Below are 57,671 nucleotides of genomic sequence, written 5' to 3' on the forward strand. Positions count from 1 at the left end.
TTTATCTCAGTGCTTTGTAATTTTGATTATATAATATGCCACCTGATCGGTTAACATTGTAAAACTAATTTACACAGGATTTGGGACTTGACTGGTCCGGCGTTCAGGACAGGAGGTTCAGCGTTCGTGACAGGTGGTCCAGCGTCCGGGACAAGAGGTTCAGCGCTCGAGGCGGGAGGTCCGGCGTTCAGGACAGATGGTCCGGCGCTTGGGGCAGGTGGTTCAGCGCTCGCCGCATACGTGATTATAAAAAAGTAGGAAGCCACTAAAAAAATCGTGGCTTCCTACTTTTTTATTGTTTTCCAATATCCTTGCGGTAAAAAAAGTCTTCTGTATGTGATAGGACTTCCAATCCAGCATAGGCACTTTCAGCTGCTGCTTGCAGTGAAACATTTTTAGCGCCGACGAGTAATACACGTCCACCATCTGACACTAGCTTCTCCCCGACGAGCTTTGTTCCTGCATGTATCGTGAAGCAACTTTTTGTCGTCGCCATTTCTGGTAGCAACATTCCTTTTTGATATGCAGCCGGATAGCCTTTGGATGCGACAACGACGCCAACACAAGCATTCTTTTCCCATTTCAGCTGCGGGTCTTTGCCATCCATCACGTCCATCAGCACTTGGACAAGATCGTTCTCCAACAATGGCAGGACAACCTGGGTTTCCGGGTCCCCAAAGCGCGTGTTAAATTCAATCACTTTTGGCCCTTTCGTAGTCATAATAAGTCCGGCATATAAAATTCCAGTAAATGAGCGACCATCTTCCACTAGACCATCTGCCGTCTTTTGCAAAATTTCGTTCACTGCAAAGGTTAAATCTGCATCAGAAACATCTTCAACCGGGGCAAATGCGCCCATTCCGCCAGTGTTTGGCCCTTGATCATTGTCAAATGCCCGTTTATGATCTCTTGCTGTAACCATTGGATAGACGTTATTTTTGTGCACGAAAGCCATTAATGAAAATTCTTTTCCGTCTAAGAATTCCTCTACAACGACCTTTGCACCAGCATCAGCAAAAGCTTTGGAAACAAGCATATCGTCAACTGCAGCTAAGGCTTGTGCTTTTGTCTCTGCCACAACAACACCTTTCCCAGCTGCAAGCCCGTCCGCTTTAATAACGATCGGCGCCCCTTTTTCTTCGATATAATGCTTGGCATCATCTGCGTTAGTAAAGGTTTTATGGTCAGCAGTTGGAATTTCATGTTTGTTCATAAATGCTTTGGCAAAGCTCTTACTTCCTTCCAGAAGTGCTGCAGCTTTTGTTGGTGCAAAGACCGCGAGACCTTTCTGTTGAAAGCGATCAGCTATCCCAGCATTTAATGGATTTTCCGGTCCAACTATCGTTAGGTCAATCGCCTCTTTCTCCGCGAATGCGACAAGACCATCCAAATCCATTTCATCAATTGGAACGCATGTTGCATGCTTCCCGATCCCGCCATTCCCAGGGGCCACGTAAATATTATTCACTTGCTTACTATCCGCTAGTTTCATTACAATGCTATGCTCGCGACCACCGCGACCAACAACTAAAACGTTCATATGAAACCTCTCCTGTCTTTCATATTATTACGTGTTCAAAAGGAGGATAAAAAGGACCGAGAAGTTCGAGGCAGCGTAGCTTTGAGTACCAGAACGTATGTATTTAATACGTGAGGAACGGAATAGCAAGCTAACGAAGAAATTCGATGTGTCATTTTTACCGGACTTTTTGAACAACCTATATTAATGTTTAAAATGACGCATACCTGTATAGACCATTGCAATGCCATGCTGATCACAAGCATCAACAGAGTCTTGGTCACGCTTAGAACCGCCCGGCTGGATAATTGCTGTTACACCAGATTTTGCTGCTGCTTCAACAGTATCCGGCATTGGGAAAAATGCATCAGATGCCATGACAGATCCGGATGCTTTGTCGCCAGCTTGTTCGATTGCAATGTTTGCTGCTCCAATCCGGTTCATTTGTCCTGCGCCAACGCCAAGTGTTTGATTCGACTTTGCGAGTACAATCGCATTTGATTTCACATGCTTAACAGCTTTCCAAGCAAACAATAAATCGGTTATTTCTTCTGCTGTTGGTTGGCGTTTTGTTGCTACTTGCAAATCTGCTGCGGTCGTTTTACCATCGTCACTACTTTGAATCAGTGCGCCACCTTTTACTGTTGTTAGTTTGTGATTTGCAGCTTCGCCCTCTTGCATCTCTAATTCTAGCAAACGAATGTTTTTCTTTTTCGTTAAAATTTCAAGCGCATCAGGAGCAAAAGCAGGAGCAATGACAATCTCTAAAAATATGTTACTTAATTGTTCTGCTGTTGCCTGATCTATTTCACGGTTACATGCGACAATCCCACCAAAGATAGAGATCGGATCCGCGTCAAATGCCGTTTTAAACGCGTCATTCATATTATCTGCAACACCGATACCACATGGATTCATATGTTTGACCGCTACAGCTGCCGGGTCTTCATATTCAGCTAAGATGTCGAGTGCTGCATTCGCATCCTGAATATTATTATAAGATAGTTCTTTTCCATGTAATTGCTTGGCGGTTGCTAGACTATTACGGACAGGCAGTGGTGTTCTATAAAATGCTGCTTGCTGATGTGGGTTTTCCCCGTAACGTAATGTCTGCACCTTTTCATATGTAACAGTATACGTTTCTGGATAGGCTTCTTCAGTTTGGACAGAAAAATAGTTCGCAATCATGGCATCATAATGTGCGGTATGGCGGAAAACTTTTGCTGCCAGCTGCTGACGCTTTTTCCAGTCTAACTGATCGTTACGCAATGCTTCTAATATCGCTTCATAATCAGCTGGATCCACTGCAATTGCAACGTCAGCGAAGTTTTTCGCTGCTGCACGTAGCATGGATGGGCCACCTATATCAATATTTTCGATAATTTCTTCGTCAGAAACACCTTCCCGCGCCAGTGTTTCTTTAAATGGATACAGATTAACCACGACCATATCAATCGGTGTGATTTCATTTGCTTTCAATTGATCCAGATGTGCTTGGTTATCTCTTTTTGCGAGTAAGCCACCATGAATGAATGGATGTAATGTTTTCACACGGCCGTCTAATATTTCTGGAAAGCCTGTCACTTCATCTACTGCTTTAGCAGGGATACCTGCTTCTTGAATCACACGCAATGTGCCGCCGGTAGAAATAATTTCATAATCCAGATCATGAAGACCCTGGGCAAATGCCGTTATATTATCTTTATTAGAAACACTGATTAACGCTCGTTTTTTCATAGAAAAGCTCCTCACGATTAAAAGTTAGACGATGATTGTAACAATTGATTAACGACCCTTGGATATAATGCATGTTCAACCTGTTGAATACGCTGCTTTAATGTTGCTTCCGTATCTCCTGATAAAATAGCTACCGATTCTTGGGCAATGATTGGTCCTGTATCAATACCCTCGTCAATAAAATGAACCGTCACACCTGTAGTTTCGACACCTGACTGAAAGGCTTGACCAATCGCATCCTTTCCTGGAAATGCCGGGAGTAATGATGGATGAATATTAACAATTTTTCTTTCAAATGCCTGTAACAATGTTGGTCCGACAATACGCATATAACCAGCTAGAAAAACCCACGATACGTTCACTTCTTGTAGTTTTTGAACGAGCTGCTTTTCATAAGCTTCCTTGGATGGATATGCTTTTGCATTAAAAATAAATGTAGGAATTTTCGATTTAGCAGCCTTTTCGATGACACTGGCATCCGATTGATCACAAACGAGTAGTACAATTTCACAAGCCAGATGTTCCGTATCCATCAACGCTTGAAAGTTACTACCTGTTCCGGACGCAAATACCGCTGCCTTTGCTTTTGTCATGACTGGAAATGCACTCCTTCTTCCGCTACTACACTTCCGATGACAGAAGCTACTTCACCATTTTCACGTAATCTATTGATGACTGCATTTTTTTCCGTCTCCGCCACAACAAGCACCATCCCGATTCCCATATTAAATACGCCGTACATATCTTTGTCCGGAATATTCCCTTTTTCTTGTAAAAATGGGAAAACTTCAGGTACGTCCCAGCTTGATTTGTTTAATGTAACCCCAAGTCCTTCCGGAAGCATGCGTGGGAAGTTTTCATAAAACCCGCCACCAGTAATATGGGAAATCCCTTTGACATCATGGTTATCCAGTACTAGCTTAATTGCTTTTGCATAAATTTTGGTTGGTGTTAGCAATGTTTCGCCAAGCGTTTTTGACAACCCATCATAGGTCTTATTTAAATCCATATCTGCAACAATTTTACGGACCAGTGAATAGCCATTAGAGTGAACCCCGCTGGAAGCCAGACCGATAATTGCGTCGCCTGCCTGAATAGACGCTCCTGTAACAAGCTTCGACTTTTCTGCAATTCCAACAACAAATCCTGCCAAATCGTACTCATTACCTTGATACATCCCAGGCATTTCTGCCGTTTCCCCGCCAATTAGTGCTGCTCCTGCATCGACGCAACCAGCAGAAACACCAGCGACAATTTGCTCAATGATCTCTGGCTCATTTTTACCACAGCCAATGTAATCAAGGAAAAACAGTGGCTGGGCGCCTTGGGCAACTACATCGTTCGCACACATCGCAACCAAATCAATCCCAACGGAATCGTGCTTATCCATTTGAAATGCGAGTTTTAGCTTTGTACCAACACCATCTGTTCCGGAAACCATCACTGGTTCCTTATAATTAAATGAAGTCAGTTCGAATAAACCAGCGAACGATCCAATCCCACCCAATACTTCCGGGCGTGATGTTTTCGCAATATGCTTTTTCATTCGTTCTACCGCTTCATAGCCTTTCTCCACATCTACACCAGCTTGTTTATACACATCTGACATGTCTGACACATCCTTAAGCATTTTTTTACTTCTTGTTGGTTGTCCTTGCTTAGCTATAATATACAGGGCTTGGCGCTATCATCGACCAGCCTTTTACTTTTCTGTAACAGGGTATTTCCCTGTCATGCACGCATTGCAGATCCCTTGATTGATTGTTTTATCTTTTACGATTGCTTTTTCCAAACCATCTGCAGATAAATAAGCAACACTATCTGCTCCGATTATTTCGCCTATTTCTTCAATGGAATGATTGGCGCCGATTAATTCTTTTCTTGTTGACATATCAATCCCGTAATAACATGGATGTTGAATGGCTGGTGAAGCGATCCTGACGTGTACTTCTTTCGCACCAGCTGCTTTTAACATACGAACGATTCGTCTACTTGTTGTACCGCGGACAATGGAGTCATCAATCATCACAACCCGTTTCCCTTCAACAACCCCACGAACCGGGGACAATTTCATTTTCACACCTTGTTCCCGCATTTCCTGGGAAGGCTGGATAAATGTACGACCAACATAACGATTTTTGATGATGCCCATTTCATAAGGAAGACCTATCTCTTCCGCATAACCGATTGCAGCTGAAATACTTGAATCTGGAACCCCTGTTACAACATCGGCTTCAACGGGAGATTCCTTTGCTAATTCAACGCCCATCTTTTTTCGGGAGCTATGCACGTTTACACGGTTTAAATCACTATCCGGCCTGGATAAATAGACATATTCCATTGCACACATTTGTCTTTGTTCGCGCATTTGAAACCGTGTTGATTCCAGCCCCTTATCACTGATAGTAATTAATTCTCCTGGCAAAACTTCCCGTTCGAAGGTTGCACCAATCTGATCAAATGCACATGTTTCTGCTGCTACGACGTACGCATTATCCAATCTACCTATCGATAATGGGCGAATACCATGTGGATCCAATGCAACATGCATCCTATCTTCTCTTAAAATCAGATAAGCATATGCGCCAGTTAGCTTTTGCAGTGCGTTACTAATTGAGTCCTCTGTTACATGTTTGCCATGACGTTTAATGAGATGGGCAAGCACTTCTGTATCTGAAGCTGTTTGCAGGATGCTCCCTTCATCCTCCAGTTCACCACGCAATTGATGAGCGTTCATGATGTTACCGTTGTGCGCAATTGCCATACTTCCTGTCTGCGATCGGAATAACAGTGGTTGGACATGTTCGATTTCTTTATAGGCTTGAGAGGAATAACGAACATGGCCAATCGCGGCATTCCCTCCCAGTTCGGAGAAATTCGCTCGCTTAAATACATCATTAACTAAACCTAAATCCCGATGCTGTTTTAACGTTTCTCCATCACTAACAACAATTCCAGCACCTTCTTGCCCACGGTGTTGTTGGGCGTGTAAGCCATAATACGTTATTTCAGCTGCTTTTTCATGACCCCATATTCCAAACATTATGCATTCCTCATTTAGTATTTGATTTCAACAAGCTGGGAATCGATTCTGTCCACAAGCTGTTGAGCCCTTCAACATCTTCCTGAATAACGTTTTGGTCGTTCACATTTATATTGAATGTATGATCTGACGTAACAACACCGATTTGCTCAGCGTCTCTCATCATTGCTTCAAAACGTGCTTGATTTTCCGGTTTAACCGTAACGATGAATCTTGATTGTGACTCACTAAACAGTGTGACTGTAGCGTCCCCTTTAAGATCTGCGTTGACACCTAAGCCCTGATTGTTAAAGACACTTTCTGCTAATGCAACAGCTAAGCCGCCTTCCGCCAAATCATGTGCAGATGCTACGACACCTTCATGTATCGCTTCTAGCAGGTTTTGCTGACGTTTAGCTTCTACTTCCAGATCAATGACAGGCGCTTTTCCAGTATATTTTCCGTCAACGATGTTTTGCAGTTCACTACCACCAAACTCCGCGTTTGTGTCACCGATTAGATAAATCAAGTCGTCCGCTGCCTGGAAATGGCTTGGTGTGATATGATCAAGCGATTCATGCAAACCAACCATGCCAATAATCGGTGTCGGCTGAATTGCCTGCCCTTTGGATTGATTGTACATGGAAACATTTCCGCTAATCACAGGCGTTGCTAAAGCATCACAAGCCGCGCTAATTCCATCGATACTTTTTTCCATTTGCCAAAATACTTCAGGATTTGTCGGGTTACCATAGTTCAGCCCATCCGTTAGCGCCAATGGTCTTGCACCTGAAGCAACAATATTTCTTGCCGCTTCTGCAACAGCTATTTTCCCGCCTGTTTCCGGATCCAAATAGATATAGCGCGAATTACAATCGGTCGTAATCGCAATTGCTTTATCCGTGCCTTCAATACGCACAACCGCTGCATCAGAACCAGGGCCTGCAATCGTATTTTTTTGAGCTTCTGTATCATATTGCTTGTACGCCCATTCTTTACTAGCGATCGTTGGCTGTTGTAATAATTGTTTTAGCATTTTGCCGTGATTTTCTACGTGTGGAATCGTATTTTCCATTGCTTGAAATGCTTTGAAATAAGCCGCTTCTTTTGATGGGAGGTGATATACTGGTGCGTCCTCTGCTAAAGCATCAACAGGCACGTCCGCTACAACTTCACCATGCTGTTTAATCCGGAATGTTTTCTCTTCAATCACTTCACCGACTGCTACTGCCTCGACATCATGCTTCTTGAAAATGTCAATAATTTCCTGCTCCTGTCCTTTTTTGACAACGAGCAACATCCGCTCTTGTGATTCAGACAGCATTAATTCATAAGCGTTCATATTTTCTTCCCGCTGTGGTATCAGATCCATATCCATTTCTATACCAGTACCGGCTTTACTTGCCATCTCACTTGCTGACGACGTTAGACCTGCAGCACCCATGTCCTGAATACCAACCAGCGCATCGGAGTGAATCACTTCCAAACAAGCGTCAATCAGCTTTTTCCCCATATGTGGATCACCAATGGCTACCGCGGATTTATTATCATCCTCTTCTTCCACTTCTTCGGAAGAGAATGTTGCACCGTGAATACCGTCTCTCCCGGTAGAACCGCCCGCATAGATAACGGTATTACCTACACCCGCCGCAATACCGGACTGGATATCTTTATGATCAATCAGACCAACGACCATTGCGTTGACGAGTGGATTTTCTTCGTAGCTATCATCAAACTGCACTTCACCACCAACAGTAGGGACACCAATCACATTTCCGTAGCTCGCAATACCACGAACCACTTCGGAAAATAGTTCCTTGGTGCGATCCGTTGTCAAGTTACCAAAACGCAGGGAATTCATTGCCGCAATCGGTTTGGCACCCATGGAAAATACATCACGGGCAATGCCGCCAACGCCTGTTGCTGCACCTTCAAATGGCGCTACAAACGATGGACTGTTATGACTTTCTATTTTAAAAGCAACCGCCTGGTTATCACCGATATCAATAATGCCGGCACCTTCCCCTGGCCCTTGGAGAACATGGGATCCTTTCGTCGGGAATTTCTTCAATAATGGCTTGGATGTTTTATAACTGCAATGTTCTGACCACATGACTGAAAATAAGCCTGTTTCCGTGTAATTTGGCAGGCGTTTTAAAATATCCTTGGCCATATTGTATTCCTGATCAGATAATCCCATTTCTTCGTAAATCTTGTCACGCTCAATTTGTTCGGCTTGCACGTTATTATTGATTGACAATTCCGGTTCCCCCTCATTTTGGCTGGTTAAACTTACATTTTTTTCATGATTGCTTCTTTCATTTAGCCCGCGGCACGAATACACTTCGCTTTCCGCGGGTGACCCGTGAGCCTCCTCGAACTCCGTTCTGTGGGGTCTCACTCTGGCCACTAGTCTCGCAGAAGTCTACGTGTATTCGTGCCGCTCAGAACGTTTAAACGAATGCTCACCAGCAATGGAAATATCCGAGACTCCTAGGAAATAGACTAAATAGAAAGCGTCTTTTATAAAACAGTTTTTTGCAAAAATTGATCGACTTGGTCTGTTCGTTTTGCTTCTGTTTCGGCAATAAATGTCACATGACCCATTTTTCGTTTCGTTTTGGCTTCATCTTTCCCATATAAATGGACAAACCCATTTGGGGTGCTTGACATTGCTTGTAACACACCAGCCAGATCTTCTCCCAACACATTGATCATGGTGGCAGGCTGCAACAGCTGTATTTCTGTTAGCGGCAAGCCACAAATGGCACGAACATGCTGCGTAAATTGCGATACATTACATGCTTCTATCGTATAATGCCCGGAATTATGCGGACGAGGAGCCATTTCATTTAAATAGATATCATCGCCCTGTACGAACATTTCAATTGCAAATGTACCAACAATGTTCATTTTGTCCGCAAGAATTTTCGTTGCGTCATATGCTTTTCGCTCAATTGTTTCATTAATCCCGGCTGGAACCGTTGTTTGATAAAGAATATGATCTTTGTGATCATTTTCAGCTATTGGGAAGAACGTGATGGCTCCCGATGCGGCTCTGGTGAACACAACAGAAATTTCTTTATCAAAAGTTACCCAATGTTCGATAATACAGTGCTGGTTCTTTTCAGCAAAGTCGATTGCCTGCTGCTGATCCGCTGATGAGGTCAACTTAATTTGTCCCTTACCGTCATAGCCACCGCTGCACGTTTTAATGACAGCCGGGTAAGTAAAGTCTGCGAGTGCAGCTTCACATTCCTTCCCGTTTGTAACAATTGAAAATTTCGGAACAGGTAAGTTCGCGTCCTTCATCAATTGTTTTTCCTTCTCACGGTTTTGTGTAATTTCTAATGCATAAGCACCTTGTGGTAATTTACCTCGCTGCTCAATATAAGTTGCTGCCTTCAAATCCACATTTTCAAATTCATAGGTGACGACATCACTGATTTCTGTTAGTTCTTTGATCGCGTCCATGTCGTCATAAGCGGCAACAATTTGTTTGTCTGCCACTTGCGCTGTTGGACAACCCGGTGTCGGATCAAGTACTGCAACCCGGTAACCCATATATTTCGCGGACAATGTCATCATTCGTCCTAGCTGTCCACCACCAATGATCCCGATCATCTGCGGTGGTAAAATTGTTTTATTTTTTTGCAAGGTCGTCCCTCATTTCTGTTACTTTATCTTTCAAACCTTCACGATTGGTTTCGAGATTTGCAGCAACATGCTTATCGAATGCGCCGACTATTTGTCCAGCAAAAATGCCCGCATTGGTTGCCCCTGCTTTACCAATCGCCATCGTAGCTGTTGGGACACCACCAGGCATCTGTGCAATCGATAGTAAGGAATCCATGCCACTTAATGCCTTACTTTGAACAGGCACGCCAATGACAGGCAGTGTTGTTTGTGATGCGATCATTCCTGGTAAATGTGCGGCGCCGCCAGCCCCTGCAATGATTACTTTTAAACCACGTTCTCTAGCTGACTTCGCATAGGTGAACATGTCGTCCGGCGTACGGTGTGCCGAAATAACACCCTTCTCATACGTGATGCCAAGTTCATCCAGTGCACTGCACGTATGTTGCATCGTTTCCCAATCTGAAATACTTCCCATGATTACACCGACCACTGCCATGCTATCCCTCTTTCTCACATTTCATTTATTAAAAAGCAAAAAAGTCTATTCGTCTCCCTCATAATATGAGAGAAGATGAACAGACTTAGGTTCAAACACACATAAAAAACGGATCATTGCTACTTCACAACGATTCATCCTCCCTCATAGTCCAGCATTTACGGTGCTGGGTAGAAACTTCTGAGCCATATTCTCAGCAAATATATGAGGTTACGTATTCAGTTTTTATGGGTTAAGCATAACAAAACAATTATACAACTGTCAATATAACTTCAGACGATTTTCGACAAACTTCGGGATCTGTTCATATGAGGTAATTTCGATTTAGGAACTGACCATTGCCCCACCATTAACATGCATCACCTGCCCCGTAACATATGATGCATCATTAGAGGCAAGATAAACATAGGCAGGGGCTAATTCAAACGGCTGCCCTGCCCGTTTCATCGGCACATCTTTTCCAAATTTGGTAGCAATTCTCTCAGCTGAAAAACTTGCAGGAATCAATGGCGTCCAGATGGGACCGGGAGCGACAGCATTTACACGGATGCCTTTATCGACAATGTTTTGCGACAAGGAACGTGTGAACGCAACGATAGCACCTTTTGTTGCTGAGTAGTCCATTAATTCAGTTTCCCCTTCGTATGCCGTAATCGACGTTGTATTTATGATTGCACTTCCCTTACCAAGATTTGGTAATGCAGCTTTTGTCATGTAAAAGAATGCATATATATTCGTTTCGAAAGTAGCATCCCACTGAGCATCTGTAATATCGGTTAATTGATGCTGCACAAATTGTACGCCATGGTTATTTACCAAAATATCTAGTTTACCAAAATGATCGATAGTTTGCCTAATCACTTCTTTACAATGCTTGGGATCTCGTAAATCTCCAATGAGCAACAGACACTTCCTTCCCATTTCTTCGATGCGACGTTTCGTCCGGTCAGCATCACCATCTTCATAAGCATAATAATAAGGAATTACAATGTCTGCTCCCTCTTTTGCAAAAGCAATTGCTGTAGCGGCCCCAATCCCGCTGTCTCCTCCAGTGATCACTGCAACCTTATTTTCTAATTTCCCTGCCGCTTTGTAGTTTGGGTTTTCAATAATCGGTTTAGGGACCATTAGGGATTCAATTCCGGGCTGTTGGTCCTGATGTTGTGGTGGAAACTGGGTCGGTACTTGAGGCAGTTCACGTTCCATTCCTTCGTTACCATCGTGACTCATACGCGTTCCTCCTAAATTGTCCAATATTCATAGGCGCTATAACCGTAATCTATTCAAATGATGGGCGTATGGTTCATAGGATTTACCTCTTTCTTGGAAAGAGATGCTTGCAGACTCGGAAGTTCACAATTTCTGTCTATCACCAGTTCATTAGCTGATGTGTTCAACCATTATTGGGTCGAACAAAAAAACAAGCAGACTGTTTCAGCCTGCTTGCTCTTTATCTATCGGTTACTCAGTTTTTTCATCCTCAACTATTGGTATCTCTGGCGTAACATCTGCTTCTTTCGGTTGTTGATTTGGCTTTTTTTGATTAAACAATTTACCTCTGCGAACTTGCTTGACCCAAAATCCGCCATGGATTTGTTTCGGTTCATAGGCGATAATAAAGGCTTTCGGATCAATCGTTTTTATTGTTTCATAAAGCCTGAGTTCATCTTTTCTTGGTGTTAAGATTTGCATGGACAACCGGTCGCCTTCCATTCCATATGCAAACCAGCTCGTAACACCATATCCTTTATCGCGTAGTTTACGCGTGAATTCAATATCAGGGTTAGAAGAAATAACATTTACCGTAATGTAGCCGAGTGCCAGTTTTTCTTCAATTTTACTTCCTACAATGACACCTATTCCGAAACCGACTGCGTACGCTATAATATTTTGAACCTGATTTAAATTATCTAGTACGAGTCCAAGACCTAAAACATACATGACAATCTCAAACATACTTACAAACGCAGCGATATACCTGCGTCCTTTCAATGTTAGAATCATACGGATTGTTGAAAATGATACATATATGATATTGATCACAAGTATAATGGCAACCATTACGTATGCATTACTTAACAACTTAAAAACCCCCTATACTACCTATTCTTAAAGGATACCTTATTTTTCATTCATATGAAAACATGTCTATAGATAGAATGGTTATTTTTTTATTATAAAAGCCGTTGAGGAACAGTATACTTAACGCGTAGTGACACACTCACGCCTCAATCACTTATTCGGTCCAAAGACCCGTTTCTCAATCCCTGATTCCCGTCCATATAAGCGCTTGTTTAATCGCTTCTTCCAACTATCTGCTAATAACGTACATGATGCAAGGTCATCAGCCATTCTGAGATCCTCTTTATACACATGCATGACTTCATTACAAGCGGCAATTGACCACTGGGGATATGGACGATCAATTAATTCCAAATCGGTGCCCGGCTCAACTTCTCCTTCTTGTAGCACGCGGAAATACCAGCCAGTAAAACCGGTCTTCTGAATTTGCAATGCAAAATCAAGTATTCCAAAACGTCGCGCAGGCTTCCAGCATGGTTGTCTTGGCTGCGACACCTGTATAATCGCATCTCCCATCTTAAAGGTATCTCCAATACAAACTGTAAATTCATCCATTTCCAGTACAGCAAAGTTTTCTCCCATTGCTCCCATGTCGATAGTCTCCAGTTCTAATTCTTCCTTCCAATAAGTATAATGCTTAATTGGGTAGGAAAACACCGCCTTCTCTGGACCACCATGGTTTTTTTTATCAGCAACTTCATCCCCAGTGAAACCGGTTTTGCTCAACCAGATTTTACCGCTGTGCTCTTGTTTAAATATGCCCGTTTCCCACGGCTTGTCCATCACCTGATCCGCATTCGCGTCACCCAATTGCTTTACCTTTCCAATAAATATTTTATGTACATATGGCTCATCCTGTTCATTTCGATCCATCGTATCTACCACCCGCTCAACTTATATGATATAGTGTCCTTATTCTACTTGAAAAAACACAGAAATGAAAACAATCCATGTTAACTGGGAGGAATGTAAAATGACAGACAATACCAAGAAGGCTACATTTGCAGGCGGCTGCTTTTGGTGTATGGTAAAACCATTTGACCAGTGGGATGGCGTCCATCGTGTTGTCTCCGGGTATACCGGTGGGTCGCTTGAAAATCCATCCTATGAAGATGTCAAAGCAGGAAATACAGGGCATCATGAAGCAGTGGAAATTACATTCGATCCAAATATGATTGCATATGAAGACATTGTAGAAATATATTGGCAGCAAATTGATCCAACCGATGATGATGGTCAATTCCAAGATCGCGGGGAATCTTATAGAGCCGTGATTTTTTACCATGATCAGGAACAAAAGGTGATCGCCGAAAGGTCTAAACAAGCACTTGCATCCAGTAAAAAATTCACAAAACCGATTGTAACACCCATTTTGCCTGCTGTTCCTTTTTATCCAGCAGAGGATTATCATCAGGATTTTTATAAAAAGAACAAACAGGAATATCAAAACGACCGGGCTAAATCGGGCCGAGATGAATTTATCGAGAAATATTATGAGTCCTAAACAAGTTAGGAGCTGACATTTTTGTCAAATAGTAATTCCTTAACACCTTTGAAAATGCTGTTATTCAGCTTTCATGCTACAAATACAATTATACTGAGTTATTTGCCATTATATTTAAAATACAAGGGACTGGAAGGGACCGAAATCGGCTGGGTATTGGCTGTAGGACCACTGGCTTCGATATTTGCCCAACCTTTCTGGGGATATATGAGCGATAAATTTAAAACGGTCAAACGTGTCATCCAAATCTGTATTGTTGGACTTTTGGTTATGGGGACATTATTTTTTCAAATGAATGGTTTACTTCCCATTATGATGATGGGGGCTGTTTTCTATTTCTTCGTAACCCCGATTGGTGCATTGGGAGATAGCCTGGCACAACGGCGCGCAGACGATTTACGTGTATCATTTGGAACCATTCGCATGTGGGGCTCTATTGGATTTGCCGTTTCCTCACTCGTAATCGGTGAAGTACTAACACGAGTTGGTATTCAATACATGATCATTCCCTATTTATTTTTTGGGTTTATCGCGTTGCTTGTCACCTTCCGATTAACAGATGTGAAAGTCGATTCAGAGCCGATTCAGCTAAAAGATGTTACAGCGATTATTAAAAATAAACCATTTGTCATTTTCCTAATCATCATCATGTTTCTAACGGTTACCCACCGGGCAAATGACAGCTTTATTGGATTATATATTGCACAGCTTGGCGGCAGTGAAGGGCTGGTTGGGCTAGCGTGGTTTGTTGGTGTTGTAACAGAAGCAATTGTATTTGCTACCGCAGGATTTTGGTTCAAAAAGTATCATCCGCTGTTTTTCATTATCATTGCTGGTGCATTATATAGCATTCGCTGGTTTATTTATGCAGCTGTGGATCAGCCGATACATATCATCAGTTTACAAGTTTTACACGGCTTAACATTTGGTGTGTTTTATTTAGCAGCATTTAACTATGTGTCCAGACTCATTCCAAAACTATTACAATCTACCGGGCATTTGATCTTTTTCGCAACATTCTTCGGAATTTCCGGGATTATTGGATCACTTTCGGGTGGAGCACTCATTGATTCCTTTGGTGGAGCGACATTGTATTTTGGCATGGGGGTCTGTGCACTGATTGGAACAATATTAATTACCGTTTACCATATTCTACCTTTTGGAAAAGAGGCATATGTACATCAAGCAGATCGAGAATAAGTCAAAAACTTCCATGGAAAGCAGCCATGGAAGTTTTCATTTTAAGTGGGTAAGTACCTGATTACCTAGAAACAAATTCATTTCCGGCGGCCCAAAACCGCCATGGATAATGAACCGCCTCACCTGTATTTTGTATACCAATCCTTGGACCAGTTGCGATACGTTCAGGGGCTATTTCTTGTCCCTTTGAAATCCAAAGTGGCGTTTTATCTAGTGGAAGTCCATAATCAGCCATGGTGATGCCAAGCGCTTTTGTTAATTTCCCCGGACCATTTGTCCATTGGATTTCAGTTTTTGCTTTTGGCCTTCTTTCTGCCATTAATTCCTGACCAGAAACAGGCTCCACTGCCCTGATGAGAACGGCATTAGGTTGGCCTGGTTCACCACTTACCACGTTAAAAAGACAATGCGTATGCATCGCATACGTATAGGTGATGCCAGGTTCACCAAACATGATTTCCGTTCTTTTCGTGCGACGTCCTTCAAAGCTGTGTGCTGCACGATCTTCCGGCCCCATATATGCTTCTGTTTCTACGATAAGGCCCGATGCAGTACCCTCAGACGTTTCTTTCGTAAGCAAACATCCGAGTAATGCTTTTGCAAGCTCCAGTGTTGGTTGACGATAAAACTCTTTTTCCAGTGATTTAGTCATATGCCGCTCCTTGATGTGCGTGTATCTCTTTTTTTATTTGTATAGGCTTTTCCCTGATTATCTTTTGCAACTAAATGAATTACATTCTTTTGTAGATCTAATCCTTTACTATTCACTTTAGTTGTTTAATCTCTTTTTCGACCATATCACCAAACTGTGCTAGTAAATCATTATAGCGATTTATAATCTTCTCATAGATTAATCTTGCTTCATCCTCATCATATAAGTGAGAAGTTTTATTTCGATCAATCATCATATCAATCCATTGCTCTCCATCATTAATTAGTCCAAAGGCAAACGCTTCACGTATCGCACCTCTAGGACTTCTAATCTCACTTATACCTGTATATTCCAGAAACAACTTCATGAGTTTCCAGCTTAGTTCAAAGGTGAATTCGAATCGTTGGATCACCCCATCAAAAATAATATCATCATAAACCTCTAATTTCGTCGCTTCAGCTAGTCTGGTACTTGCTCTTTTGTAATCACTAAGCTTTTCGTTGAGCCTTTGTTTGTTCATAAATAACTACCCCTTCCTTCCTTATATTAGCCAGTAGTTCTTTTTTATTTAAGCGATCCAAAAAGACGATATCTATTTTCAAATACGTTGGCATCTCTTGTATGTCGGCTTCAATTAAATTTTGCTTGGAATGGGTAGCTTGATTGGTGTATATCGCTAAATCAATATCTGAATTCGGTCGGAAATCCCCTCTCGCTCGCGAACCAAATAACATTACTTTTTCGATATAGTCATTTTTAGAACAATACCTGATTAATTCTCCTAAAAACCGATGAGAAATATAGGACCTTTCAAGATCTGTTGACACAACACCACCACCTATGTTTACTATGCTTATATTATATCATTGTACATTAAAAAAACGAAACCATCGTAGGATGATCCCGTCTCATTATTAAAAACTAACTCAAGAAAATAAAATACAATATAAATACAACGAACAAACCATACATCATGGGGTCAATTTCTTTGATCCGTCCTTTTAAAACCATGGTAATCGGATAAAAGACAAAGCCGATTGCGATTCCTGTTGCGATACTATATGTCAGTGGCATCATAATAATCGTAAAAAAGGCTGGTACGGCAATTTCAAATTGATCCCAGGCAATATTTTTAAGTTGGGAACACATCAGCACGCCAACAATGATTAAAGCAGGCGCTGTAACTTCAGACGTGACAACACTTAATAAAGGTGAAAAGAATAAGGCTAAAATAAAGAACCCAGCTGTCACGACAGCAGTAAATCCGGAACGTCCTCCTGCACCAACACCTGCTGAGGATTCAATATAAGAAGTTGTTGTAGAAGTTCCTAAAACAGAACCAACCACAGTACCAGCAGAATCAGCAAACAATGCCTTCCCTGCTCTTGGTAAGTTATTCCCCTTCATTAATCCAGCTTGTGTTGCTACGGCAACTAAAGTTCCTGCCGTATCAAAAAAGGCAACGAATAAAAAGGTAAAGATGACAATTAACATTTGCGGTGTAAGCAGATCCCCCAAATGTAAAAAGGCTTGTCCAAAGGTTGGTGCGATACTTGGCACTTGACCAACAATACCATTAATACCTGTTGGCGGATCAATCAACCCGGTAATGATCCCCAACAAGGCAGTCAGCACCATGCCGTAAAATATACCACCTTTCACATCTAAGGTGAGAAAGATAACCGATACGATAATACCAAATACCGCAAGCATTACGGACGGTGTACCCAAATTACCAATGCTGACTAATGTCGCATCATCACCGACTATAATGCCGGCATTTTGAAAACCGATAAATGCGATGAATAACCCAATACCAGCGCCGACCGCCAATTTCAAATCAGCTGGAATCGCATTGATAATTTTTTCCCGTAAACCGGTTAATGTCAATCCAACAAAGATGACGCCTGCCACTAACCCGCCTGATAAGGCTGTTTCCCATGGAACGCCATATCCAAGCATTACCGTATAAGCAAAAAACGCATTCAATCCCATTCCCGGTGCGAGTGCTATTGGATATTTGGCAATAATCCCCATCAATAGCGAGCCGACAGCAGCCGATATGGCTGTTGCAGTAAATACGGCCCCCTGATCCATTCGTGTAACACCTTCCGGAAGGTTGTCAATTCCAACTAAAGCGAGTGTAGCAGGAATGACGAATAACACATAAGCCATAGCCAAGAAGGTTGTTAAGCCTGCCATAAACTCTGTTTTATAATTGGTGCCCAGCTCATCGAAGCGAAAATATTTTTTCATCATTACTTCCCCTTTTTTATTAAATTAAAAACAAAAAGCACCCCTGACAAAAAGCCAAGCGTGCTACATAACTAAGCAAGAAAAAGTAATTAGAAAAACATTGCCATTACAGACAAAGCTATAACCATTACTGTAACCTGCGTAGTCAGACCATTTACGGTAGTCTGGTAGAAACTTTGGGCCCTATTCCCTTTATTATACGCATATTATTCATTTGTATATTTAACCTACTTTAGTCGTTCCAAAAACGTTTTACTCCTACATTAAGTACGATGCTAATACTGTATAACTCGCGCTGACAATGAAATAAGTTTCTTAGTCGACCGCATCCCGTATACACTCCGCTTTCCGCGGGCGGCTGTTGAGCCTCCTTGTGCTTACGCACTGCGGGGTCTCACCGATGCCTTTCCTCCCGCAGGAGTCTTCGTGTATACGGGCTGCTAAGTATAGCGTTTGCTAATATAAAAGCGTGCTTTAGCTGGATGAAATGACAAAGTGCCTTACTGTAAATAGCATTAACAAAGGTGGCTGAGGCCATGCCCTAAGGATGCGCATCCGCCCAGATCGATCCTGGACGGCGGAATAACACCCATCTTAAGAAATCAACATGCTCTTATATATAAATGTGATAATAAAAAGCGACAAAATTAACGAAAAGGCTCTATCAAAAGTCAAGTTGGACAGTGTATCACCATCTTTTCTAATTCTATCAAGGCCTATATGTTAATTTTACTCTGCGAATGTTGAGTGTATATAACATCATTGATTTTAAGCTATTTCAAAAAATATTACAACCTACAAAAATATGTAAATTGATATAGTGGTGCATCTAGCGGTCGTTTATACAGATGAAATGTTATTTGGTACAGTAAATGTAATCGTTGTTCCATGATCGGGTGTACTTATAATTTTCAGACCTTTGCCATACAATTGCTTCAAACGTTGATCAGTATTAATTAGTCCAATGCCTTCTTTTCGACCAGGTTGGATGGTAAAGATTTGTTTTAGCTTTTCTTCGTCCATGCCGACACCGTCATCCATAACGGAAACTTCTGTATAACAAGCTTCTTTGTGGATACGTATGGTGATTGATCCCCCAGCGATTCGCTTCAACACGCCGTGATTGACAGCATTTTCTACTAATGTTTGTATAGATAAAGGTGGAATCATGACATCTTTGACCTCGTCTATTTCCCATTTTATATGAAGCCGATCCCCAAAGCGCTCCTTTTCAATATATAAGTAAGATTCAAGTAAATCAATTTCATATTGAAGCTGAACGACCTTGTCTAAGTTTTTTAGATAAAAACTACGCTGTAAATAATGGGCGAATTTCTCAAGAAGACGGGTCATTCTCGGCGTATCTGTCTCGCTCAATGAAGCAATCGCATTCAACGTATTCAACATAAAGTGTGGGCGAATTTGTGCCTGAAGCCAAGCTGCTTCCATCCATAGTCGTTCATTAATTGATGCTCGTAAATCGGTTAAAGCATGTACCCGGACATTTAACTCCACCGCATCGACCGGTTTTGTGACATAATCATTTGCACCTGCTAAAAAACCAGTATAGACATCCTCTGGGTTACTTCGCGCTGTTAAAAGAAGAATCGGCAGTTCAGATATGGAAAATTTCTCTCGGATAGAACGGGTTAATTCATACCCAGACATAACAGGCATCATAACATCCGAAATAATTAAATCCCATTCCTTCCACTCAAGTTGTTCTAATGCTTCTTTTCCGCTCGTAACAGTTTCTACCTCATATTGGTCATCAGAAAGAATGTTAGTCAACACTTGCAAGTTCACTGGATCATCATCGACAGCCAAAATGATCGGTCTGTATGATGATGGCGTGTGCTTAGTAAATGCTTCCATCATCTTATTCATAGCAATCGGTATTTCTTTTATAGGAAGTTCGTTCATATTCACAGACGGAGTAGTTGCCGCTATTTGTCCTTCACCAGCGCCTTCTGCTAGTGGTAAGGTAAATGTAAATACCGAACCTTCGCCCAAGATGGAATTTGCTTTTATTATTCCACCATGCATTTCAACTAACTGTTGGCAGATGCTTAGACCTAGACCAAGGCCACCCCCAATTGCTGTAATACTGGAATCATCTTGTTTATATTGCTCGAAAACTGTATGGAGTGTTTCTTCTTTTATCCCTATGCCTGTATCAGCAACATGAATATGAGCCATTCCATCTTGTATGTTGGCATCAATGGTAATGATGCCTTCATCCGTATATTTCACCGCATTATGAAGCAGATTAAATAAAATTTGAGTGAGTCGATTTTTATCCGCTGCTACATGAGGAAAGTCGCTTGAGATTCGGACTTCCATTTGGATATTTTTATTTTCTATGAGAACTTTAAGCATATCGACAACGGCTACTGAGACAGCTTGGATATCTAGACGCTCTTGTTGTAGCTGAATCCGATGTTCTTTCAAACGAGTGATGTCTAGTAAATCTTCCAAAGTCCGTGACATATGGTGCCCAATTGTCAGTTGAAGTGCCAAGTCATCTTGCGTTTTTTCATCCAATTGATCGGATCTATTACGTAAAATAGACTGTGCGATATTAATAATACCGTGTAATGGATTCCGAAGCTCATGGGACGTATTAGCGAGAAAATCATCCTTTTGCTTCATCTCTTTTTGAAGTTCAGTAGTAAGTTCCTCATTTGATGTATTTAAAGCCAATAATTGCTTGTTCTGTTGCTCTGTTTTTCGAATCGAGTCTGCGAAATTTTTACTCATCAGGATAACATGGATCAATACATATATGCCAACTGCTGGCAGCATCAATGTCACTGACTGGTACCAATTCTGCCCTATCGCAAAATCATTAAAAAATGCTAGAAATATGATTCCCATTCCGATCAAATTGATTTTTGCATTTCTGTTATTGTTACGAAGACTTTTAGAAATAACAGAAATCATATAGAAAAAGGTAGGAATCGCTAATAAAAAAACATTGAAAAATAATGCTTGGAAAAATACAGGTTGTGTAAATAAAGTGGTAATAATAAGTCCACTGTGTATGATGACTAGCCCATACATGATTTTCTTAGAAAACACTTCCTCATGCCATTTCCACAATAAAATAACATAGAACATGGAAGTTGCTTCTGTCAATATATACTCCAACCTAGTACCCCAGAGCCAAGACATATCTAATATGAGTGTATAGTAAAACGGAACAGTAAATAAAGCCCTGGCAGATATTAACATAGCAAACATCCCAAATATAAAGAAAATAAGTTCCTGTTTACTACGGTAACGATACAAGGCAAATAAAACCATAAATAAACCGATGATAAAAATGCAACCATTAATAAAAAGCGTGCCTATCATATTCGTATTAAATTTTTGAGTCACAACCGAAGCTTCCCCTAAATAAATGGCGTTCTCAAACCCCCCACGAATATGGTCAAAGCTAGATACTTGCATCGTCAGTAACACTTCATCTGATTGCGCAATAAAATAACCTGTTCTCGGAGCCATTTCAGCAGTATGTGAAGCTGCATCTTGCCCCACTTCTCCATTTTCAGCGACTTCTGTTTGATCTACATAAAGTGTATAGGCACTGTACTGAAAGGGAATATGAATGGCTAATGTTTCTCCTACATATTCTTCAGGGATTTTGATTGTTGTGCTATATGTTCCAAATGAATTGATTTCCCCCGTTTGTGTCTCAAATGAGCTAGGAAGCAAAACTGTTCTTCCCATTCCAGTTCTTATTTGCTCTTTCACCTCATTAGGTGTTAGCAATTCCCCTTCAAAGAAATCCCACTTTCCATCTAGGTCGGTATAGAAGTCTTTTGACTGTGGCTGATTACTAAGATCAAATAACTCCGACGAATCAGGCTTTTGTGCTGAGATATTACGACCAGTTATCACCGTTGTTAAGAATAAGATCACTATACATGCAAATAGATATCGTTTATGTTTAACCCCCAACTGAATCTCCCCTACTCCACATAAAAGCTATTACGTGCGAATTTACAAAATATCATGAATAAACCTATTCTATCATAATCATACGAATTACTCTGTTGCATCACGAGAGGATATTCAAGTGATATCGCTGGGAGCTTTCTATGTTTATAATAGTGGATTTACTGGTTGGGACACGAGTATTCAAACAAACTTTTCCTTAGAGCTGTTTAATTTTCCAGTTGAAATCAATCATTTACAAGTGTTCTGTTTAGCTGTCGTTCTCCATTTTATTAGTTTGCTATCGATCGTAGGGGTAACAATATTTGTTTCATCCATCACGCGTTCACCGTTCAGTTCTTTAACTATAGCATTAGGATTATTCCTTTTACCAAAAGCATTCACTCAATTAATTAAAAGGGGCATCGTATATAAACTATTAAACTTATTTCCAATCAATAACTACCGTATTGAGGATTTTTTAACGCTAATGAGTACAAAACAAGAATTTATTCTCCATTCTTTTGTGCAAAATATCATGTTTACCATGGTTGTTCTATTGGTGATGAAAATTGTTTTAGATGGGGTTGTGTATTTCCGAATGAAACAGTATCAAGTCACGTGATTTTCAGGAGATTAGAGGGGTATCAATGATTATCTCCCTAACCATATAAAGGGGTACGTTGCTATCCCAAGCATATTGACATCAGAAAGAGCGTTAGTTTCAATATTATTTTTTTTATGCTAAACTTCATTTATGTGTAAAGGATTAATTATAAAATAATTTATAACTAGAGTCTTCATTAAGATAGATACATATTGATAGGAGGTCAATTATCAATTGGTAGGTAAAGCTGAACGTTATAAGGAAATTTTAACTGCGGCGCGTAGTGTTCTGGCAGAAAAAGGATTTGATGAGACAAAAGTATCCGAGATAGTGCAAAGAGCAGGTGTTGCAAAGGGGACATTCTATCTATACTTTCCTTCTAAGTTAGATCTGGTTCTTGCTTTGATCCGTGAAATGAGAGAAAACATCCTTTTTGAAGCAAAAAAAGTTATGGGCTCTAATAGAAGCCAACAAGAAGAACTTATGCAAGTTATCAAGTCTGCTTTTCATGTAATGGAGAACTATAATGATGTTTTCCCTGTCTTTAACGCAATCAGTGCTTTTAAAACAGAGCAATGGGAAGCTGAAAAAGAAATAAGAACACCTTACTATGACTTTTTAAAAAGCTTAATCGAGAATGGTCAAAAATCGGGTGAATTTAGATCTGATCTAAACACAGAAATGACTTCATCATTAATCGAAGGCATGGTTGAGCATGTGGCACATGAATGTTTTATTTATCATTCAGATTTCCAAATAGATGACTATCTTTTTACTATTAACCAATTACTGAGTACGTCACTTTCTAATCGTTGTTAACCAATATTCCCTCCATTATTTATATTATTTTTAACCATTTCATATCAAGTGTTTTAGTTAAAGAGAAATCCGCTTGAACAAGAATTTTGATAATAAGTCGTATTTCTCTTTTTAAAACCTTTCGCATTTGTTTTATTCCTCCCTGAAATGCTCTTCTTAGTTATGGCGCATTCCCTTATATATTTTTATAAAAGATAATCTATGATTCATTGCAACTCAGGAATTACATATGAGCGTAGTCAAAGGTTTTTTTAAAATAACTCTTGACTATTTTTAAAAACTAAGTATACTATTCTTTAATTGACTGACCGTCAGTCATAAAAGCATTTAATTAACTATATTTATGTTTTTTTAAAAGGAGGGTAATAGCACACCGATATTTTTTGTCTTAGCTTTCCAATCTTTTGGTAATAAAAAAGGAATGTAGAAGCAAAGCAATTATGCAAAAGTATGCACTGATTCTTTTTATCAAGAACAAAAGTTCATCCTGAGGCATTATCCATTGATGACTTTATTAATAAAAAAATCAATTCTTTCATCCAAATGCTTTAGTAATTTTTTTAACATTATGCAAGTGTACTTACTTTGATTATGGAGGAGATAAATATGAGAGTACTAAAAAGTTTCTTCAAGGAAAAAGAAACCTTATTGGGTATTTCAGCAGCAATTGCTTTTCAACTTATTTTTGTTATTGTCTGGTTAACTGGCTATAACGGTGTCTATGACCGGACAGATCAATTTTCCATTGGTATTGTAAATGACGATGCTGTACTTGGAGAAGGAATCACAAATAAATTAGAAGATAGAGATTTATTTCAGATAACAGAGTTTGAGGGATTAAAAAAAGCAAAACAGGAATTAGATGAAAGAAATGTCAATATGCTGATTCATCTCCCAGACCAAATGATGGAGCAATTGCAGGAGAATGAAGATGTAAATATTGATTATTATATCAATCAATCAACCCCAACCTTAACAAAACAAATGATGGAAACTGCAGCAAATAGAGTTAACGATGAATTGAATCAACAAGTTAGAGAAACGATGAATACACAATTAGCGGAAAACCTTCCACAAATGGTAGCTGCGGAGGCTCCAAGTGAAGATATGAAAGCAATGGTCGAGGAAGTAGCAAGCCAAGTAGTAGAACTGGTGCAAGAGAACACCCAAATTACTCCCGTGGAAGCCAATGTAGTGAAAACCAATGATAAAGAAGGTTTTGCTATCACCGTGGTTCCGCTGTTAATCGTATTAGCGTCATATATTAGTGCAATGCTTATTAGCCAATATTTACAATTTACGAACGGAAAATTAACCAATGAATATACCCGGTCTGCCCTTTTTATTGGTAGACAAATCATTAATATCCTATTAGCTATTGGGATATCCTTATTAACCGTTTGTCTCATGTATCTGTTTAACATTGAATTGGATCATAATTTTTTCGCTTTATGGGGAATTCAAGCTATTTTGCTCTTTAGCTTTTTAGCGATATCACAAGTTTTCGTGATGTTATTTGGTAATCCTGGTATGATTTTTAACATCGCTTTAACAGCAATTCAATTAGTTAGTTCAGGTGCCCTCGTTCCTCGTGAATTATTGCCATCTTTTTATCAGGAACTGGGTAATTTATTGCCTGCAACCTATGGTGTAAACAGTTATTTTAGTTTAATTTATGGCGGTGGAGATCTCGCCTCAGATTTGAAGCACTTAAGTATTATTATTGCAGTTCTGTTGGGTATTGCTATTGTCGTGCAAATCGTATTTTATTTATGGGATAAATTAAAATCTCAAAAAACACCTACTGTTAAGAACTAAAATATAATTTTCAGGGGACTGGGACTAAGCCCCGATAAGCAAAAAAATAAGCATGGTACCTCCAGCAATTCATGATGGTGATACCACGTGCTTATTTTTATGTTCAATTGCGCTTGCTTATGATATTTATCCCTGTAAGACAGTGGAAGAGATTGACTCACATTATCCTCAAAACTTTCAAATAAATGATCCAGCCAATAATTCAATCGCTTTTTTGCGGGCTTCTATCCCCGGTATAAGTGGTATTAACAATAATTCATCAGCCTTAAATTGCGTAATCAATTCATTTAATTGTGCTGTGACCATTTCAATATCACCAACTACCATTCGGGTCCGATTCGCTTGAATCATTGCCTTTTCCTCTTGCGTATATTGATAATGGCGAGCTGTTTCAACCGAAGGAAATTCACTCAGGCTACCAAAATTATCTGTGCCGAGTAACCAAAGATCTAAAGATTCCGCGTATGCTTCCGCTTGCTCATTCGTTTCAGCAACGACAACCATTTGCGCAATGGATACTTTGGGTTCTGGCATGAAAGGTGAAGGCTTAAATGCCTCACGATAAGCCTTTGCTGCCTGAATACCAATATTTAATTTATCAATGCCAGCAAGCAGGAATAAGCCAAAAGTATAGCCACCCCCTAACTTAGCAGCCATTTTGGCACTTTTGACACTGGTTGATAATAGCCACATCTGAGGAACAGTTGGAATAACAGGATTAGCAGTAATGCCATGGAAGCGATGATTTTCATCCACTTGGTCGTTTAAATATTTGGTTAAATCGACAATGCTCTGTTCGTAATTGAGCTTACTCTCCTTATTCTCATTCAATGTTCGATTCACAATCGGGGTTCCAATCGTATTACCCATTCCTAAATCAATGCGATTCGGATGAAAAGCTTCGAGCACACGAAAATTTTCAGCCACTTTATATGGACTGTAATGAGGGAGCATCACGCCGCCAGAACCGATACGGATACGGCTTGTCGCATCTGCTAAACGCATCATAATCAGTTCAGGGGAACTACTGGCAAAAGCAGGAACATTATGGTGTTCTGCCATCCAGAACCGTTCATACCCCAGCGATTCTGCTAATTGAGCGAGCGCAATCGTATGCTGCAAAGCCGCTTGGGCACTCGTGCCTTCGTCAATTTGAGCGTAATCTAGAATCCCTAATTTAACCATTTCCATCCTTCTTTCTAGGCCACGAGTTCTTATGCTTCAACTGTCGGTATACCTAACATATAATTGACGAACGCTTCCTTCGTTAAATTCCCAAAATAACTGGCTAAATCCAGCGGTTCTAAAGCGTTTAATAAGTCATCTTTTCTTAATCGTATCCCCATTAGAGCCGCTTCCACTTCTTTAACATCTTTCGTCCCAAAAAAGTCTCCTGTAATCTGGATGGCAGAAATTTTAGCATGTTCTATACTTAAACCGATACTAATCGTTCCAATTGGAAATCGATCCGTTAAACGATATTCAAACTGCTTAAAACGACCATAGTTCCAGTCCCAATTGCTGTATTTCTCAGCGGCAATTTTATCAACTCCTGCCCAATCTTCCGGGGTTAATTCATAACGCTTCGCTTGCGTCATATCATCAATTTCGAGTAATTGACAAATCATATACTCCGTAAAGTCCCAGACCGTCATTGCTTGATATTCAGGTGCTAAATGGGGACGGATCGATCCTACACGGCTACGTACAGATTGAATGCCGTGTGCCTCAATTTTCTTTTGGTTAGGATTCAACACGGACACCATTGCTTCATAATTAGGATCTAATAGTAACGAATAGCCCGCGTAAACACGACCATCCTGTAACATCATTGCCGCTCCAGAAATTTTCTTGCCATCTAAAACCAAATCATTACGGCCCTTTTGTTCTAAATTATCCACGCCTAACTTCTGAAGTGCCTTGATGGCCGGCTCATACAACCGTCCATAATTTCCATTAATGTCGCTATTACCATCAAATAAGAAACTAAAACTCATATTACGGTCATCAAGATAAATCGCACCACCGCCCGTTACGCGGCGAATGATTTTAATATCATGTTCATCCATATAGGGTTGATTGACTTCCTCATATGCATTCTGGTATTTTCCAATTTGGACAGCCGGATGCATCATATACGGGAACAATACATCCTCATCTAAGAAAATATGATCTTTCACATATTCTTGTAAAGCCATTGTCATTCCCGGATCATAAATCCATTCACCATCACGTTTTGATTCAATTAAATACATACGTTATCTCCTCCATCACGCTTTCAACGCAGCTGAATGTAAAACGTTAGCAATATCTTCATCCATTCTTATTGTTTGTGAACGAACCGCATGTGGAGTAAAATAATCCTTCTGATTCATTGTCACAAACAATGCTTTCGGATTCGCCTGCGTCATTTGTTGGAAAGGATGTTTAATAAATTGTGGCGTTGTATGTCCAACCCCAATTTCCAGAAAGAGTATCTTCTTCGCTTGGTTCTCCTTTAAGAATTGTTCATAACGCGCTTTTTGCTCATGGAAATGATCATCTTCAACCATTCCTTTTTCTTTAGTACGTTTGTTCACTTCCAAACCAGCTCCACATTTCGGACAATACGGAATCAATGCCTCAGAAACCTTCATATCTGATTGTTCCCGGACCATTTGACGAATTAAGCTTTCATCCTGATAAGTCTGTTGATGACAATGATTAGAACATTGCCACAATCCATATTCCCCTTGAATACGAAAGACTTTATCCATATCGAAATCAGCTGCATAAAACGCATTATCAGCATTCGTTGTAATAATATGATGGTTTTTATCAGCCAACATCTGGCGCAAATCAACATATGCTTGCCCTACTGGTTGATCAAAAAAATTCAACAAACTGAAGCGACTTTGAAAGGCCCAATATTCTTGCGCGTTCTCAAACTCAAATAGACTTGCCTGTAACATATCAAAGAAACGATACTTCGCAATAAAATCAGGAAATGCATCCGTAAATCGTTTTCCTACATAAGTAAATCCCGTTGCTGCAGACATTCCTGCTCCAATCCCGATGACAATTGCTTCAGCTTCTTCTATTAATTGATGTAAACAATCTGCTTGTGACACAGATGATTCTGTCGCTAATGTCTGCCATTGCGTTTTAAGTTGTTCCATAACAATCTCCTATTCTTTCATCCCTAATATCGCTCGATAAATATGTAAATCCTCATCTTTAAACACATTAAAGATAACGTTTAGTGCTGATCGGGTATCACTTAAATATGCCTTCACAGTCTGAATCGCAATTTCAGCCGCACGCCCATTAGGGAAATTAAATTCACCGGTTGAAATGCAACAAAAAGCGATCGTCTTTTGTTGGTGCTCATCAGCCAAGGCTAAACAAGAACGATAAGACGAAGCTAATAATTTTTCCTTTAAGAGTGATACACCACGCCCGTCGATATAGGGACCGACTGTATGAATGACATAGTCTGAAGGTAAATTGTAAGCCTTCGTTATTTTTGCTTTCCCCATCGGCTCTCTGCGACCTTGTGCTTTGATCACTGCATCACATGCTAGCCTTAATGCTACACCTGCACGTGTATGGATCATATTGTCAATACAGTCATGATTTGCCTTCGTACAGCCTATAAAATCACTATTGGCTGCATTGACAATCACGTCTACTGCTAGACTCGTAATGTCGCCTTGCCATAAATATAGTTGCGGCTCTATCGCTTCCAAATCATTCAAGGCGGTTAATGTCCGTGCATTATTCCACTGCGTTAAGAAGGCATCCTGGACTCGGGTAAATTGATCTGTCACCGGTTCAGGCGGGCGAACATTACATAGTCCCCGAAATAAAGCTAATTTTTCCTGTGCAGTACCTCTTTCGTACTGATCCATTTTTTCCTTCGTATCTATGTTTTCTTCCAATAAATAGTCAATCAGATAATCTAGTCTCGCTTCTTGATCCATTATCCTACCCCTATTAAGAAATATATCTAGTGACACCTTCTAATTTGTTAAACGCATCTTCATCAACATCTGTTAATTTAATTACCCAATTTTCTTCTGGTTTCGCCGAATTTAAAAGTGTTGGTTCACTTATTAATGCTTCATTTCGCTCAACGACTTTACCAGCCAACGGAGAAGCCAATTCTAGAACTGTTTTCGAAGCTTCCAAATTTAAAATGGTATCACCTACTTCAAGCGTATCTGTATCAGCATCTGCGTATTCAACGAAACCAACTGTACCAATATCATCTTGTAATTCTGGCGTCATACTTATCGTAAAATCATCACCATTTTTTTCAATAAATAAATATTCACCACGTTTTTTCATCAGTAATCCCTCTTTCTCACTTAAATTTAAGCCTAATATATATACAGTATAACATTCATTATGAATAATCTAACAAAATATCTTATTTTAGTGAAGGATTATCAAGATAGCGAACTCTGATAGCGTTTTACTATTTTCCAATCAACTATAACAGTGATCAAATCTGTATCAAATTGACATTGTTCTTAACAGGTGATAGGTTTAAATTAACATTAACAATTACACTTTACTTTAAGGAATTGGAGAATATGCAAATGAAAACAACGGAACAATACAGACCTTTATTTGAGACGATAGCGCTACCAAATGGGATTGAATTAGATAATCGTTTTGTCCTGTCACCAATGGTTACTAATTCTTCAACCGTTGAAGGTTATGTTACGCAAGAAGACTTGTCTTATGCAAAACGACGCGCCCATTCAGCGCCCCTACAAATTACAGGTTCTGCTTATATTGAAGAATACGGTCAATTGTTTGAATATGGTTTTGGTATCGATGATGACCATAGTATCGCAGGGCTTAAAAAACTCGCTCAAGCGATGAAAAAAGACGGTGCGAAAGCAATTATTCAATTAACGCATGCAGGTCGTTTTTCTAAAATTTCGCTTAAAGACTTCGGTGTCGTTTATGGTCCAAGTGAAATGAACTTAAAAACCCCAATTGAACATACCGTCTTACCCATGACCAAACGTAAAATCAGGCATGTCATTACCCAATATGCTGACGCAACAAGGCGCGCGATTCAAGCCGGTTTTGATGGGATTGAAATTTCAGGTGCACAGCGCTTATTAATCCAAACATTCCTATCCACTTTCTCCAATCAGCGTGACGATGAATATGGTGCCCAATCACTCGAAAATCGCTCACGTTTTGGGATTGAAGTGTTGCAGGCTGTTCAAAAAGTTATTGATGAAGAAGCACCTGCTGATTTTATTCTTGGTTACCGTGGTACGCCAGAAGAAACGCGGGGCCATGAAATTGGCTACAGTGTGGAAGACTTTCTTTATTTCATGGATCAATTAATGGAAGTAGCTGATATCCAATACTTAGCTACCGCAAGTTGGGGCAAGAATATTTATAAACAAACCATTCGGCAAGGTAAATTTAAAGGCAAATGGATGAATCAAGTTGTGTTCGACCATATTGCTGGTCGTATTCCGGTTATGGCATCTGGTGGTATCAACTCACCAGAAAAAGCACTGGAAGCCTTTCAATTCGCTGATATGGTTGGGGCATCTACACCTTTCGTTACGGAACCGGAATTCGTTACTAAATTGGAAGCTGGTCGAGAAGATGAAATCAATTTAGGTTTTACGCAAGATGAACTAGCAGATTTAGCAATTCCTGAAAGAGCCTTTAAAGATATTGTCGAATTAATGGATATCGGCGGCTCACTTTCAGATGATACGCGCAAGGAATTTAGTAAATTGCGTAAGTAGTACTTGTTGTAAGATCAGAAAACATCAAACCTATTTTACTCGTTAAGAGATAAGGTTTGGTGTTTTTTGTGTTCATGCTACCTATAAATCCTTATACAACCACATAATATTAGCCCCTATTTTGTTAGCTCCTTAGTGGTCAAAAGTGGATAATCAATATAACCTTTCTCATCGCCACCATAAAATGTGGTACGGTCAGGTTCGTTAAGTGGAGCACTTTTTTTCAAGCGTTCTACAATATCAGGGTTAGCAAGAGCCCATGCCCCAATTGGTGCTATGTCAGCAAGATTATTATCGATATCAATACTAATGTCCGCTATCGGACGTCCTGCACGATTAACCAATAATGGATTTGACCAGATAGAACGTATTTTACGTAAAAGCCCCTCATTTCCTACATGCATGACGTGAAGGTATGCTAAACCTAATTTATCCAACTCGGAAACAAGATATTCATAAACTTGATCTATATGAACCCCTTCTTTAACGCCGCCAAGCCCTGCTCCTGGTGATATTCGGAAACCAACCTTATCTGCACCAATTTCATCTATAACGGCTTTTGTAACTTCAATCGCAAAACGTCCCCGATTTTCAACGGATCCACCATATTCATCTGTACGAACATTAGAATTTTCTCCAAGAAATTGGTGAACTAAATAGCCATTCGCACCATGAACTTCAACGCCATCAGCTCCAGCTTCAATAGCCGCCCTCGCAGCTTTTCTAAAATCATCAACAACATCCCTTATTTCTTCTGTACGTAATGCCCTTGGTACAGGAACATCCTTCTTGCCATCGGCCGTAAAAATCTGCTCTCCTGGAGCAACGGCTGAAGGTGCTACCGCTTGACGATGATGCGGCGTGTTATCTGGATGGGAGGTCCTTCCTACATGCATTAATTGTATAAAAAGATGCCCCCCTTCTTGATGGACCCGATCAGAAACATTTTTCCACCCTTGAATATGTGATTTGGTATAAATGCCCGGTGTATTCAAGTAACCTTGACCGTCTTCAGATGGTTGAGTACCCTCACTAATAATTAACCCTAGCGAAGCACGTTGTCCATAATATTCAGGACTTAAATCTGAAGGTGTTCCATCAGTTAGCGCTCTACTTCTAGTCATTGGTGACATTGCTAACCGATGTGGTAATTGCATATTTCCAACTATGATTTTTTCCCATATTTTTTTCATCCTATACTATCCCCTTATTTTTATATAATGGCATACTACCTCAAAATCAACGCTTATTCTTTATCGAACTTTTTTGATCCGCAAAGTACCCAAGCCTACGGGAAAAACTTCACTTCCAGTTATTTTTACCTTTTTCAATTTATTCACTCCTCGTAACAACCTGCTATTTCTCAATTTAACGAGAAAGAGGCATTCTATATAACTTATCGTCATTTTCCTTTTCGATTCCTCGACCATCTAAGTTATTACTAATAAAGTACAGATTTTCATCCCCAACGTATATATCCCGAATACGACCAAGATCTGTTACCAGTTCTCGATATTCATTCTTTTCTAAATCAAACTCCAAAACGGCACTTCCTCTGAGCGCTGCAACATATAATTTTTCATTATCATATGCCATTCCAGATGGCGCCCATGTTGCTTCATTTCCAGAAGTAAACAAAGGTGAAATCATATTTTCCCGCTCTTCCCTACCTTCAATAACCGGCCAGCCATAGTTTTGACCAGCTTCAATTAAGTTCACTTCATCATTGGCATTATCACCATGCTCGCTGGCATACATCGTACCGTCGAGAGACCATGTCATTCCTTGTGGATTCCTTCGATGGACCAGGGAACATCCAAACTTTCCGCAATAACTTCCAAATTGTCTATAGATAAAGATAGTTCCTCTGTTTGCTTATCCTCAGGGTTATTAGAAGAACCTTGTTGCTCATTTTCAGTACACCCCGTTATGAAGAAGATAACAGTAATTGAGATTGCTAAAACTTTTTTCACTTTAAATACTTCCCCCCCCTCATTGTCTTCATTCTATTGCTCACTTTCAACTCTAAAAAAAGAACTATGCAGCATGCTTATACAATGAATTCCGAAGTATAATACATATAAAACCGATTACCAATGATAGTACACCTACGAATAAAATATACTTCGTTCCCAATTGGGCAATGATAACCCCTGCTACACCAGCACCAATCGTAGTACCTAAGTTAACTGAAGTCAGGAATAACCCATTTGCGAAATCTGGAGCCTTTGGAGCCGCGGACATCATCCAATATTGATTGATATTTGCACCAACCCCACCAAGTATCCCCCAAACTAAAATAATAATAGCAGTAGGTACCGTAAGTTCAGCCACAAAGTAAAAGATAAGATAAACAGCAGCTAATACAATGGGAAAGATCGTTACAGAACGGATTGGATAGTCTGTAAGTAATCTCCCTGCAATCATATTCCCGACAATATTAGCCAGCCCATATACAAGTAACATGATACTGATGACGTTTGCCGACATATTCGTTACCACACCCAAATATTCGGCGAGATAACTATATACCCCAAAAATGGCTGCGTTTAAGAAAAGAACAGCCAAAATAGAAAGCCATGTAATGCCATGCGTTAAAATCTTTAGCTGGGAACCATATGAGAGACTTTCCTGTACTGGCATGGAAGGTACGTAAATCAATGTTGCAATGAAGGTGAAAATATTTACAACAGCGAAAAAGGACATCGCCACTTCAAGTGAAACTGTATTTGCAAGAAAGCTTACAACTGGAACACCTAAAACCATGCCTGCGGAAACCCCTATAAATACTTTAGAGATTGCCTTTGGAGCTTCTTTTTCACTAACAGAAGCTGCAGCAACGGATAAAGCTATCGAGACATAAACAGGATGGAAAAAAGCTGGTATCACACGTGCTACTAAAACAACCGTAAAATGGCTTGTAAAGACGGAAATAATGTTACTAATAATGAAAATAGCTAGTACCAGCAACATGACTTTTTTTCGATTGATACGAGAAAACACTAATGGCAGCGTTGGTCCTGAAATGGCAATGCCTAGCGCAAAAAGACTAACCAATAAACCAGCTGTCGAGACACTGACATCAAAATAATCGGCTAAATTAGGAAGAATGCCAATGACACCCATTTCGGTATTAATAATACCAAACACGCCAACTCCCAAGATAAATATAAGTAAATTTTTAGAGTGCTTCATAAAATATTGTTTCACTACTTTCTATTTCTACAATCATTCAGTATTGCTAGCCATTCATTGAAAAGAAGGATTGAAATTCTAATGGATGACCTACTTCTCTCCCTAAGGCTTATTAAGTATTCACTAAGAAAGGCTTGAATACTGCTGGGAGCTGGCCCATTGAGTAAATAGCTAATATCATTTATAACTTGCTTTTCGCTCTCGTCAGGATTCACTTCTTTTTTACAGCATAGCGAATCCATAATGTACCGTGTTCCAATTTCTCAACCGATTTAAGTTGAAAAGCTGTTTCTTTCATGCTGGAGTATGGTTCTTTTGCGACGAAGAAACGGTTGCCATTTGGATCAGCATTTGCGATAGGAGCCAAGATGACGCTGACCTCATCAACTAGTCCGTTTTGAACGAAAGACCAGTTGATTGTTCCGCCTCCTCCAACCATCATTCGCTTAATATTGAACAGGTTATAGAACTTGTCAAGCATCACTCCATAATTAATTTGCTCTTTACCGGCAACGATATAGGATATCTTTTTCTTTCTGAGAAAGTCTTTATAAGCGTTTGATGCCTGCTCCGTTAAAATTTCTATAATGTGAGAAGATACATCGCCATAGCCAAAAGTATTCTCTTCAAAGGCTAATTCTCCTCGTGGGTCAATCGATAAATAATACATAGGAGCATTGGAATATGCTACATAATCTCCTTCAGGTACGAGAACCGCGTTTTCATCTAAAACTGGTTTCTTGTAAAACGTAATATTGTCTTCTGTCGATGTTTTACCGTTTAAGTAGCCTTGTATTTCAAACTGTTGTTTTTCAGGGTCCAATGAAATTTCTTGATATTGGCGACTTGCTTCCTCAAACTCTCGTAAATCCATCACACCGATATTACCATCGATGGAGGTGTGTGTGTGGATAATAACATATGGTTTTTGCATGCATTTTCCTCCCCAAATAATCAGATCTTTTTAGTTTTAAATTCCTTACTCTATGTCAATCGTTACCTCAATATCACCTGGATAATTCTCCAGTACTTCCACGCCTTCCAAAATCTCACCCATTTTCACAAGTCCATGAAGCGGTTCTTGATCTCCTTCGTAGTAAATGACGAAGGCTTCACCGGGTGTCCAGTAGGAAATATCTCCTTTGCTGAAATGTGCAACATTTGTATCTTCGACCGCTAAACCGCTTATTTCTATATATTTTTCACGACGATGCAGGTCATGCATCGTAACCGTCATTGGAAGCTGTTCCATAAAGTCTCTAGTTGTTCCATTGTCTTCTAATGTTGCCTTCAATTGTTCATTCCCAAATGTAATTGCTACATGTCGATTCTCCATGTATGCGGAATCCCCCTTATTGGATGGCATCGTGTTTTCTTGTTCCACTTCTTGCCAGTTTCCTCTCTATCTAGTCCACTGCACCCTAACAGTAGCAGCAGACTTAGAAAAATAAACAACCAAATATGCCATCGCTTGATCAATTTCATATGCTTAAACAGGCTGGGTAGTCGGGCGAACAATCATATCACTTATTGCCATTCGTTCTGGTGTATCAATCGCAAATACAACAGCAGATGCAATATCTTCTGGAACTAAGCCCCATTCTTTTTGTGATTGATGGAGATCTTCTGAAACCTGCTTATCACTAATGGTTTTGTACAGCTCAGTTGCAACTGCCCCTGGCGAGATGATAGTTGATTTAATGTTATTTTCCCTTTGCTCCTGTCTTATTCCTTCCATAATCGCGCGTACTGCAAATTTTGTTCCGCAATACACAGCTGATTCGGGATAGACAACATGCCCTGCTACAGAATCCGTTGCAATAATATGCCCTGACTTTTGCTTCGCCATAATAGGTACGACTGCAGCGATTCCGTTTAACACACCCATGATATTGATATCAAGCATTCTCTGCCATTCATCACGACGTCCTTCGATAATTGGTGCGGTTGGCATAATACCTGCATTGTTGTAAAGCACATCAATTCTTCCGTAAATGTCCATCGCGAGATCTACAACCTTTTTGACATCTTCATTGTTGGTTACATCTACTTGTTGGATATGAATGTCCACCTTGGGATAAGCTTCTTTGATTGCTTCGAGACGATTTAATCGACGTGCAGCAATAATCAACTTGGCCCCTTTTTCCGCAAGCAACTTAGAAGTTGCTTCACCAATCCCACTGGACGCACCCATAATAATAGTCACTTTATCTTTCATTGCCATCATTAAACTCCCCCTTTGCGTCATTTACCTTCTCAGTAACATCATAAGATGATATGATTCAGATATCAAATACCTATATCAAATACTTTAGTATGCATAATAGGCATAGGAGGGTTTTTATGGAGATTCGATTATTACGTTACTTCATTGCCGTCGCGAACCAACAAAATATTTCAGCGGCAGCAAAACATTTACATATATCCCAACCCACATTATCGAGACAATTAAGTGACTTGGAAGCAGAATTGGACACCACTTTGTTCACCAGAGGAAATCGGAAAATTATTTTAACAGAAGAAGGGATGTTTTTACTAACAAAGGCGAAAGAAATCGTGGAGTTAGTCGACAAGACAGAAGCAAATTTTAATCAGCCAACAGAAATAATTAGTGGAGAAATATACATCGGTGGCGGTGAAACCGAAGCAATGCATTTTATCGCTGAAACGTTAAAAGGTTTACTGAAGGACCATCCAGCCATTCAATTTCATTTATACAGTGGAAATGCTGACGACATTACAGATAAATTGGACAGTGGATTATTGGACTTTGGTATTGTCATCGAACCAACAGATAAACAAAAATATGATTACATGCAGTTACTAGCGAAAGATGTTTGGGGTGTATTAATGCGCAAAGATAGTCCTTTGGCGCATAAACCATCGATTCAACCAGCGGATTTAATAGATAAACTTTTAATCATTTCTCGTCAAACAACCGTCGATAATGAGCTATCCGGATGGTTTGGACAGGACATTAAGAATCTCAATATTACCGGAACGTATAACTTGCTTTATAATGCCGCCCACATGGTTGAGGCGGGGCTTGGATATGCTTTGTGCATAGATAAACTGATCAACACATCGGGGGACAGCAAACTTTGCTTTAAACCTCTGGGTCCTAAATTACATGCAGGATTAAATATAATCTGGAAAAAACATCAAGTATTCTCTACAGCAGCAAGTGAATTTTTAGATCAAATCCGATATCATATTGAAAAACATAATCAAAATGAATGGAGGTAAATTGTTTCCTGAACAGGATTCCTTTTTGATATAATGAAGCAATACCAAAAGTAAAAGGTTGGGATAGATATTTTAAAGCGATTGTTTTTAATGCTGTTAATCATATTGTTAGCATTTTGGACAAAACCATTTTGGGAGGATTCCGTTCGTGAATTTATTCCTGAAGCCGTTAGCGATACTTTTCATTCTGCTAAAGAATTTACTACTGAGAGAATAGATAGTGACATTGGCTTTGGTTTTGAGCAAGTGAACGATGAAGCTACATCTCTTTTTTCTTCCATTATCGATACTGTACAAGAAAAAGAGCAAAAGCCAGAGCAAGAACAGGTAGAAAAGCCTGAACTAACAACGCCAGATGAACAATCATTTTCCATTGGGAATGTGGAATTGGGTGATATGAAAGATGATGTAGAAGAGATGTATGGAGAACCGATGCGTGAAAGTGAAAATGAATATGGTGTAGATTGGTCAACTTACCATGAAAACTACCAAAACTTTATGATGGTTGCGTATGATGAACAAGAAGTTGTTCGTGGACTATTCACAAATCAAGATTTGCTTTCTTCACAGTTTGATATCGCATTGGGAGACACAAAAGCTGTTGTAAACGATGCGTTGGAAGAACCGGAAGAAATGATTCGCAATGGCTGAATGGCTGGTTTAATTATCAAATCAATAGTGAAGGAGAATACGATGTTTACCAAATAGATGGGGACAATGTAACGATCTTTTACGATATTCATGAAGGTGATGAGGTTACAGCTATTCAGTTAATGGATGAGGACCTAGAAGCCGAGAAAGACACCCTTTATACTCCTGGTAGTGAAGCATTAAAAGCTGGTTTTGAGTATCAATTATTCGACTTAACGAATGCTACCCGTGTAAATCACGACCTCCCTGTCTTGAAGTGGGACGAAAATGTAAGGGAGACTGCTAGAAAACACAGTAGTGACATGGCAGAAAATCAATTCTTTAGTCATACGAATTTAAGAGGTCAGTCCCCTTTTGACCGAATGGAAGAAGACAAAGTTGCTTTTACAAGTGCAGGAGAAAACCTCGCATACGGGCAATTTAGCAGTGTTTTCGCTCACCAAGGATTAATGAATTCACTGGGACATCGTGAGAATATATTACACAATAGCTTCACCAAATTAGGAATTGGTGTTGATTTTAATGACAACAACCAGCCATTTTATACGGAGAATTTTTTGCGTAATTAATAGTATTATGAACCCCACAATAGCTATTTAAAAAGGCTAGTTAACTAGCCTTTTTATTTGTATAAATAAAAGTAAATGCTCGGATAATGTTCAAGCAATTCTTTTAACGTTTTTGCAATGATGCATTTCCTTTGTTCATCGCCATCAATATAATACTCACCGTAATCATTTGTATGATTTGGTTAAAATCTGTTTCCATTTAATTTATCAGAGGATATTCCTGAACTCACTTTATTTCGTCATACTTTCATGATTCGCTTTTCGTTCTTGATGTGCATTTTTGCCGTGTAGAAAATAATATAAAATGGAAACAGCTATAACTAAAAGAGCCATCGACCAATACAAATTTCGGTATCCTAATAATGGAATCAACATACCAAGAAGGAATGGAGCAAAACCTGCGCCTAAGTCTGCAAACATATAGAACGTTGATGTTGCAAGCCCAATTTTTTCTATTGGTGATGATTTCACAGCAATAGCTTGAGAACTTGGTATTAATGTTCCATATCCTAGTCCGATAAAAATAGCGGATAACAAAAGCAAGAACCCATTCGTTGCTGTTGCTAATAAAGCTAATCCAATCATAAAGCACAGAAAGGATGGATACATCACTTTATTTTCGCCGAAGCGGTCAAATATCTTTCCTGTAAATGGACGTGAAACCAACGTACTTACTGCATAAACAATAAAGAAAAAGCTTGCAAAATAGACAAGATTAATTGTTTGTGCGTAGGCTGTTAGAAATGAAAGTACACTTGCATAAGCAACCCCTACAAATATAGCGACAAAGGATATTGGTAAAGCTTCTTTTTGCAAGTACTTGTTTACACCACTTACTGACTGCTGCGCTTCTTGTTTTGATATAGGAACTACTTTGATTTTTTTAATTGTGAACCCAATTAAAAAAGCCACCAAAATGGTTGCTAGACAGAAAGTAAAGTTCATTTCAAATCCAAGTTGTTGATTAATTAAAATACCTACAAATGGTCCGATTGCAGACGCCACTGTTGTACTTAATGCATAGTACCCAATTCCTTCTCCTTTACGATGCTCTGGAACAATTTTTGACGCAATCGCTCCAGTCGAGGTAGATGAAATACCAAAAGCAATGCCATGTAAAAAACGAACGATTAATAATATCGCTAAACTTTGTATGGTGAAATATAATGATATTGTTAAAACGGAGGCAACAAGACCTATTAGTAAAATATATTTAGGCTGCCATTGATCTATATATTTACCAGAATATAATCGACCAACTAACATCCCAATAATAAATATTCCAGCAGCTAGACCGCCCATCCCTTCATTTGCCTGATATTCTTCAATTGTGAACAATGTAATGGTAACAATTAATGAATAATGAATGATATACATTAGAAAATTCACCAATGTAATTAACATAAAATCCTTTGTCCAAAGTTTCTCTGACAAGATACACACTTCCTTAAAACAGCAGTATGTTACTAGTATATCTATTAATAATACTGTTGTATAATTAAAATAAGTGATGTTTACATTAGCAAAACTTATACAAGGGAGTGATCATATTGAACTTTGAACAGTTACATTATATCAAGGCCGTATTAGAATACCGTTCCATAACACATGCAGCGGAAGCACTATATATCAGCCAATCTGCATTAAGTCAATCGATTGCAAACTTAGAAGATGAAATGAAACATAAGCTTTTCCATCGTTCAAGAAGCGGCACCTTCCCCACTGAAAATGGTAAAAAGCTAATACCAATTATATTAGAAATTCTCGAATCCGAATCCAAGTTAATACAAACCGCCAATGCTTTATCCACTAAATTGAGCGGAGAACTTACAATTGCCACAACTTCAACTTTATTCATGACAGTTCTTCCACAGGCACTTTCGAGATTCAAAAAAGATAACCCCCAAATTGAAGTGCGTGTTATCGAAGCGGAAAATGATGAAATTTTTCATCTCGTACAAAAACAAAAAGTTGATATTGGACTATTCTCTTTAATGGATCATCACAAATTAGACACCGCCCTAGAAATCCATTCTTTATTTTTGTCTAGTGGTTTTAAAGCAATTGTAGCGAGTAATTCCAAGCTCTCTTTTCATGAATCAATTAGTCTCGAAGACATTCGAAATTATCCATTTATTTTATTTGATCGTGAATTTTATACTGTCAACATTGAAAAGTTTGAAGAAAGTAACGGACCACTAAATACCTTGTTTAATACCAAAAACCCCAGTGTCCTATTTCGCTCAGTCTCAGCGGGTCTAGGTATTAGTATTGTTTCCGACTTAATGCTTAAAAATGATCCTTATCTTAAAACACAATCCATTGTTGCGATTCCAATTGGTTATCCTTTTAATGATGAAATTCATTTTGAAGCAATATCCAATAAAAGCAATGGAAAAAAACAACTGTTAGAAACGTTTATTTCATATATACGAAAGAACAAAAACGCTAGCACCGATTTATAAGGTAGGCAGACTGCAGTCATCGTACGAATTGGACGGATCCAATAAGATAAAGGAAACATGTCTCTTCATGGGGGTATGCCTATATTGACTAGATCGCAGTTAGTCGGCATTCTTCTGCAAGCGAATCGATGTTGACTTATCCTAATGTCGTTCAGTAGAAAAAATTTCTCGTGACAGACTGGTAGGATTAAATTCCCCGAATTTCATGAATACAGTTTTTTTATCCATAACTTTCTATCTAGCCTCAGTCTATTTTTCGGAACAGCTTTATTGTCATAAACATTACTAGGTTTGTTATCCAATACTTCAATTTTAACTGGTTAAGTTTGTGAATCATTCCCGCCAAGGCTCCGTGTCAAACCGACTATGATGCTATCTTTTTCTTTACACGCAATTCCAATCAGCGAGGAGCCAAAGTTTAGCTTCCCATTCGAAATAATTAAGGCTCTAGTATATCTATCTTTTTTCTTTTAAGCTAAAAGATTTGGTATAGTTTCTTACGTTACGACATAGATTTTACCAATGGCGTATCGTTCAGAAAGGATGGGATTATGAATCGTAATACAGACCAATATAACAAAAAAAGACGCCCACTCAACCGCATTTATCAAAAAGGCATTATATATATATCGTGTGTGATTATCTTGTTTATTTTCACCGGTATTTTAACAACCGTTTCGCCGGCATATCGCTTTTCTTCCCATGCCATCACCGAATGGACAAGTGAAATTGATAGTTCCATTTTTCTCTATTTGATGGGAATGGAAAACAAGGCATTTCTCCAAGCCTATCCGAAAGATAGAAAGTTACCGAAGTTATCTTCCACCATTTTTGATTTGGCGACAAACATTCGACCAAACGATTTCAGAAGTTTGTTAGGGAATGAGCTGCCTGGTTTTTCCACTTTTGATACGAAGATCATTGTAGCGGGTGAAGGTACCGATTATACGACGTTACCTGTTGAATCATCACCACCCCTAGAAAAAATTTTAGAGGATCGCGAAGCAGTTTTCGATGAGCCGGAAGAGGCTGACGATTCGACTGAAAAGGGTAATCAGGACAAGCGTACTACCGGCAAACGGGATGTGGTTTTTATTTATAATACACATAATCGGGAATCTTTTTTGCCGAGTTTACCGGGGGTTACAGATAAAGATTCTGCCATGCACGATAAAATAAATGTGACAAAAGTGAGTGACCGGCTAGCAAAATCACTGAAAGCAAATGGAATTGGTACAAGTGTTGATCACACTGATTTCATGCCGATCCTAAACGAAAAAGGTTGGGGGTATGCAAAATCCTATGATGCATCACGAAGTGTCGTGGAAGAAGTATTTCAAGATAATAAGGATATCCAATATGCATTTGATATCCATCGAGATTCCCTTTCCGGGGATAAAACAACAACTGAGATAGATGGAAAAAAATTCGCGAAAATTATGATTGTTATTGGTGATGATAACACGGATAATCAAACAAACCTGGCACTTGCTACCGATTTGCATAAATTGCTTGAGAAAGAGTACCCCGGATTAAGCCGGGGGGTTATTAAACGCGGGGGTGCTGGTGCAAATGGAGTATACAATCAGGATTTATTGGATACTGCCCTACTTTTTGAAATTGGTGGTGTGGACAATAATTTTGATGAGTTGCACCGTTCAGCAGATGCTCTAGCAGATGTTTTTAGTGAATTTTACTGGGATGCCGAAAAAGTAAATGCCGAAGAGGAAGATTAACGGATAATACGATTACTTATCACATTGCTGTTAAACGATTAGAATACTTCCGTATATGTAAGAAAATAGAAAGCATCATGTTAATGCTTCCTTTACTACTAGTTAGCAGCAACTGTTTTTATCAATTTCTTCAATAATTGTTGTACATTGGACCTATTACTAGCAAATGGTATATCGGTATTAATTGATTAACGGTATTAGATGATGAAGAGAGAAAACTGACAATGCTTTTAGTAGTACCCTAAATTTTAACTTGCACGATACATTTGAGATTCCCATGGCTAAAGCCGCAAGTACTACACCTTGCGGCAACCGGGTGGGATTCTTGAATGACTTAACGTTCGCAGTCCATTTCTGTTTGGAACAGCCTTCAAGATGATTTATCCTATCAAGAATGCTGGTAACGAGTCATCAAAAGAAAAAATTGGTTTTTTCTTTTCTTCTTCCGTCACTAAACATCTATTCAATAAATATATAATATTTTCCTTATCCATATTAGCACCAATAAAGACAAGCTCTGTCATCCTATCTCCAGCCTGTTCATCCCAGTCTTCAAACAAAGTTGGATCTTGTACTTTTAACGCCTCTTGTTCCACTTCGGAATAGCTCGCCAACCATCTACCTGCCCCTTCCAGCGTCATCATGGAGCCAGCCTGAGACAAGAATCCCGCTACATCATTTCTTGTGACTAACCAGAAGAAGCCTTTTGCCCGAAGTATTTCTTTTGGCCAATGCTCCAGCCATTGCTGAAATCGCTCTGGATGAAATGGCTTTCTGCTCCTATAAACAAAAGAACTAATGCCATATTCTTCAGTTTCTGGTATATGCTCTTCATTTAACTCTTTTATCCAGCCTGCTCCCTGACTTGCCATTTCAAAATCAAATTGCTCGGTATTAAGCACCTGTAATGGATCAACTTGTCCATATTTTACTGGAATGAATTTTGCTTCCGGATTTAATTTATAAAATAAAACTTTTAATGAAGCTATATCGTCGTCAGACAGCTTATCTATTTTATTTAAAACAATAACATTAGCAAATTCAATCTGATCAATCAATAAGTCAACAATCCCTCTTTCATCATCATCGGAAACATGCAGTTCCCGGTCCATCAACAAATCCTCCGATTGATAATCCTTCCAAAACTGATGCCCATCTATCACAGTTACCATCGTATCAAGCTGGAAAAAAGTATTTAAATCAATTCCTAATTCTCCATCGGCGTATACAAAACTTTGAGCAACCGGAATTGGTTCAGATATGCCGCTTGACTCAATTAACACATAATCAATGTCGAGCTTAGCTAATTTTTCTAACTCTATGATTAAGTCTTCCCTTAATGTGCAGCATATGCAACCATTTGTCATCTCCACCATATTTTCTTCCGTTCTGACAAAGCCTCCTTCCTTTATCAATTTTGCATCTACATTAATTTCGCTCATATCGTTGACGATAATCGCTATTTTCAACCCTTGCTGATTTTGAAGTAGATGATTAAGCAACGATGTTTTTCCCGCTCCTAAAAATCCGCTCAAAACAGTCACTGGAATTTTCTTACTCATTCTTCTTCCACCTTTCTTTCCTGGTCCATATATACACGACTGGGCGTAGTCCCTTTTTGAAACAAATACTTCCCGCTATATCCCTCTGTTTCCTGATCCAGCGCTGCGATAACCAGCTGGCATACACGCATACCAGCTTGCAGTCTCACAGGCACACGATTTGCATTAAACAATTCCAAGGTAATTTGTCCAGAAAAGCCCGGATCAATCCAGCCGGCATTTTGAATAAAGACACCAAGTCTTCCTATAGAACTTCTTCCTTCCACAAAGGCAGTTAAATGATCCGGTAAACCGATTTGTTCTAATGTGGTTCCCAACATAAACGTTTGAGGCGGAATCGTTATGGTTCCCTTTTCTGCTATCTCTATTTCCTGATAATTTGCCGGCTTGTCAATGGATAAATAAGGGGTAGATATGTCATCAACAACTAAAAAATCCTTCCCCAGACGCAAATCAACAGAGGCTGGCTGTATGCTTAATTCTTGAAACGGAGTTATGGACAACTGGTTGTCATATATGCACTGTTTTATCGTTTGTCCGGATAAAATCATCTATTTACACTCCTTTTTCATCCTAAAAAATATAAACCAGCAGCTAGAAATGCTGCACTAACAACACTTGTCAACATTTGCTTTCCGCCTATCGACAAAGAGGTCTTCCAGCCAAGTTCCCTGCCAATCGTAAATAAGGTCACCAAACAGGCAGAAAGTGTGGAAGCCAAATAAACCAGAATAAAAATTTGACTGAGTGACATGTCAATTAGCAGACTGCCCTGCCCTTCATTTAAGACGAGCAAACCATCCTTTCTGATAAAAGAAAAGATCAGACCTGGCGCTGCCTCTGCAGGCAGGGAAAACAAATATAATACCGGCATGGCAAGCCAGCTGAAAATGGATAATACATTTAGGCTATGAAGCACAGATGCAATCAGACATATCAACAGGAAAATAGGCATCGCCTGCAGTAAAAATTGTTTAATAGATCCGGCAACTTTCCACCAAAAAGCCTGCCAGTTTATCTTTTGTATATAAGGTAGCGGAGCGATACGTGTCAATTCATTCACTTTATCCCGGTTCCAAATTCTTGTGTGAATCGCTCCCACAACAAATAAGATAAATAAATAAGGAATAAATAAAAGTGGCGCATGGGCTGCATTAAATAGAGACAGCGTAGCTCCTATTTGATAACTGCATGCTGAACCGAATGAAATCAGTGAAACACAGGATATTCGGGTACAGCTGCTGCAGCTTCTACTTTGAAATACCGCTACAACATTGCAGCCGAATCCAGTGATGACAGGCAGTAAATCCCTTCCTGTTAAACCAATTTTACGAAGCCATGGATCCAGCGCATTTGTTACGTGTTCCTGTATACCAATTTCTTCCGTTAAGATTGTAGTAATGCTTATTAAAAGAACAACCGGAAAAGCCCATAGAAACGAATAAGAACCTAACGTGATTAACCCGTAATCGCCTACTAATACTTCAGCCAGAAAAATAGGAGCCTGATCCATCCATGAACCAATAGGCTCGAGCACATATTGCTCTGTTATCGGCTCCATCCAGCTAACAAATAAATAAGCACCAAATACGGGAAGGGCAAACATGGCAAAAATAAATAAACAAGCCAGCATTGGACCTGCTATCGGCAAGCGAAATATTGGAATTAATTGATTAACGGCATGGAAAGAGGAAGGGAGAAAGTTGAGAATGCTTTTGGCAGCCCCCCAAACCTTGGCCTCCCCAATACATGTGATAACTTTCTTCTGTGCCTTTTCATCCATCACTCTTGTATTAATCCAGACTACCGGCACCTGCAGTAATTCTCGTACCCGATTTTGTTCAGCTTGGGATGGCAAATGTTTATCACTATGTGTTGCCGCAATCGCAACTCTTTTCCCTTTCAAATTCAATCCTGCATACAACTCTGTCAATTCTTCTTTTAGATTGGTCGCTTTCACTACGAAGAGAATCGTCTTTTCCTCCTGCAAATGATCCAAAGTAAGCTGTGTGCTTTTGCTATCTACGTCCAATTGAAGTCCGGGTAGATCTGTTAATTGGATATGTGGATTTAATTTACAGGAAGCTTCCAAAGCAGATATGGTTGATCCTTTTATATTTCTTGCTAATGCACTTTTTTCACCAGTTAATTCACGAAACAAACCTGATTTCCCGACTGACTCAAATCCAATCAATAACACCTCTGTTTGACTAGGAGAAGAAGCCTGGCTGTAATCTAACATTGGCACATTTCTCCGCACATTGAAAGGTCATCTAAATAAAAGTTTTCTTGTTTATACATTTCTAAAATAGATAAATCTAAATTTAAATGACGGCCGATTGTTTCAGCTATAACTGCATAGCGCTGGCGGAATTTATAAATATAACAAAAAACATGACTATCATGCCGCAGTTCCGGTCCTGCTAAAAACAGACCAGGAGTCGCAACCGATTCATCTTCCTCATTAACTAGCACTTCATCATGCTTACCACGTGTGATTAAGTTTTCGATTAGCGTTGTACTTCCCTTAAAACCTGTTGCTAAGATTGGTCTTTCAGAGGTAAAATATACTTCCCCATCATTTGTATACACATCATATCCAGAAGCATTTTCTTCAATCTTGGTTACTGCTGTATTCCCCACAACATTTAATAAATCCGAATCAAATAAATGACGCACCCGATGATAGGTATAGACTGACAAAGCAATACTTGGATCACTATTATCCAGTTCCCATGTATTCGTCTTGGCGATGACAGTAACCTTTTTACCAAGCTTTCCTAATTGATAGGCAGCATCCATGCCACTTTCATATCCACCAATAACGATAAATTCATCTCCATCCAGCTCTTGCCAGGATGAAACCAGACTATTGTGGATGGCAAAGTCTGCGCCAGGAAAAGGTGTCAAATTTGGATATTGGTACTGTCCGCCAGCCCAGACCACGTAACGGCTCTGATAAAGACCTTCGGATGTATCCAGTGAAAAAACAGACCCCTTTTTATTTATCCCCTTTACTTGAACACCCTTTTTAATCGGAATGGCAAAATGCTCTGCCACTACATTCAGGTATTTCGCATAAGCCTCTCCAGTGGGATGTTCCATATCAAGTGTATAGGCTGGGGAAGTTTTTGGAACAACGGCATTTAAATCCGTCTGACCAAATCCTTGCGCCGGAAAAGAAGGGGTGATAAATCTCATTTCCTCTGGCCAACATAAAAAGGAAGCCCCAATTTCCTCTTTTTCTAAAATCAGACAGGATGCATTCATTTGCTTCAGTATAGATGCAACTCCGATTCCTGAAGGACCAGCTCCTACAATAATGACATCATATATTTTTTTCACAGTTACCCTCCTAAATCAAAACAATTACGATTTATAACTCAAAAAAAATTAAGCAAGGCAATATTGAAAGCCTTTTTCCAATTCTTTATGGTCAAGATGCTTTCCAATAAATACGACCTCACTTTGCTGTTTTTCGTCATCCGCCCATGCATCGCCCTCTGTACCAGCAAACAGCATATGTACTCCTTGAAACACAACTTTTTTCTCAAGCTGCTTCATAAAAAGAACACCCTTGTAACGATAGAGACTTTCTCCTTTTATACGGACTAAATAGGCAAACCATTTATTCACTTTATCTAAATCGAGCGGACGATCTTCCCGGAATACAAAAGATGTCACTTGATGATTATGATGGTGATGATGTGTTTCCTCTAGTAGCTTAGGATCAATGTTTAATACATGATCCAGCTCAAAAGATCTATTTCCTATCAAATCCTTGGTATCAATATTTCCATAAGCAGTATAGAATCGCTTCGCATTTGGATTCATTTGAATCAGCTGCTTTTCCAGCTCATTTTTCTCATTTTCTGTAATTAGATCTAGCTTATTTATAAGCAAAATATCAGCAAATGCAATCTGCTGCACCGGTTCTTCCTCCTGCAGATGCTGTCCTATATGCTTCGCATCAACCATCGTAATCACACTGTCGATTTCAAAGGCCTCTGCGGTTTGCTCGTCCATCAAAAAAGTTTGAATAACCGGAGCAGGATTAGCCATGCCTGTTGTCTCAATTACAACCCGGTCCAATCTTTCCTCCTGTTTCATTAAATTATCTAATATGTTGATCAAATCACCGCGCACATTACAGCAAATACAGCCGCTGTTTATTTCAATGATTTCTTCCCGCGTCGGTATCACCAGCTGACCGTCAATGGATGTATCACCAAACTCATTGATGATAACAGCAACCTTCTGATCTGACATATCATGTAGCAATTTATTTAACAATGTTGTTTTCCCGGCACCTAAGAAACCAGTTAAAATAGTTACTGGAATGGGTATTTCTTGTGACAATGCTTTTCCTCCTTATCCACGAAAGAAAAAACAGCTTTTACGCCAAACACCGATGGAAGCATTTTGTTTTCTTTCATGGTTTATTTAATTTTTCACCTAAAAATACAAAGGCAGCATATGATGTCATGCTACTTATACATTTTCAGCTGATCTTATTACCAGCTGGATTTTTTCACGCCAGGTACTTGCCCTTTATGCGCATATTCTCTAAAAGCAATACGGGACATATTAAATTTGCGCATATAGCCGCGTGGTCTGCCTGTAACCTCACAACGATTTTTCAAACGTGTTGGTGAAGAATCCCGTGGCAATTTGCGAAGTGCCTCGTAATCACCTTTTGCTTTTAGTTCCCTTCTTAGTTCTGCATAATGTGCAACCATTTGCTGGCGTTTTTTCTCTTTAGCTATTTTTGACTTTTTAGCCATTCTTAACATACTCCTTCCGAGGTTAACTAATTTTTCTACTTCTTCGCACTACATATCGTAATCATTACGAATTAGAATCATTATAAACCACCTAGCCTGAGATGTAAATAGTAATGATTACGATTTATAATAAAAAAATTAGAAGCTTCCCAAAATGAAAGCTTCTCTACTATTAATATAATTCATTCCATCGAGGCTTCCGATTCTAAAAATGCTTCTTTTACATTCTGCCATTCTACTTCGGAAGGTTTCCAATATCCACGTTCTGATACTTCCACCAATGTGTCCAGTAAATGGTGATATGCATGGGGGTTTGCCTGACGAATTTTTTCCTGTAATGCTTCATCTCCTACATACGTATCATGGACATGGGAGAATATCCAATTCTCTACTTTGTTTGTTGTTGCAGCCAAGCCAAGCAAATTTTCGGTATGCTTTGCCATCTGCTGTACACCATGATAGGGGTGTTCAAGCAGACCTTCTATCCATTTCGGGTTCGTCAGACGTGTTCTAACTCCCCGATTAATTGCATGCTTTACATCTTCAGTATGTGTTGTTTGCTGTGTCGTATCCGTTATATAAATCTCGACATGTTCTCCTTTTACTTTTTCAATCGACTTCGCCAATCCGCCAAAGAAATTATAATAGTCATCAATATCCGTAATTTCATATTCATGGCTAGCCCGTAGTTGGGAAACGATATCTGTTGCTTCCATATTGATATCATATAAGTCAGGAAAACTTTCTCCTCTTCTCAATTTACTATAGACATGTTGGGCATGATGTTTGTACATTTCTCCAAGTTCTTCTTCATCCATCCAGTTACCATCTTCAATCATATGATTAATCCCTGTCCCATACTCACCCGAAGCTGGTCCGAATATCCGTGATGCGGCTAAGTCAAATGCGTCCGCTTCTGTATACCCTTCGTTCAACAGATGCTCCTGTACCTCCAATGTAAAAGCCTTAAAATAATTATCTTCTTCCTGCTCATCCGCAAGTGCAAGTTTTTCAAACAAGTCATTCAATGCATCGATGACATTCGGGAATAAATCCCGGAATACCCCAGACATACTGATTGCAACATTTATTCTTGGTCTTCCCAGCTCAGCAATAGGAATAGGTTCAAATATTGTGCTTGTTGCTTCTGAATGTTTCACTGCTTTTGCCCCTACATATTCTAAAATTTGTCCAATAGTCTCTCCCTGCGTTCTCGATGTTTCAATACCCCAGAGCACACAAGCTACAGTATGAGGAATTTTCCCATTGGCTTCTTGAAATTGTGCAATGGTTGCTTTAGCTATCTCCGCACCCCTGGTAACGGCAGAAGGGCTTGGCACAGATCGTGGATCAAATTGATAGACATTAGATCCAGTCGGCAAGGACTCTGGATTTCTATATATATTCCCCGCTAATTTAGCTGGGAGATAGCCTCCGTTTAATGCTTTGATAATAGAAGAAAGCTCTTCCGTTTTTCTCACCCGATGATAAATACTTTCCCCATATGCTAAAATATCAGCAAATGCTTCTGCAAGAGTGTTTTCCTGAGTATCAGGTAAACACTTGGATTCCACATATGCTTTCAATAAGTCAGCTGCTTCTTTTTCCAACGCTGCATCTTTCCCTTGCAGCGCTGGTCTTAATTGAGATACCAGCTGCTTTAAGGTACTCCCTTTATACTCTTTTCGCAGTGTATATACCACATGACGAATCGCATCTTCATGCTTCATTCCTTCGCCAATGATATGTAGCCCATACGGAATTAAGGAATATTGCATCCGCTGCAGGTCTTGCTCTATATCACCCAATTGCTGATGGGAATAACCATTTTCATCTGCTATTTCCTGTATTTCTTTAAAAATCCCTTCACAGCGCAATGGATCAAGCTGTTCAGCTTCACGATATTCATGCAATAGACGTTCCAATTCTTCATAATCACCATACAATCCCCCATCTCTAAAAGGCGGCGCCTGGTAACTGCTTAGTACAGCGTGTGTCCGTCGCTTCGCAAGCATTGCCTCAGAAGAATTGCCGATATAATAAAAATAAAAATGCGGCAATGACTGTATCAATTGATCAGGATAACATTGGGAAGACATGCCGTTTTCTTTTCCAGGCAAATATTCCAGTGTTCCATGCGTACCAATATGCACAACGGCATCTGACTCAAATTCTTTCTCCAACCATGTATAAAAAGCTAGATATTGATAATGTGGCGGAATAGATTGATCGTGGTAATTCGCTGATGAATCTTGATCTGCTCCATTTCTGCTTGGCTGTAATCCTATGAAAATATTACCATTGATAATTCCGGGGATAAAAAAATCCTCTCCATCTGTCATTATTTCTCCAGAATAATCCCCCCAATAGCTCTTCAGACGTTCCCAATCTAAATTATGGCTCCAGTCCGCTTTTGCTTTTTGAACAGGATATCGTAATCTTTGGTGCAAGTCCTCATCTACACCCCAGCTTGTTTCGTTAAATAACTGACGCTGTCGAAATTGCCTTTCCAATTCTTCTTCAGTCATTCGTTCTGCCTGATATCCTTCATCAGCTAATTTATTTAATAAGGCGGAAATGGAACGGAACGTATCTAAAAAGGAACCGCCAAACAAATTCCCTTCCCCCGGCGGATAATTATATCCAATAAGCGCAACCCGCTTTTGGCTGTTCTTCGTTTTACGCAATTCCAGCCAGCGCTCGATACGATTCATAAAATAATCGACCCGCTCTTCCATAAGAACAAGCTCTTTTTTCTCAAATTGATATGCTTTATCAAAACCTGCTGATTGGATCGCGGCAATGGGATAGGTCTCAACAGCACCATCCAGCTCTGGCAAAACAACGTTCACCATGGCTTCTACTGGAGAAAGTCCTTTAGCTTTTTCCCATTCTGTTAAAGTGGTGCGTGTCAGAAAGAATGGATGAAGCATAGGAATATTCAGCTTCTCCAGCCAATCTGTCACATCTTCTCTGTCTCCTCCTATTGGTCCAGATCCAAGACGAAAACCGACAAAATTCACAATGAGTTGTATATCATCCAGCATTCCAGCAAATATTCGGTCCAGACTTTCCAAGTCAATCTTCATAATACTTGTTAAACCGATGGGAATAACCGAAGCAACTGGTCTTAAACGTTCGATAAGCTCAGCAATCACATCTGCGGACTTTACTCTTGCTTGGGAAGCAATGTAGAAAAAAACAATCTTTGATTTTGGTAGATCCTGTTTGGACTCTTGTAAGAATACATCTGCACTGCTGTAATATTGACCAGTGCCAGGATCGATAATCCCTGTTTTCTCTGCATAACTAGGGGCTTTTGCTACAGGAACATCCGGATCTCCATAAAGATTTGCCGCAAAATACATGAGTTCCTTCCAATTCACAATACTGGAAGCATGCCAATAGCTTTTTATCTGCTCATAATTTTCTATCGCACATTCCTTCAATTTCCGCTCCGTCTGGTTCAACTCTTTTGATTTATCAGATAGGGTAAGTTCTCCTGATGGTGGCTTAATTTGAATATCTTCCCCTCGTAATGCGGCAAAACTAATAAGCCTCTCCCACTTCGATCCGTTAACCATCAACGATATTTGATCACATTCATACGTTTTGCATATCTCTGCCATTTTCATGACCACAGCATTCTTAACTCCGTGTGGATCATAGATAAATAGATTAGCTGTTTGACATACGTGTTCAAATCGTGTCCATTGTTCTGCACTTAACGATTCTTCGGTCAAAAATAAAGATAGCTTTATATTCGGATAGACTTCACTTACCTTCTCATGCGCTTTCGCTGCATCAGCCAATGTTCCAGATGAAGCAGTCGCAAAAATAATATGCACTGTTTTTCTCCCCCTTCTTGATATCCGTCAAGATTTTTATTGTTTTCCTGTACGTACTTCCGGCCGATAGCCAATCCAGTCATTTTATTTGCAAAGATAGGTAGTTCACTTTATCTGTGCCCTGCTTATGGATGAAGTCTGCTTTGCACTGTTTTGGCAATATTTTTGTCTGTTAAAACATCGAGTGAGATGTACTCTCCATCTAATGCGGCTGTCAGTTCTTCAGCCAAACCAAATGTGTTTCTTTCGCTTTGGGTATCAATTACTGTCACAGGAAGCTGTTCTCGCGCAAGTCTTCTTGCTATTTGATAGGCTTCGCTCCTTGCTTGAGCTGCTGTACCACCGGGTTTCAAAGTTTCATTAGCATTTCCATCGGTCAAAATAACAATATAAGGTGCAGCCTGTTTATGGATGCGCCTTTCTTTTTCACACAGGATTAACGCTTTTTCCAGCCCGGCTGCCAGAGGTGTTTTTCCACCAGTAGGTATCTCTCCAAGTTTTCTCTTTGCCTCTGCAAACTTATTCGTAAAAGGCAATACTACGTCTGCTCCCGTCTTACGAAAAGAAACCAAGCCGATACGGTCTCTTTTTTGATATGCCTGACGCAATAATTCCATAATGGCCCCTTTGACAACGCTCATTTGTCTTTTTGCTGCAATAGAACGGCTAGCATCAACTAAAAAGAGAATCGTAAATCCCTGCTGTTTCTCCTTTAATTTATAGCGTATATCCTCTTTTTCAATTACCAGCGCCATACCCTCTCGCGGCACGCGAACCTTCATAAATGGAGCTGCGGCTGTTAACGTATGATATAAGGAAATTGCCTCTGTTGGTCTGCCCACCGCCCGAATCGCCCGTCCATTGCCGCTTGCAGAAGTGCCCTCCTGATGTTTCCCCTTAATCGTGTGTGGATTAATATTTCGCTTTGAATAGAGCAATTCAGACTGTACTTTCAGTGATGTAATAATCTGTTCCACTTCATCTTCAAGGTCTTCAGCAATGGTCTCACTATTAGGCGGTTCCTCATCCGGCAAGGGCTCGCCAGGAGTTTCATGATTTTGCCTGCCTTTATCTGCTAGCACTGTTTCTTTGTCAGAGGATGAAAGACGCTTATCCTCCAAGTTATTTTTAGAAGTCTCCTCATTCGCCGGTGACTCTGATTCCTTAGATAGTGAAGATTCCTGCTGTTCTCCCATTCTATGGGACACTGCATACCCCGCAGCTTCCTCGATATGTTTGGGCTGTACAGACTCATCCGAATCTAAAGCCGCTAACGCACGGGCCGTTTCGATTAAATCTACATCGGCTTCCTGATTTTTGCAGCCTGAACGGAGGACGACCTCAACTGCCAGCCGCAGCGTGTCCTTAGAAACTTGAACAGAGGGCAGTCTCTGTTTAGCTTGCTCTATTTCTTCCTTTCTATATTCGTGCTCTTGATCGTCCGGAGTCAATAGAATATCTCTACGCTCTGATACATTAAAAACGGGAACTAAACGGGCACATAATTTTGCATGTTTTAACATCGATTTGTCTTGCATTTCCTGATCAAGACAATAAAACCATTTCGCCATAAGAGGATAGCTGTAAAAATCGGCGTCCTGATAAAGTTGAATTTCCTTGTTTTTCAGCAATTGTACAAGCAAACGTTGATTGCTTTCTGACATAAGGGCGAATTGATCCGTGATAACCACCTTTGCTTGATATAGGAGGCTGTGACTGCCTGGGTTCTTCCTGTTTTGCGAAAACAATGCAATCTCTTTTTCTCCCAATAACTTTTCCGTCGCAACATGAGCAGGAACGATAACGATATCCTTTTTTGGAAAGTACGGAAAAACAGCTTCCAGCAAAGTCGTTTTCCCTGTTCCTCCTACTCCGACAATACATACTCGATCCAAATATGGATTTATAAGTGCGGCTGCAATACCACGTTTTGCTTTCATTTGACCAATCAAACCATTCATTAATTATCTACAACCCTGTTATTTAATAGCCTTGCCAACTCCTGATGCAAAGGATTTCCTTTCATTGGATCCTGCAATAACCGGTGCGGCAAGGCAAGTTCTGCCGCTTCATAAATATCCTCCAGTTGCACCATCGTACGCTGTTTCCATGCTGCTAATGTTTGAGCCGCAGTAATAACCGTTATATCAGCCCGATGACTTTCAATACCGAGTTTAATGGATAAATCAGCCACGGCACCAATCAAATCGTCATTGATCTCCACAGATGGAAAAAATACTTGAGCACGCTGTATCTGCTGCTTGAGCTCCATTTGATCCTGTTCATACCTTTTCTCAAACTGTCCCTGATCGCGTTCAAAATCTAAACGGCGCCGAACAACCTCCATACGATCCTCTATATTTTTCTCGCTTTCTATATCAACACATAAACCAAAACGGTCGAGCAGCTGTGGACGAAGGGTACCTTCTTCCGGATTCATTGTCCCCACTAATACAAATCGGGACGGATGCTCATAAGATACTCCTTCCCTCTCAATTCGGTTAACCCCCATCGCTGCTGTATCTAGAAGAATATCAACCAAGTGATCTTCTAAAAGATTCACCTCATCCACATACAGAATATTCTCATCCGCTTTTGCTAGTATTCCTGCCTCCAGCTTCTTTTCTCCTGTTTTTAGAATATGCTCCATATCCAATGTCCCTACAACACGGTCTTCTGTGGCACTGACCGGAAGATTGACTACAAATGTATCAGGCAGAACATCAGCCAATGCTCTTACAGCAGTTGACTTCGCAGTCCCTTTTTCCCCCTGGATCAATACGCCTCCGATTTTGGGATTAATTCCATTTATAATCAGCGCTTTCTTCATTTTTTCCTGTCCTACAATTGCTGTAAAAGGATAATTTCTCACACATTTGCCCTTCTTTCTCTCAAAAAATAACTGGTAATTAGTTACTTTTTGAGTGGTTTCATTACAATACGCAACAAATCATCATGCTCATCTTCATAAATATCCGACTGTACATGGAAGACTTCTTTAAACATCTCTTGGTTCATCACTTCTTTGGGAATTCCTTGCCCATAAATATGTCCTTCTCTGACTACAATCACTTCATCAGAATATGTTGCCGCATGATTGAGGTCATGTAAAACCATGACAACTGTTACATCCCTTGTTTCTTTCAATCGCGATACAATTTCCAGTACATCCAATTGATGTGAAATATCTAAGTACGTTGTTGGCTCATCCAAAAAGAATACTTTCGGCTGCTGAGCCAAACAAAGAGCTATCCATGCTCTTTGTCTCTCCCCACCAGACAGGTGAGAAACATTCCGCTTTCTTAGAGAGTCTAATTTGGTGAGGTGGATAGCTTCATCAATAATTTCCTGATCATCTTCGTCCAGCCTTTGAAACATCGATTTATGTGGCGTCCGTCCATATGCAATCAACTGCTCAACTGTTAAATCCATTAAATCATTCACTTGAGCAAGCAACGCCAGTTCCTGTGCTACTTTTTTTGGAGCAAGCTGATAAAGATTATGTTCTTTCCAATAGACATCACCCGCGTCTGGCTTTAGTTGGCGGGAAAGTGCATGCAATAATGTGCTTTTCCCCGAACCGTTCGGGCCGATAATGCTGTAAATTCGACCTTCATCTAACCTCAAATCTATTTTGTTCAGTACCTGTTTATCAGAAAAGGATTGAGAAATAGAAGCTGCTTGTAAAACAGTCATACCATTTTCCTCCTTAATAAATATAAAAAGAATGGCGCTCCCAATGCTCCCATAATGACACCAACTGGTATTTCAATAGGAGCAAAAACAATCCGCCCCACTGTATCAGAGGCAGTCAAAATCGCCGCTCCCAAAAAAATGGAGACAGGCAGGAGCACACGGTAATCATTACCAACTATTAATCTCGCAGTATGAGGAACAATTAAACCCACAAATCCAAGTAAGCCAACAACACTAACTGCACTGGCTGCTAACAGTGTTGCCACAGCCGTCATGGAAAAACGAATCCACTCGACCCGGGCTCCAAGACTCTTGGCTGTCCGGTCACCAAGCATTAACAAATTCATTTTTCGGATACCGATCATGGCGAAAAGAATACCAAGAATAGAATAAGGCAGAATCACTTCCACCTGAGGCCAGCTTCTTGCACTTAAGCCGCCTACCATAAAATCAATGGTCCCTTGAACTCTATCACTATAAAATACCATCAAGGCAGATATACCAGACCCTAGAAATGCCGAAACAGCTACACCGGCCAGAATAATCCGTGTTGGCGCAATCCCTTTTTCCCATGCTAACCCATATACCGTAAATGCGACGATGGTTGCGCCGATAAAAGCAACCGGAGTCAGTATATGGGGTAAATGTGGATAAAGTATTAATACAATCATCCCCGCTAAGCCTGCCCCGCTGGACACACCAATAATATACGGATCAGCCAGCGGATTTTTCATAATTCCTTGCAGCAATACTCCGGCTACTGCTAGGTTAGCGCCTACTAAGATAGCAACAAACGTACGTGGAATCCGGATATTCCAAATAATATTCTGAAAATCGCTCTGAATATCTCCGGTTAAAGCT

General features: G+C 39.9%; 51 protein-coding genes, 1 pseudogene and 2 riboswitches (1 of these 54 running past the window's edge). Of the genes and pseudogenes, 12 read left to right on the top strand and 40 right to left on the bottom strand.

Annotated elements, in window-relative coordinates:
- Positions 1 to 126 precede the first annotated feature (126 nt).
- Positions 127 to 258, top strand: coding sequence for a hypothetical protein (locus JOC34_RS22045; RefSeq protein WP_275577719.1), 132 nt, complete (start codon positions 127 to 129; stop codon positions 256 to 258).
- Positions 259 to 292: 34 nt separating this feature from the next.
- On the opposite strand, the gene purD is transcribed toward JOC34_RS22045, so the two are convergent.
- The 11 genes from purD to JOC34_RS18655 all read right to left on the bottom strand — a co-directional run bounded on the left by purD (position 293) and on the right by JOC34_RS18655 (position 13,368).
- The gene (gene purD / locus JOC34_RS18605) at positions 293 to 1,540 is read right to left on the bottom strand and encodes a phosphoribosylamine--glycine ligase (RefSeq protein ID WP_205138298.1); all 1,248 of its coding nucleotides are present in this window, start codon (positions 1,538 to 1,540) and stop codon (positions 293 to 295) included.
- Positions 1,541 to 1,723: 183 nt separating this feature from the next.
- Positions 1,724 to 3,256, bottom strand: a complete 1,533-nt coding sequence (gene purH, locus JOC34_RS18610) for a bifunctional phosphoribosylaminoimidazolecarboxamide formyltransferase/IMP cyclohydrolase (protein WP_205138299.1) — start codon at positions 3,254 to 3,256, stop codon at positions 1,724 to 1,726.
- A gap of 17 nt (positions 3,257 to 3,273) precedes the next feature.
- Positions 3,274 to 3,849: a phosphoribosylglycinamide formyltransferase gene (gene purN / locus JOC34_RS18615; RefSeq protein ID WP_205138300.1), complete on the bottom strand. Its 576-nt coding sequence runs from the start codon at positions 3,847 to 3,849 to the stop codon at positions 3,274 to 3,276.
- On the bottom strand, positions 3,846 to 4,865 hold the full coding sequence (gene purM / locus JOC34_RS18620) for a phosphoribosylformylglycinamidine cyclo-ligase (protein ID WP_205138301.1): 1,020 nt from the start codon (positions 4,863 to 4,865) through the stop codon (positions 3,846 to 3,848). Before purM ends, purN begins: the two co-directional genes overlap by 4 nt.
- 93 nt (positions 4,866 to 4,958) lie before the next feature.
- Complete coding sequence (gene purF, locus JOC34_RS18625) at positions 4,959 to 6,299, bottom strand: amidophosphoribosyltransferase (protein ID WP_205138302.1); 1,341 nt, start codon at positions 6,297 to 6,299, stop codon at positions 4,959 to 4,961.
- Between the two features lie 10 nt (positions 6,300 to 6,309).
- A complete protein-coding gene (gene purL, locus JOC34_RS18630; RefSeq protein ID WP_205138303.1) occupies positions 6,310 to 8,538 on the bottom strand; it encodes a phosphoribosylformylglycinamidine synthase subunit PurL in 2,229 nt (742 codons plus the stop codon).
- A gap of 263 nt (positions 8,539 to 8,801) precedes the next feature.
- Entirely contained in the window at positions 8,802 to 9,935 is a 1,134-nt protein-coding gene (purK, locus tag JOC34_RS18635; RefSeq protein ID WP_205138304.1) for a 5-(carboxyamino)imidazole ribonucleotide synthase, read from the bottom strand.
- Positions 9,922 to 10,413, bottom strand: coding sequence for a 5-(carboxyamino)imidazole ribonucleotide mutase (gene purE / locus JOC34_RS18640; RefSeq protein ID WP_205138305.1), 492 nt, complete (start codon positions 10,411 to 10,413; stop codon positions 9,922 to 9,924). Before purE ends, purK begins: the two co-directional genes overlap by 14 nt.
- A 127-nt stretch (positions 10,414 to 10,540) precedes the next feature.
- Positions 10,541 to 10,641: riboswitch (purine riboswitch) on the bottom strand.
- 96 nt (positions 10,642 to 10,737) lie between these two features.
- On the bottom strand, positions 10,738 to 11,643 hold the full coding sequence (locus JOC34_RS18645) for an SDR family oxidoreductase (RefSeq protein WP_205138306.1): 906 nt from the start codon (positions 11,641 to 11,643) through the stop codon (positions 10,738 to 10,740).
- A 231-nt stretch (positions 11,644 to 11,874) separates the two neighbouring features.
- Positions 11,875 to 12,495, bottom strand: coding sequence for a DUF2179 domain-containing protein (locus JOC34_RS18650; RefSeq protein ID WP_205138307.1), 621 nt, complete (start codon positions 12,493 to 12,495; stop codon positions 11,875 to 11,877).
- A gap of 150 nt (positions 12,496 to 12,645) precedes the next feature.
- Positions 12,646 to 13,368 carry an MOSC domain-containing protein gene (locus JOC34_RS18655; protein WP_205138308.1) on the bottom strand — a complete coding sequence of 241 codons (723 nt, stop codon included), beginning with the start codon at positions 13,366 to 13,368 and terminating at the stop codon, positions 12,646 to 12,648.
- Between the two features lie 100 nt (positions 13,369 to 13,468).
- On the opposite strand from JOC34_RS18655, the gene msrA reads away from it, so the two are divergent.
- Together msrA and JOC34_RS18665 are read left to right on the top strand one after the other, a co-directional pair.
- Positions 13,469 to 13,999, top strand: coding sequence for a peptide-methionine (S)-S-oxide reductase MsrA (gene msrA, locus JOC34_RS18660; RefSeq protein WP_205138309.1), 531 nt, complete (start codon positions 13,469 to 13,471; stop codon positions 13,997 to 13,999).
- Between the two features lie 21 nt (positions 14,000 to 14,020).
- Positions 14,021 to 15,199 carry an MFS transporter gene (locus JOC34_RS18665; RefSeq protein WP_205138310.1) on the top strand — a complete coding sequence of 393 codons (1,179 nt, stop codon included), beginning with the start codon at positions 14,021 to 14,023 and terminating at the stop codon, positions 15,197 to 15,199.
- Positions 15,200 to 15,260: 61 nt separating this feature from the next.
- Here the strand turns inward: JOC34_RS18665 and JOC34_RS18670 are convergent, their stop codons facing one another.
- The 5 genes from JOC34_RS18670 to JOC34_RS18690 form a co-directional block, all read right to left on the bottom strand.
- The gene (locus JOC34_RS18670) at positions 15,261 to 15,851 is read right to left on the bottom strand and encodes a DNA-3-methyladenine glycosylase (RefSeq protein ID WP_205138311.1); all 591 of its coding nucleotides are present in this window, start codon (positions 15,849 to 15,851) and stop codon (positions 15,261 to 15,263) included.
- A gap of 112 nt (positions 15,852 to 15,963) precedes the next feature.
- Positions 15,964 to 16,371: a nucleotidyltransferase substrate binding protein gene (locus JOC34_RS18675; RefSeq protein WP_205138312.1), complete on the bottom strand. Its 408-nt coding sequence runs from the start codon at positions 16,369 to 16,371 to the stop codon at positions 15,964 to 15,966.
- Positions 16,340 to 16,678, bottom strand: coding sequence for a type VII toxin-antitoxin system MntA family adenylyltransferase antitoxin (mntA, locus tag JOC34_RS18680; RefSeq protein WP_205138313.1), 339 nt, complete (start codon positions 16,676 to 16,678; stop codon positions 16,340 to 16,342). Before mntA ends, JOC34_RS18675 begins: the two co-directional genes overlap by 32 nt.
- Before the next feature lie 94 nt (positions 16,679 to 16,772).
- Positions 16,773 to 18,107 carry an NCS2 family permease gene (locus tag JOC34_RS18685; protein WP_205138314.1) on the bottom strand — a complete coding sequence of 445 codons (1,335 nt, stop codon included), beginning with the start codon at positions 18,105 to 18,107 and terminating at the stop codon, positions 16,773 to 16,775.
- A gap of 122 nt (positions 18,108 to 18,229) precedes the next feature.
- Positions 18,230 to 18,330: riboswitch (purine riboswitch) on the bottom strand.
- 617 nt (positions 18,331 to 18,947) lie between these two features.
- Complete coding sequence (locus tag JOC34_RS18690; RefSeq protein WP_205138315.1) at positions 18,948 to 22,070, bottom strand: hybrid sensor histidine kinase/response regulator; 3,123 nt, start codon at positions 22,068 to 22,070, stop codon at positions 18,948 to 18,950.
- A 118-nt stretch (positions 22,071 to 22,188) separates the two neighbouring features.
- On the opposite strand from JOC34_RS18690, the gene JOC34_RS18695 reads away from it, so the two are divergent.
- From JOC34_RS18695 to JOC34_RS18705, 3 genes are all read left to right on the top strand, one after another.
- Entirely contained in the window at positions 22,189 to 22,671 is a 483-nt protein-coding gene (locus tag JOC34_RS18695; protein WP_205138316.1) for a hypothetical protein, read from the top strand.
- A gap of 216 nt (positions 22,672 to 22,887) precedes the next feature.
- Entirely contained in the window at positions 22,888 to 23,472 is a 585-nt protein-coding gene (locus JOC34_RS18700) for a TetR/AcrR family transcriptional regulator (RefSeq protein WP_205138317.1), read from the top strand.
- Between the two features lie 606 nt (positions 23,473 to 24,078).
- The gene (locus JOC34_RS18705; RefSeq protein WP_205138318.1) at positions 24,079 to 25,290 is read left to right on the top strand and encodes a YhgE/Pip domain-containing protein; all 1,212 of its coding nucleotides are present in this window, start codon (positions 24,079 to 24,081) and stop codon (positions 25,288 to 25,290) included.
- 177 nt (positions 25,291 to 25,467) lie between these two features.
- On the opposite strand, the gene JOC34_RS18710 is transcribed toward JOC34_RS18705, so the two are convergent.
- The 5 genes from JOC34_RS18710 to JOC34_RS18730 are packed head-to-tail and all read right to left on the bottom strand — an operon-like array spanning position 25,468 to position 29,619.
- Positions 25,468 to 26,475 (bottom strand): LLM class flavin-dependent oxidoreductase, encoded by a 1,008-nt coding sequence (locus JOC34_RS18710; protein WP_205138319.1) that lies wholly within the window; start codon positions 26,473 to 26,475, stop codon positions 25,468 to 25,470.
- Between the two features lie 29 nt (positions 26,476 to 26,504).
- Positions 26,505 to 27,545 (bottom strand): lipoate--protein ligase, encoded by a 1,041-nt coding sequence (locus JOC34_RS18715; protein ID WP_205138320.1) that lies wholly within the window; start codon positions 27,543 to 27,545, stop codon positions 26,505 to 26,507.
- A gap of 15 nt (positions 27,546 to 27,560) precedes the next feature.
- Positions 27,561 to 28,448 carry an SIR2 family NAD-dependent protein deacylase gene (locus tag JOC34_RS18720; RefSeq protein WP_205138321.1) on the bottom strand — a complete coding sequence of 296 codons (888 nt, stop codon included), beginning with the start codon at positions 28,446 to 28,448 and terminating at the stop codon, positions 27,561 to 27,563.
- 9 nt (positions 28,449 to 28,457) lie between these two features.
- The gene (locus JOC34_RS18725) at positions 28,458 to 29,252 is read right to left on the bottom strand and encodes a protein-ADP-ribose hydrolase (RefSeq protein WP_205138322.1); all 795 of its coding nucleotides are present in this window, start codon (positions 29,250 to 29,252) and stop codon (positions 28,458 to 28,460) included.
- Positions 29,253 to 29,265: 13 nt separating this feature from the next.
- Positions 29,266 to 29,619 carry a glycine cleavage system H family protein gene (locus JOC34_RS18730; protein WP_205138323.1) on the bottom strand — a complete coding sequence of 118 codons (354 nt, stop codon included), beginning with the start codon at positions 29,617 to 29,619 and terminating at the stop codon, positions 29,266 to 29,268.
- A 254-nt stretch (positions 29,620 to 29,873) separates the two neighbouring features.
- On the opposite strand from JOC34_RS18730, the gene JOC34_RS18735 reads away from it, so the two are divergent.
- Positions 29,874 to 31,058 (top strand): NADH-dependent flavin oxidoreductase, encoded by a 1,185-nt coding sequence (locus tag JOC34_RS18735; RefSeq protein ID WP_205138324.1) that lies wholly within the window; start codon positions 29,874 to 29,876, stop codon positions 31,056 to 31,058.
- A gap of 116 nt (positions 31,059 to 31,174) precedes the next feature.
- Here JOC34_RS18735 and JOC34_RS18740 read toward each other — a convergent pair whose 3' ends face one another.
- From JOC34_RS18740 to JOC34_RS18770, 7 genes and pseudogenes are all read right to left on the bottom strand, one after another.
- Entirely contained in the window at positions 31,175 to 32,251 is a 1,077-nt protein-coding gene (locus JOC34_RS18740; RefSeq protein ID WP_205138325.1) for an alkene reductase, read from the bottom strand.
- Positions 32,252 to 32,426: 175 nt separating this feature from the next.
- Positions 32,427 to 32,855 (bottom strand): annotated as a pseudogene (locus tag JOC34_RS18745) (PQQ-dependent sugar dehydrogenase); the annotation flags it as partial.
- Entirely contained in the window at positions 32,837 to 33,031 is a 195-nt protein-coding gene (locus tag JOC34_RS18750; RefSeq protein ID WP_205138327.1) for a hypothetical protein, read from the bottom strand. The gene JOC34_RS18750 and the pseudogene JOC34_RS18745, both read right to left, overlap by 19 nt.
- 64 nt (positions 33,032 to 33,095) lie before the next feature.
- Positions 33,096 to 34,253, bottom strand: coding sequence for an MFS transporter (locus JOC34_RS18755; RefSeq protein ID WP_205138426.1), 1,158 nt, complete (start codon positions 34,251 to 34,253; stop codon positions 33,096 to 33,098).
- Between the two features lie 211 nt (positions 34,254 to 34,464).
- Positions 34,465 to 35,187: a dihydrofolate reductase family protein gene (locus tag JOC34_RS18760; RefSeq protein WP_205138328.1), complete on the bottom strand. Its 723-nt coding sequence runs from the start codon at positions 35,185 to 35,187 to the stop codon at positions 34,465 to 34,467.
- A gap of 45 nt (positions 35,188 to 35,232) precedes the next feature.
- Positions 35,233 to 35,589, bottom strand: a complete 357-nt coding sequence (locus JOC34_RS18765; RefSeq protein ID WP_205138329.1) for a cyclophilin-like fold protein — start codon at positions 35,587 to 35,589, stop codon at positions 35,233 to 35,235.
- Between the two features lie 153 nt (positions 35,590 to 35,742).
- Entirely contained in the window at positions 35,743 to 36,477 is a 735-nt protein-coding gene (locus JOC34_RS18770; protein WP_239544596.1) for an SDR family oxidoreductase, read from the bottom strand.
- 119 nt (positions 36,478 to 36,596) lie between these two features.
- Here JOC34_RS18770 and JOC34_RS18775 point away from each other — a divergent pair, with 119 nt between their 5' ends.
- The 3 genes from JOC34_RS18775 to JOC34_RS21880 all read left to right on the top strand — a co-directional run bounded on the left by JOC34_RS18775 (position 36,597) and on the right by JOC34_RS21880 (position 38,719).
- Positions 36,597 to 37,499, top strand: coding sequence for a LysR family transcriptional regulator (locus JOC34_RS18775; RefSeq protein ID WP_205138331.1), 903 nt, complete (start codon positions 36,597 to 36,599; stop codon positions 37,497 to 37,499).
- A 90-nt stretch (positions 37,500 to 37,589) separates the two neighbouring features.
- The gene (locus JOC34_RS22050) at positions 37,590 to 38,150 is read left to right on the top strand and encodes a CAP-associated domain-containing protein (protein WP_275577720.1); all 561 of its coding nucleotides are present in this window, start codon (positions 37,590 to 37,592) and stop codon (positions 38,148 to 38,150) included.
- A gap of 122 nt (positions 38,151 to 38,272) precedes the next feature.
- Positions 38,273 to 38,719: a CAP domain-containing protein gene (locus tag JOC34_RS21880; protein WP_239544598.1), complete on the top strand. Its 447-nt coding sequence runs from the start codon at positions 38,273 to 38,275 to the stop codon at positions 38,717 to 38,719.
- A gap of 231 nt (positions 38,720 to 38,950) precedes the next feature.
- Here the strand turns inward: JOC34_RS21880 and JOC34_RS18785 are convergent, their stop codons facing one another.
- The gene (locus JOC34_RS18785) at positions 38,951 to 40,153 is read right to left on the bottom strand and encodes an MFS transporter (RefSeq protein ID WP_205138332.1); all 1,203 of its coding nucleotides are present in this window, start codon (positions 40,151 to 40,153) and stop codon (positions 38,951 to 38,953) included.
- Positions 40,154 to 40,269: 116 nt separating this feature from the next.
- Here JOC34_RS18785 and JOC34_RS18790 point away from each other — a divergent pair, with 116 nt between their 5' ends.
- Together JOC34_RS18790 and spoIIP are read left to right on the top strand one after the other, a co-directional pair.
- The gene (locus JOC34_RS18790; RefSeq protein ID WP_205138333.1) at positions 40,270 to 41,184 is read left to right on the top strand and encodes a LysR family transcriptional regulator; all 915 of its coding nucleotides are present in this window, start codon (positions 40,270 to 40,272) and stop codon (positions 41,182 to 41,184) included.
- Between the two features lie 551 nt (positions 41,185 to 41,735).
- Positions 41,736 to 42,920, top strand: a complete 1,185-nt coding sequence (spoIIP, locus tag JOC34_RS18795) for a stage II sporulation protein P (protein WP_205138334.1) — start codon at positions 41,736 to 41,738, stop codon at positions 42,918 to 42,920.
- A 380-nt stretch (positions 42,921 to 43,300) separates the two neighbouring features.
- Here spoIIP and JOC34_RS18800 read toward each other — a convergent pair whose 3' ends face one another.
- From JOC34_RS18800 to JOC34_RS18850, 11 genes are all read right to left on the bottom strand, one after another.
- On the bottom strand, positions 43,301 to 44,482 hold the full coding sequence (locus JOC34_RS18800; RefSeq protein WP_205138335.1) for a GTP-binding protein: 1,182 nt from the start codon (positions 44,480 to 44,482) through the stop codon (positions 43,301 to 43,303).
- Positions 44,479 to 45,033 carry a dCTP deaminase gene (gene dcd, locus JOC34_RS18805; RefSeq protein ID WP_205138336.1) on the bottom strand — a complete coding sequence of 185 codons (555 nt, stop codon included), beginning with the start codon at positions 45,031 to 45,033 and terminating at the stop codon, positions 44,479 to 44,481. Before dcd ends, JOC34_RS18800 begins: the two co-directional genes overlap by 4 nt.
- A gap of 17 nt (positions 45,034 to 45,050) precedes the next feature.
- Positions 45,051 to 46,724 (bottom strand): nucleoside recognition domain-containing protein, encoded by a 1,674-nt coding sequence (locus JOC34_RS18810; RefSeq protein ID WP_205138337.1) that lies wholly within the window; start codon positions 46,722 to 46,724, stop codon positions 45,051 to 45,053.
- Positions 46,718 to 47,827, bottom strand: a complete 1,110-nt coding sequence (locus tag JOC34_RS18815; RefSeq protein ID WP_205138338.1) for an NAD(P)-binding domain-containing protein — start codon at positions 47,825 to 47,827, stop codon at positions 46,718 to 46,720. The genes JOC34_RS18810 and JOC34_RS18815 overlap by 7 nt, the downstream gene beginning before the upstream one ends.
- 48 nt (positions 47,828 to 47,875) lie before the next feature.
- Positions 47,876 to 48,841 (bottom strand): CobW family GTP-binding protein, encoded by a 966-nt coding sequence (locus JOC34_RS18820; protein ID WP_205138339.1) that lies wholly within the window; start codon positions 48,839 to 48,841, stop codon positions 47,876 to 47,878.
- Between the two features lie 155 nt (positions 48,842 to 48,996).
- On the bottom strand, positions 48,997 to 49,266 hold the full coding sequence (rpsN, locus tag JOC34_RS18825) for a 30S ribosomal protein S14 (protein ID WP_205138340.1): 270 nt from the start codon (positions 49,264 to 49,266) through the stop codon (positions 48,997 to 48,999).
- 182 nt (positions 49,267 to 49,448) lie between these two features.
- Positions 49,449 to 53,114, bottom strand: a complete 3,666-nt coding sequence (locus JOC34_RS18830) for a cobaltochelatase subunit CobN (protein ID WP_205138341.1) — start codon at positions 53,112 to 53,114, stop codon at positions 49,449 to 49,451.
- 125 nt (positions 53,115 to 53,239) lie between these two features.
- Entirely contained in the window at positions 53,240 to 55,075 is a 1,836-nt protein-coding gene (locus tag JOC34_RS18835) for a VWA domain-containing protein (protein ID WP_205138342.1), read from the bottom strand.
- The gene (locus tag JOC34_RS22135) at positions 55,075 to 55,986 is read right to left on the bottom strand and encodes a magnesium chelatase ATPase subunit I (RefSeq protein ID WP_338062701.1); all 912 of its coding nucleotides are present in this window, start codon (positions 55,984 to 55,986) and stop codon (positions 55,075 to 55,077) included. The genes JOC34_RS18835 and JOC34_RS22135 overlap by 1 nt, the downstream gene beginning before the upstream one ends.
- Before the next feature lie 41 nt (positions 55,987 to 56,027).
- Positions 56,028 to 56,810 carry an ABC transporter ATP-binding protein gene (locus JOC34_RS18845; protein WP_205138343.1) on the bottom strand — a complete coding sequence of 261 codons (783 nt, stop codon included), beginning with the start codon at positions 56,808 to 56,810 and terminating at the stop codon, positions 56,028 to 56,030.
- On the bottom strand, positions 56,807 to 57,671 hold the 3' portion of the coding sequence (locus tag JOC34_RS18850) for a FecCD family ABC transporter permease (RefSeq protein WP_205138344.1). The gene runs 140 nt beyond the window's last position; the window shows 865 of its 1,005 coding nt (coding positions 141-1,005); the start codon falls outside the window, past its right edge — the gene reads right to left on this strand; its stop codon occupies positions 56,807 to 56,809. Before JOC34_RS18850 ends, JOC34_RS18845 begins: the two co-directional genes overlap by 4 nt.

The sequence above is a fragment of the Virgibacillus halotolerans genome, from assembly GCF_016908515.1.
Lineage (GTDB): Bacteria > Bacillota > Bacilli > Bacillales > Amphibacillaceae > Virgibacillus_M > Virgibacillus_M halotolerans.

Excerpts from the sequence above, each read along its gene's own strand:
- purD (WP_205138298.1), bottom strand. The coding sequence starts at position 1,540 with ATGAACGTTTTAGTTGTTGGTCGCGGTGGTCGCGAGCATAGCATTGTA.
- purH (WP_205138299.1), bottom strand. The coding sequence starts at position 3,256 with ATGAAAAAACGAGCGTTAATCAGTGTTTCTAATAAAGATAATATAACG.
- purN (WP_205138300.1), bottom strand. The coding sequence starts at position 3,849 with ATGACAAAAGCAAAGGCAGCGGTATTTGCGTCCGGAACAGGTAGTAAC.
- purM (WP_205138301.1), bottom strand. The coding sequence starts at position 4,865 with ATGTCAGATGTGTATAAACAAGCTGGTGTAGATGTGGAGAAAGGCTAT.
- purF (WP_205138302.1), bottom strand. The coding sequence starts at position 6,299 with ATGTTTGGAATATGGGGTCATGAAAAAGCAGCTGAAATAACGTATTAT.
- purE (WP_205138305.1), bottom strand. The coding sequence starts at position 10,413 with ATGGCAGTGGTCGGTGTAATCATGGGAAGTATTTCAGATTGGGAAACG.
- JOC34_RS18645 (WP_205138306.1), bottom strand. The coding sequence starts at position 11,643 with ATGAGTCACGATGGTAACGAAGGAATGGAACGTGAACTGCCTCAAGTA.
- JOC34_RS18655 (WP_205138308.1), bottom strand. The coding sequence starts at position 13,368 with ATGGATCGAAATGAACAGGATGAGCCATATGTACATAAAATATTTATT.
- msrA (WP_205138309.1), top strand. The coding sequence starts at position 13,469 with ATGACAGACAATACCAAGAAGGCTACATTTGCAGGCGGCTGCTTTTGG.
- JOC34_RS18670 (WP_205138311.1), bottom strand. The coding sequence starts at position 15,851 with ATGACTAAATCACTGGAAAAAGAGTTTTATCGTCAACCAACACTGGAG.
- JOC34_RS18675 (WP_205138312.1), bottom strand. The coding sequence starts at position 16,371 with ATGAACAAACAAAGGCTCAACGAAAAGCTTAGTGATTACAAAAGAGCA.
- JOC34_RS18685 (WP_205138314.1), bottom strand. The coding sequence starts at position 18,107 with ATGAAAAAATATTTTCGCTTCGATGAGCTGGGCACCAATTATAAAACA.
- JOC34_RS18705 (WP_205138318.1), top strand. The coding sequence starts at position 24,079 with ATGAGAGTACTAAAAAGTTTCTTCAAGGAAAAAGAAACCTTATTGGGT.
- JOC34_RS18710 (WP_205138319.1), bottom strand. The coding sequence starts at position 26,475 with ATGGTTAAATTAGGGATTCTAGATTACGCTCAAATTGACGAAGGCACG.
- JOC34_RS18715 (WP_205138320.1), bottom strand. The coding sequence starts at position 27,545 with ATGTATTTAATTGAATCAAAACGTGATGGTGAATGGATTTATGATCCG.
- JOC34_RS18720 (WP_205138321.1), bottom strand. The coding sequence starts at position 28,448 with ATGGAACAACTTAAAACGCAATGGCAGACATTAGCGACAGAATCATCT.
- JOC34_RS18725 (WP_205138322.1), bottom strand. The coding sequence starts at position 29,252 with ATGGATCAAGAAGCGAGACTAGATTATCTGATTGACTATTTATTGGAA.
- JOC34_RS18730 (WP_205138323.1), bottom strand. The coding sequence starts at position 29,619 with ATGAAAAAACGTGGTGAATATTTATTTATTGAAAAAAATGGTGATGAT.
- JOC34_RS18735 (WP_205138324.1), top strand. The coding sequence starts at position 29,874 with ATGAAAACAACGGAACAATACAGACCTTTATTTGAGACGATAGCGCTA.
- JOC34_RS18740 (WP_205138325.1), bottom strand. The coding sequence starts at position 32,251 with ATGAAAAAAATATGGGAAAAAATCATAGTTGGAAATATGCAATTACCA.
- JOC34_RS18755 (WP_205138426.1), bottom strand. The coding sequence starts at position 34,253 with ATGAAGCACTCTAAAAATTTACTTATATTTATCTTGGGAGTTGGCGTG.
- JOC34_RS18760 (WP_205138328.1), bottom strand. The coding sequence starts at position 35,187 with ATGCAAAAACCATATGTTATTATCCACACACACACCTCCATCGATGGT.
- JOC34_RS18765 (WP_205138329.1), bottom strand. The coding sequence starts at position 35,589 with ATGGAGAATCGACATGTAGCAATTACATTTGGGAATGAACAATTGAAG.
- JOC34_RS18770 (WP_239544596.1), bottom strand. The coding sequence starts at position 36,477 with ATGGCAATGAAAGATAAAGTGACTATTATTATGGGTGCGTCCAGTGGG.
- JOC34_RS18775 (WP_205138331.1), top strand. The coding sequence starts at position 36,597 with ATGGAGATTCGATTATTACGTTACTTCATTGCCGTCGCGAACCAACAA.
- JOC34_RS22050 (WP_275577720.1), top strand. The coding sequence starts at position 37,590 with ATGCTGTTAATCATATTGTTAGCATTTTGGACAAAACCATTTTGGGAG.
- JOC34_RS21880 (WP_239544598.1), top strand. The coding sequence starts at position 38,273 with ATGGATGAGGACCTAGAAGCCGAGAAAGACACCCTTTATACTCCTGGT.
- spoIIP (WP_205138334.1), top strand. The coding sequence starts at position 41,736 with ATGAATCGTAATACAGACCAATATAACAAAAAAAGACGCCCACTCAAC.
- JOC34_RS18800 (WP_205138335.1), bottom strand. The coding sequence starts at position 44,482 with ATGAGTAAGAAAATTCCAGTGACTGTTTTGAGCGGATTTTTAGGAGCG.
- dcd (WP_205138336.1), bottom strand. The coding sequence starts at position 45,033 with ATGATTTTATCCGGACAAACGATAAAACAGTGCATATATGACAACCAG.
- JOC34_RS18810 (WP_205138337.1), bottom strand. The coding sequence starts at position 46,724 with ATGTTAGATTACAGCCAGGCTTCTTCTCCTAGTCAAACAGAGGTGTTA.
- rpsN (WP_205138340.1), bottom strand. The coding sequence starts at position 49,266 with ATGGCTAAAAAGTCAAAAATAGCTAAAGAGAAAAAACGCCAGCAAATG.
- JOC34_RS18835 (WP_205138342.1), bottom strand. The coding sequence starts at position 55,075 with ATGAATGGTTTGATTGGTCAAATGAAAGCAAAACGTGGTATTGCAGCC.
- JOC34_RS18845 (WP_205138343.1), bottom strand. The coding sequence starts at position 56,810 with ATGACTGTTTTACAAGCAGCTTCTATTTCTCAATCCTTTTCTGATAAA.